The sequence below is a fragment of the Cobetia sp. PDI-23MA genome, from assembly GCF_059507735.1.
In genome coordinates, this window is sequence record NZ_CM183352.1 from 3,732,852 (window position 1) to 3,790,049 (window position 57,198).

At 62.3% G+C, this 57,198-nt stretch carries 54 protein-coding genes and 1 tRNA gene (2 of these 55 running past the window's edge); 20 read left to right on the forward strand and 35 right to left on the reverse strand.

All coding sequences use genetic code 11. From position 1 onward, the window contains the following. The 4 genes from AC5WNJ_RS15835 to rluD form a co-directional block, all read right to left on the reverse strand. A protein-coding gene (locus tag AC5WNJ_RS15835; RefSeq protein WP_176678129.1) for an acetolactate synthase 3 large subunit crosses the window boundary here: on the reverse strand, nt 1-427 show its 5' portion. Its footprint begins 1,298 nt before the window's first position; the window shows 427 of its 1,725 coding nt (coding positions 1-427); it begins with the start codon at nt 425-427; the stop codon falls past the left edge of the window. A gap of 576 nt (nt 428-1,003) precedes the next feature. Further along, nucleotides 1,004-3,652 carry an ATP-dependent chaperone ClpB gene (gene clpB, locus AC5WNJ_RS15840; RefSeq protein WP_495930167.1) on the reverse strand — a complete coding sequence of 883 codons (2,649 nt, stop codon included), beginning with the start codon at nt 3,650-3,652 and terminating at the stop codon, nt 1,004-1,006. Between the two features lie 305 nt (nt 3,653-3,957). Beyond that, a complete protein-coding gene (gene pgeF, locus AC5WNJ_RS15845) occupies nt 3,958-4,734 on the reverse strand; it encodes a peptidoglycan editing factor PgeF (protein WP_495930168.1) in 777 nt (258 codons plus the stop codon). Between the two features lie 39 nt (nt 4,735-4,773). Continuing rightward, on the reverse strand, nt 4,774-5,727 hold the full coding sequence (gene rluD, locus AC5WNJ_RS15850; RefSeq protein ID WP_054556942.1) for a 23S rRNA pseudouridine(1911/1915/1917) synthase RluD: 954 nt from the start codon (nt 5,725-5,727) through the stop codon (nt 4,774-4,776). 94 nt (nt 5,728-5,821) lie between these two features. Here rluD and AC5WNJ_RS15855 point away from each other — a divergent pair, with 94 nt between their 5' ends. Next, nucleotides 5,822-6,625 (forward strand): outer membrane protein assembly factor BamD, encoded by an 804-nt coding sequence (locus AC5WNJ_RS15855; RefSeq protein ID WP_054556941.1) that lies wholly within the window; start codon nt 5,822-5,824, stop codon nt 6,623-6,625. A gap of 147 nt (nt 6,626-6,772) precedes the next feature. On the opposite strand, the gene AC5WNJ_RS15860 is transcribed toward AC5WNJ_RS15855, so the two are convergent. Then, nucleotides 6,773-8,407 carry an NAD+ synthase gene (locus tag AC5WNJ_RS15860; protein ID WP_495930169.1) on the reverse strand — a complete coding sequence of 545 codons (1,635 nt, stop codon included), beginning with the start codon at nt 8,405-8,407 and terminating at the stop codon, nt 6,773-6,775. A gap of 180 nt (nt 8,408-8,587) precedes the next feature. Between AC5WNJ_RS15860 and AC5WNJ_RS15865 the strand changes: the two genes are divergently transcribed. Then, nucleotides 8,588-8,851 (forward strand): PP0621 family protein, encoded by a 264-nt coding sequence (locus AC5WNJ_RS15865; RefSeq protein ID WP_166020093.1) that lies wholly within the window; start codon nt 8,588-8,590, stop codon nt 8,849-8,851. A gap of 49 nt (nt 8,852-8,900) precedes the next feature. On the opposite strand, the gene thiO is transcribed toward AC5WNJ_RS15865, so the two are convergent. From thiO to rplU, 26 genes are all read right to left on the reverse strand, one after another. Next, a complete protein-coding gene (thiO, locus tag AC5WNJ_RS15870; RefSeq protein ID WP_495930170.1) occupies nt 8,901-10,046 on the reverse strand; it encodes a glycine oxidase ThiO in 1,146 nt (381 codons plus the stop codon). A 132-nt stretch (nt 10,047-10,178) separates the two neighbouring features. Next, a complete protein-coding gene (locus AC5WNJ_RS15875; protein WP_495930171.1) occupies nt 10,179-10,637 on the reverse strand; it encodes a type IV pilin protein in 459 nt (152 codons plus the stop codon). A gap of 83 nt (nt 10,638-10,720) precedes the next feature. After that, on the reverse strand, nt 10,721-14,158 hold the full coding sequence (locus tag AC5WNJ_RS15880; protein WP_495930172.1) for a pilus assembly protein: 3,438 nt from the start codon (nt 14,156-14,158) through the stop codon (nt 10,721-10,723). Nucleotides 14,159-14,169: 11 nt separating this feature from the next. Next, nucleotides 14,170-14,652, reverse strand: a complete 483-nt coding sequence (locus AC5WNJ_RS15885) for a pilus assembly PilX family protein (RefSeq protein WP_495930173.1) — start codon at nt 14,650-14,652, stop codon at nt 14,170-14,172. Nucleotides 14,653-14,687: 35 nt separating this feature from the next. Continuing rightward, complete coding sequence (locus tag AC5WNJ_RS15890; protein WP_495930174.1) at nt 14,688-15,644, reverse strand: PilW family protein; 957 nt, start codon at nt 15,642-15,644, stop codon at nt 14,688-14,690. After that, nucleotides 15,641-16,114: a type IV pilus modification PilV family protein gene (locus AC5WNJ_RS15895; protein ID WP_495930175.1), complete on the reverse strand. Its 474-nt coding sequence runs from the start codon at nt 16,112-16,114 to the stop codon at nt 15,641-15,643. Before AC5WNJ_RS15895 ends, AC5WNJ_RS15890 begins: the two co-directional genes overlap by 4 nt. Further along, a complete protein-coding gene (locus AC5WNJ_RS15900; RefSeq protein ID WP_495930176.1) occupies nt 16,107-16,685 on the reverse strand; it encodes a GspH/FimT family pseudopilin in 579 nt (192 codons plus the stop codon). The genes AC5WNJ_RS15895 and AC5WNJ_RS15900 overlap by 8 nt, the downstream gene beginning before the upstream one ends. Nucleotides 16,686-16,888: 203 nt before the next feature. Further along, the gene (locus tag AC5WNJ_RS15905; protein WP_495930177.1) at nt 16,889-17,317 is read right to left on the reverse strand and encodes a type IV pilin protein; all 429 of its coding nucleotides are present in this window, start codon (nt 17,315-17,317) and stop codon (nt 16,889-16,891) included. Between the two features lie 56 nt (nt 17,318-17,373). Then, nucleotides 17,374-17,712 carry a hypothetical protein gene (locus AC5WNJ_RS15910; RefSeq protein WP_495930178.1) on the reverse strand — a complete coding sequence of 113 codons (339 nt, stop codon included), beginning with the start codon at nt 17,710-17,712 and terminating at the stop codon, nt 17,374-17,376. Nucleotides 17,713-17,722: 10 nt separating this feature from the next. Next, nucleotides 17,723-21,337 carry a pilus assembly protein gene (locus tag AC5WNJ_RS15915; protein ID WP_495930179.1) on the reverse strand — a complete coding sequence of 1,205 codons (3,615 nt, stop codon included), beginning with the start codon at nt 21,335-21,337 and terminating at the stop codon, nt 17,723-17,725. Nucleotides 21,338-21,350: 13 nt separating this feature from the next. After that, a complete protein-coding gene (locus tag AC5WNJ_RS15920) occupies nt 21,351-21,929 on the reverse strand; it encodes a pilus assembly PilX family protein (protein WP_495930180.1) in 579 nt (192 codons plus the stop codon). Next, complete coding sequence (locus tag AC5WNJ_RS15925; protein WP_495930181.1) at nt 21,929-22,918, reverse strand: prepilin-type N-terminal cleavage/methylation domain-containing protein; 990 nt, start codon at nt 22,916-22,918, stop codon at nt 21,929-21,931. The genes AC5WNJ_RS15920 and AC5WNJ_RS15925 overlap by 1 nt, the downstream gene beginning before the upstream one ends. After that, nucleotides 22,915-23,481 (reverse strand): type IV pilus modification protein PilV, encoded by a 567-nt coding sequence (pilV, locus tag AC5WNJ_RS15930; RefSeq protein WP_495930182.1) that lies wholly within the window; start codon nt 23,479-23,481, stop codon nt 22,915-22,917. Before pilV ends, AC5WNJ_RS15925 begins: the two co-directional genes overlap by 4 nt. After that, entirely contained in the window at nt 23,478-23,978 is a 501-nt protein-coding gene (locus AC5WNJ_RS15935) for a GspH/FimT family pseudopilin (RefSeq protein ID WP_176678500.1), read from the reverse strand. The genes pilV and AC5WNJ_RS15935 overlap by 4 nt, the downstream gene beginning before the upstream one ends. Before the next feature lie 74 nt (nt 23,979-24,052). Then, entirely contained in the window at nt 24,053-24,541 is a 489-nt protein-coding gene (locus AC5WNJ_RS15940; protein ID WP_495930183.1) for a type IV pilin protein, read from the reverse strand. A 221-nt stretch (nt 24,542-24,762) separates the two neighbouring features. Then, complete coding sequence (gene ispH / locus AC5WNJ_RS15945) at nt 24,763-25,731, reverse strand: 4-hydroxy-3-methylbut-2-enyl diphosphate reductase (RefSeq protein ID WP_495930184.1); 969 nt, start codon at nt 25,729-25,731, stop codon at nt 24,763-24,765. Between the two features lie 60 nt (nt 25,732-25,791). Then, on the reverse strand, nt 25,792-26,235 hold the full coding sequence (gene fkpB, locus AC5WNJ_RS15950) for an FKBP-type peptidyl-prolyl cis-trans isomerase (RefSeq protein WP_176678148.1): 444 nt from the start codon (nt 26,233-26,235) through the stop codon (nt 25,792-25,794). A gap of 20 nt (nt 26,236-26,255) precedes the next feature. Further along, a complete protein-coding gene (gene lspA / locus AC5WNJ_RS15955) occupies nt 26,256-26,783 on the reverse strand; it encodes a signal peptidase II (RefSeq protein WP_054556926.1) in 528 nt (175 codons plus the stop codon). A 118-nt stretch (nt 26,784-26,901) separates the two neighbouring features. Then, the gene (gene ileS, locus AC5WNJ_RS15960; protein ID WP_495930185.1) at nt 26,902-29,733 is read right to left on the reverse strand and encodes an isoleucine--tRNA ligase; all 2,832 of its coding nucleotides are present in this window, start codon (nt 29,731-29,733) and stop codon (nt 26,902-26,904) included. An 11-nt stretch (nt 29,734-29,744) separates the two neighbouring features. Beyond that, nucleotides 29,745-30,878 (reverse strand): bifunctional riboflavin kinase/FAD synthetase, encoded by a 1,134-nt coding sequence (gene ribF, locus AC5WNJ_RS15965; RefSeq protein WP_495930186.1) that lies wholly within the window; start codon nt 30,876-30,878, stop codon nt 29,745-29,747. A gap of 134 nt (nt 30,879-31,012) precedes the next feature. Then, a complete protein-coding gene (gene murJ / locus AC5WNJ_RS15970) occupies nt 31,013-32,728 on the reverse strand; it encodes a murein biosynthesis integral membrane protein MurJ (protein WP_495930187.1) in 1,716 nt (571 codons plus the stop codon). Between the two features lie 60 nt (nt 32,729-32,788). Next, entirely contained in the window at nt 32,789-33,055 is a 267-nt protein-coding gene (rpsT, locus tag AC5WNJ_RS15975; RefSeq protein ID WP_077373420.1) for a 30S ribosomal protein S20, read from the reverse strand. 267 nt (nt 33,056-33,322) lie between these two features. After that, nucleotides 33,323-34,504 (reverse strand): glutamate 5-kinase, encoded by a 1,182-nt coding sequence (gene proB / locus AC5WNJ_RS15980; RefSeq protein WP_176678152.1) that lies wholly within the window; start codon nt 34,502-34,504, stop codon nt 33,323-33,325. A 202-nt stretch (nt 34,505-34,706) separates the two neighbouring features. Then, nucleotides 34,707-35,903 (reverse strand): Obg family GTPase CgtA, encoded by a 1,197-nt coding sequence (gene cgtA / locus AC5WNJ_RS15985; RefSeq protein ID WP_285461703.1) that lies wholly within the window; start codon nt 35,901-35,903, stop codon nt 34,707-34,709. 125 nt (nt 35,904-36,028) lie between these two features. Next, nucleotides 36,029-36,286 carry a 50S ribosomal protein L27 gene (gene rpmA / locus AC5WNJ_RS15990; protein ID WP_043335969.1) on the reverse strand — a complete coding sequence of 86 codons (258 nt, stop codon included), beginning with the start codon at nt 36,284-36,286 and terminating at the stop codon, nt 36,029-36,031. A 33-nt stretch (nt 36,287-36,319) separates the two neighbouring features. Further along, entirely contained in the window at nt 36,320-36,631 is a 312-nt protein-coding gene (gene rplU / locus AC5WNJ_RS15995) for a 50S ribosomal protein L21 (RefSeq protein ID WP_043335971.1), read from the reverse strand. A 283-nt stretch (nt 36,632-36,914) separates the two neighbouring features. Between rplU and ispB the strand changes: the two genes are divergently transcribed. The 3 genes from ispB (at nt 36,915) to AC5WNJ_RS16010 (ending at nt 38,566) form a co-directional block, all read left to right on the forward strand. Continuing rightward, on the forward strand, nt 36,915-37,904 hold the full coding sequence (gene ispB, locus AC5WNJ_RS16000; protein WP_107335841.1) for an octaprenyl diphosphate synthase: 990 nt from the start codon (nt 36,915-36,917) through the stop codon (nt 37,902-37,904). Between the two features lie 242 nt (nt 37,905-38,146). Further along, nucleotides 38,147-38,223: transfer RNA gene (locus AC5WNJ_RS16005), tRNA-Pro, on the forward strand. Between the two features lie 112 nt (nt 38,224-38,335). After that, nucleotides 38,336-38,566: a hypothetical protein gene (locus AC5WNJ_RS16010; protein ID WP_495930188.1), complete on the forward strand. Its 231-nt coding sequence runs from the start codon at nt 38,336-38,338 to the stop codon at nt 38,564-38,566. A 14-nt stretch (nt 38,567-38,580) separates the two neighbouring features. On the opposite strand, the gene AC5WNJ_RS16015 is transcribed toward AC5WNJ_RS16010, so the two are convergent. Next, nucleotides 38,581-38,841, reverse strand: coding sequence for a hypothetical protein (locus AC5WNJ_RS16015; RefSeq protein ID WP_176678154.1), 261 nt, complete (start codon nt 38,839-38,841; stop codon nt 38,581-38,583). A 187-nt stretch (nt 38,842-39,028) separates the two neighbouring features. On the opposite strand from AC5WNJ_RS16015, the gene AC5WNJ_RS16020 reads away from it, so the two are divergent. The 3 genes from AC5WNJ_RS16020 to AC5WNJ_RS16030 all read left to right on the forward strand — a co-directional run bounded on the left by AC5WNJ_RS16020 (nt 39,029) and on the right by AC5WNJ_RS16030 (nt 43,934). After that, complete coding sequence (locus tag AC5WNJ_RS16020; protein WP_495930189.1) at nt 39,029-39,886, forward strand: prolipoprotein diacylglyceryl transferase family protein; 858 nt, start codon at nt 39,029-39,031, stop codon at nt 39,884-39,886. Between the two features lie 138 nt (nt 39,887-40,024). Beyond that, the gene (gene rapA / locus AC5WNJ_RS16025) at nt 40,025-42,967 is read left to right on the forward strand and encodes an RNA polymerase-associated protein RapA (RefSeq protein ID WP_495930190.1); all 2,943 of its coding nucleotides are present in this window, start codon (nt 40,025-40,027) and stop codon (nt 42,965-42,967) included. Nucleotides 42,968-43,172: 205 nt separating this feature from the next. After that, complete coding sequence (locus AC5WNJ_RS16030; RefSeq protein WP_495930191.1) at nt 43,173-43,934, forward strand: RluA family pseudouridine synthase; 762 nt, start codon at nt 43,173-43,175, stop codon at nt 43,932-43,934. Nucleotides 43,935-43,954: 20 nt separating this feature from the next. Here AC5WNJ_RS16030 and AC5WNJ_RS16035 read toward each other — a convergent pair whose 3' ends face one another. Next, entirely contained in the window at nt 43,955-44,890 is a 936-nt protein-coding gene (locus AC5WNJ_RS16035; RefSeq protein ID WP_176678158.1) for a TIGR01777 family oxidoreductase, read from the reverse strand. 163 nt (nt 44,891-45,053) lie between these two features. On the opposite strand from AC5WNJ_RS16035, the gene AC5WNJ_RS16040 reads away from it, so the two are divergent. From AC5WNJ_RS16040 to AC5WNJ_RS16085, 10 genes are all read left to right on the forward strand, one after another. Next, the gene (locus tag AC5WNJ_RS16040) at nt 45,054-46,268 is read left to right on the forward strand and encodes an NAD(P)/FAD-dependent oxidoreductase (RefSeq protein WP_495930192.1); all 1,215 of its coding nucleotides are present in this window, start codon (nt 45,054-45,056) and stop codon (nt 46,266-46,268) included. A 39-nt stretch (nt 46,269-46,307) separates the two neighbouring features. After that, complete coding sequence (locus AC5WNJ_RS16045) at nt 46,308-46,694, forward strand: sirohydrochlorin chelatase (protein ID WP_175090323.1); 387 nt, start codon at nt 46,308-46,310, stop codon at nt 46,692-46,694. 266 nt (nt 46,695-46,960) lie between these two features. After that, nucleotides 46,961-47,872 (forward strand): MerR family transcriptional regulator, encoded by a 912-nt coding sequence (locus AC5WNJ_RS16050; protein ID WP_043335996.1) that lies wholly within the window; start codon nt 46,961-46,963, stop codon nt 47,870-47,872. A gap of 49 nt (nt 47,873-47,921) precedes the next feature. Beyond that, nucleotides 47,922-49,418 (forward strand): deoxyribodipyrimidine photo-lyase, encoded by a 1,497-nt coding sequence (gene phrB / locus AC5WNJ_RS16055; RefSeq protein WP_495930193.1) that lies wholly within the window; start codon nt 47,922-47,924, stop codon nt 49,416-49,418. 70 nt (nt 49,419-49,488) lie between these two features. Continuing rightward, the gene (locus AC5WNJ_RS16060; protein ID WP_495930194.1) at nt 49,489-49,974 is read left to right on the forward strand and encodes a nuclear transport factor 2 family protein; all 486 of its coding nucleotides are present in this window, start codon (nt 49,489-49,491) and stop codon (nt 49,972-49,974) included. A 128-nt stretch (nt 49,975-50,102) separates the two neighbouring features. Beyond that, nucleotides 50,103-50,927, forward strand: a complete 825-nt coding sequence (locus AC5WNJ_RS16065) for an SDR family NAD(P)-dependent oxidoreductase (RefSeq protein ID WP_495930195.1) — start codon at nt 50,103-50,105, stop codon at nt 50,925-50,927. A gap of 96 nt (nt 50,928-51,023) precedes the next feature. Beyond that, on the forward strand, nt 51,024-52,370 hold the full coding sequence (locus AC5WNJ_RS16070) for an NAD(P)/FAD-dependent oxidoreductase (RefSeq protein ID WP_495930196.1): 1,347 nt from the start codon (nt 51,024-51,026) through the stop codon (nt 52,368-52,370). After that, complete coding sequence (locus AC5WNJ_RS16075; RefSeq protein ID WP_495930197.1) at nt 52,367-53,185, forward strand: DUF1365 domain-containing protein; 819 nt, start codon at nt 52,367-52,369, stop codon at nt 53,183-53,185. Before AC5WNJ_RS16070 ends, AC5WNJ_RS16075 begins: the two co-directional genes overlap by 4 nt. Nucleotides 53,186-53,195: 10 nt before the next feature. Further along, nucleotides 53,196-54,479, forward strand: a complete 1,284-nt coding sequence (locus tag AC5WNJ_RS16080) for a class I SAM-dependent methyltransferase (protein WP_495930198.1) — start codon at nt 53,196-53,198, stop codon at nt 54,477-54,479. Between the two features lie 2 nt (nt 54,480-54,481). Continuing rightward, complete coding sequence (locus AC5WNJ_RS16085) at nt 54,482-55,006, forward strand: DUF2878 domain-containing protein (protein ID WP_495930199.1); 525 nt, start codon at nt 54,482-54,484, stop codon at nt 55,004-55,006. A gap of 5 nt (nt 55,007-55,011) precedes the next feature. On the opposite strand, the gene AC5WNJ_RS16090 is transcribed toward AC5WNJ_RS16085, so the two are convergent. Continuing rightward, nucleotides 55,012-55,485, reverse strand: coding sequence for a diguanylate cyclase domain-containing protein (locus AC5WNJ_RS16090; protein ID WP_495930200.1), 474 nt, complete (start codon nt 55,483-55,485; stop codon nt 55,012-55,014). Next, entirely contained in the window at nt 55,475-55,804 is a 330-nt protein-coding gene (locus AC5WNJ_RS16095) for a PAS domain S-box protein (RefSeq protein ID WP_495930201.1), read from the reverse strand. Before AC5WNJ_RS16095 ends, AC5WNJ_RS16090 begins: the two co-directional genes overlap by 11 nt. Nucleotides 55,805-56,156: 352 nt before the next feature. Between AC5WNJ_RS16095 and fabA the strand changes: the two genes are divergently transcribed. Together fabA and fabB are read left to right on the forward strand one after the other, a co-directional pair. Then, entirely contained in the window at nt 56,157-56,672 is a 516-nt protein-coding gene (gene fabA, locus AC5WNJ_RS16100; protein ID WP_043334808.1) for a 3-hydroxyacyl-[acyl-carrier-protein] dehydratase FabA, read from the forward strand. Between the two features lie 13 nt (nt 56,673-56,685). Then, nucleotides 56,686-57,198, forward strand: the 5' end (the start) of a protein-coding gene (fabB, locus tag AC5WNJ_RS16105; protein WP_495930202.1) for a beta-ketoacyl-ACP synthase I. 705 nt of this gene lie beyond the right edge of the window; only the first 513 of its 1,218 coding nucleotides appear in the window; the start codon lies at nt 56,686-56,688; the stop codon falls past the right edge of the window.

Here is a 57,198-nt window from a genome sequence, read left to right on the forward strand (position 1 = left end):
TGATCACCTCGGGAATCTCGCTCGGGTGCTTGATCGAGAAGCTGTGCTTCACGATCGGGCGAGTCACGCCGACGATGTCGGTTTCCTGGAAGGCGTCTTCACCGATCAGGTGACTGGCGACCTGACCACACAGCACGACCATGGGAATCGAGTCCATGTAGGCCGTAGCGATACCGGTGACGGCATTGGTCGCGCCCGGGCCTGAGGTGACCAGCACCACACCCGGCTTGCCGGAGGCGCGCGCGTAACCATCGGCGGCGTGGGTCGCGGCCTGCTCGTGACGGACCAGAACGTGCTGGACCTTGTCCTGGCGGAACAGGGCGTCATAGATATGCAGCGCCGCTCCACCGGGATAGCCGTAAATATATTCCACGCCCTCGTCGTGCAGGGCGCGGGCGATCATGTCAGCGCCGGAAAGCAATTCCACTTGGTTATTCTCCCCTGGAGGTCTCGAGTGCGTCCGGCGGCAATGCGCAAGCCGGATCGAGTGCGACCTGAATGTCGCTACCGCAGAAATTGCGGCACCTGATGCCAAACCCTGGCGTCTGCGGCCCGGTTAGGGCCTGCACTCTTGTCGCATCGGTTGGATGCGGTCGGGGCTGATGGCCGGTCGGTACGGTTGGCGTACCCGGACCGGCGTATCCTTTGACAGGCGGACAGCGACTCAGCGTCTGTCCTTCACGCGGCGCTTCGAGGGTCGCCCGAATGGCCGCGCCCGCAATCAGGAATGGTCAAGAGTCCAACAGCCGCAAGTGGCTGTCAACTCAACCTTACGCCAGTGTGCGCCGCCTGCGCCAAATGCCACACCGGTAACAACGAATCCGGCCATAAGCGTGCGCAAAACCTCACCAAAAGCCATAAATTCGCAATTTTCTGCTTCGTGAATTTCAGCCTACCTCACGCCGGGTTGTCTATTTGCGTTCGGACGGCAGACACGAAAACGCCCCTCCGCAAGCGGAAGGGCGTTTTCGTCACGGTGGGGCGGCGCGCACGGGCACGCGTTTCAGCGCGTGAAGGTCAGTTCCCCGCCCTCTTCGTCGACACGGATCACATCACCGGGCACGAAGTCACCACCCAGCAGCGCCTGGGCCAGCGGATTCTCGATACGACTCTGGATGGCGCGCTTGAGCGGACGAGCGCCATAGACCGGATCGAAGCCTGCCTTGGCCAGCAGCGCCATCGCGGCATCGGTGATGTCGAAGCCGAGATCGCGATCGGCCAGGCGCGCCTTGAGACGTTCAAGCTGGATGCCCGCGATGGAAGCAATCTGCGCCTGCCCCAGCGCGTGGAACACGACCACTTCATCGATGCGGTTGATCAGCTCCGGTCGGAAGTGATTGCCGACGACTTCCATCACCGCCGTCTTCATGTCGTCGTACTGGAAGGCCGCCTTGCGCTCGGCACGCTCGTCGGCACTTTCCGTACTGCCATCGTCTTCCGCCAGCTCGCCATTGAGGCCGCTCATGCGCTGGATCATTTCCGAGCCCAGGTTGGAGGTCATCACGATCACGGTGTTGCGGAAATCGACGGTACGCCCCTGGCCATCGGTCAGACGGCCATCTTCCAGCACCTGCAGCAGGATGTTGAAGACATCCGGGTGTGCCTTCTCGACCTCGTCGAGCAGCAGCACGGAGTATGGCTTGCGGCGCACGGCCTCGGTCAGATAGCCGCCCTCTTCATAGCCGACATAGCCGGGAGGCGCGCCGATCAAGCGGGCCACGGAGTGCTTCTCCATGAACTCGGACATGTCGATGCGCACCATCGCCTCTTCGGTGTCGAACAGGAAGCTGGCCAGTGACTTGCAGAGCTCCGTCTTGCCGACGCCGGTCGGACCAAGGAACAGGAAGGAGCCGTTGGGACGATTCGGATCCGACAGCCCCGCGCGTGAGCGACGTACCGCATTGGACACCGCGATCACCGCCTCGTCCTGACCGATCACTTTCTCGTGCAGCGCCTCTTCCATGCGCAGCAGCTTGTCACGCTCGCCTTCGAGCATCTTGGCGACCGGAATGCCGGTCCAGCGCGAGACGACCTCGGCAATCTCCTCCTCGGTGACATTGGAGCGCAGCAGCACGTGGGCAGAGGTATCCGCCTCACCTTCGCCGGCTTCGCTGATCTGCTTCTCGAGCCCCGGAATCACGCCGTACTGCAGCTCCGACATACAGCTGAGGTCACCGGCGCGGCGTGCCTGCTCCAGATCGATACGCGCCTGTTCCAGCTCCGCCTTGAACTGGGCCGCGCCCTGGATGCTGGACTTCTCGGCCTTCCAGACTTCATCGAGGTCGGCGTATTCGCGCTCCAGCTCCGATATCTGGTCCTCAAGCGCGCCGAGGCGCTTGAGCGCCGCCTCATCAGTCTCCTTCTTGAGCGCTTCCCGCTCCATCTTGAGCTGGATCAGGCGGCGATCGAGGCGGTCCATCTCCTCAGGCTTGGAATCCAGCTCCATGCGGATGCGTGACGCGGCCTCGTCGATCAGGTCGATCGCCTTGTCCGGCAGCTGGCGGTCCGTGATGTAACGCGAGGACAGCCGTGCAGCGGCGATGATGGCACTGTCGGTGATGTCGACCCCGTGGTGTACCTCGTAGCGCTCCTTCAGGCCACGCAGGATGGCGATGGTGTCTTCCTCGCTGGGCTGGTCGACCTGCACCTTCTGGAAGCGGCGCTCGAGTGCGGCGTCCTTCTCGATGTACTGGCGATACTCGTCAAGCGTGGTGGCACCGACACAGTGCAGCTCGCCACGCGCCAGCGCCGGCTTGAGCATGTTGCCGGCGTCCATCGCGCCTTCGGCCTTGCCCGCGCCGACCATGGTGTGCAGCTCGTCGATGAACAGGATGACCTGGCCTTCTTCCTGCGCCAGCTCCTTCAGCACCGACTTGAGGCGCTCCTCGAATTCACCGCGGAACTTGGCCCCCGCCAGCAACGAGCCCATGTCGAGAGACAGCACGCGCTTGTTCTTGAGACCTTCCGGCACCTCACCATTGACGATACGGCTGGCCAGCCCCTCGACGATGGCGGTCTTGCCGACACCAGGTTCACCGATCAACACCGGGTTGTTCTTGGTGCGACGCTGCAGCACCTGGATCGTGCGCCGAATTTCCTCGTCACGCCCGATCACCGGGTCGAGCTTGCCATCCCGCGCGCGCTCGGTGAGATCCAGGGTGTACTTGTTGAGCGCCTCGCGATTGTTCTCGGCATCGGCATCGCCCACGGCTTCGCCACCGCGCAGTGCATCGATGGCGGAGGTCAGGGCGGGCTTCTTGATGCCCGAGGAGGTGAACAGCTTGCCGAGATCACCGCCCAGCTCCAGCGCGGCCAGCAGCGCGAGCTCGGAGGCGATGAATTGATCGCCGCGCTTCTGCGCTTCACGATCGGCCAGATTCAGAAGCTTGCCGAGGGCCTGCGAGGGCGCGACATTGCCGTCGAACTGGGACACGGTCGGCAGGTCATCCAGCTGGCGCTTGAGACCACTCATCAGACTGGTGGCATCGCCGCCCGCCTTGTTGACCAGTGCCTTGAGACCGCCATCACGGTCCTCCAGCAGCGCCAGCAGCAGATGCTGTGGGTGAATTTCATTGTGGCCTCGCCCGACGGCGAGCGACTGGGCATCCGCCAGAGCGTTCTGCAGCTTGCTGGTGAGTTTGTCGATGCGCATGGTGCTGTCTCCTGAGAGTCATGGCGGTACTCCTTTTCTCAGGAGCTTCGCCTGTAACTTTTCGTATCTGACTCTCAAGATGGGGACTGGTGCACGGCTTTCAAGGCAGGATTCGCCGCACTGCAGCATGTTGTGCCATTTGCCTGATCCAGGTCAGTTTCCCGCCCCGCCGGCCATCACCTTTGCCACACAGAAACGCCCCGCCGACCTGGAACATCAGGTCAACGGGGCATTTGTGGGTACTGAATGTCGAGCTTGTGGAATGCGCAGACCAAAGCCCTGGACAGTGATTTCTGCTCAGCGCCTCAGCGCAGCCAGATCACCGTGGCGAGGCGCCCGGTCACGCCATCATCACGACGATGGGAGTAGAAACGCGACTCCGAGGCGGTGCAGAAGTGGCCGCCACTGACATGACCGACTCCGGCACGCTCGAGACGCAGACGTGCCAGCTTGTAGAGGTCGCACATGTAATGACCAAGCCGGTAGGGACTGGCCTCGAAGGCATCATCGGCCTCAGGCAGGTCCGCGATGAATGCGTCACGCACCTCGGGGCCGACCTCGAACTGCGCATTGGAGATCGCCGGGCCCAGCCAGGCCATCAGCTCGCCGGGGTCATCGCCGAGACGCTCGATGGTAGCTTCCAGCACGCCTTCGACCAGCCCGCGCCAGCCCGCATGCGCCACGCCGACACGCGTACCCTGCCGATCACAGAACAGCACCGGCAGGCAGTCCGCCGTCATCACCACACAGGCCTGCCCGGTGCCGGTACTGATGCAGGCATCCGCCCGTGGCGGGGCATCCGGCCGGCCCTCGGCGTGGCAGACATCGAAGGCATCCACCACCTGAGTGCCGTGCACCTGATCCAGCCACGCCAGCGGACGGCCGTCATCGACCTCCGCCGCAAGCAGCTCACGCACCTGCGCTACCATCGCCGGGTCATCGCCGACGTGCAGCGCCGGATTGAAGCCGGCATACGGCCCCTGGCTGGGGCCGCTCTCACGCGTGGTCACGAAGGCCTGCACCGGGCTCGGCGCGGGCCAGTCCGGCAGTATCAGGGTCGGGCGTAGACTCTCGTCGTGCATAACCTCTCCTTGTGCGGCGTGTCGCGCGAGCCTGCCGCCTCAGCGAGCGATGTCTTCCTTGAGATAGTCGATCAACACGAGCATGTCGCCCGGCATCTCGGCGCGGAATTCGACTTCCTTGCCCGTGATCGGGTGGATGAAGGCGAGACGGCGGGCATGCAGTGCCTGACGCGGGAACTGGCGCAGCAGCTCCTTGAGCGGGTCACTGGCCCCCGGCGGCAGCTTCAGACGCCCGCCGTAGACCGGGTCTCCAACCAGCGGATAGCGCTGGTGCGCCATGTGCACGCGAATCTGGTGGGTACGCCCGGTTTCCAGCTTGCAGCGGATATGGGTGTGGCCTCGGAAACGCTCCACCACGCGGAAGTGGGTGACCGCCGGCTTGCCACTGTGAGTGACGGCCTGACGCTTGCGGTCCTTGGGGTGACGCCCGATGGGCGCATCCACGGTGGCACCGGAGGTCAGCACGCCCGTGACGACGGCATCATACTCCCGCGATACGGTACGGGCCTGCAGCTGCTCGACCAGGTCCGCCTGGGCGGTCAATGACTTGGCCACCACCATCAGTCCGCTGGTGTCCTTGTCGAGACGGTGCACGATACCGGCACGCGGCATCATGGAATTGCCCGGGCAATGATGCAGGATGGCGTTGAGCAGCGTGCCATCGTGGTTACCCGCGCCCGGGTGCACGACCATGCCGTGTTCCTTGTTGATGACCAGCACGTCGTCGTCTTCATAGACGATCTCGAGCTCGATATCTTCCGGCTCGTGGCTGACTTCCTCTTCAAGCTCGGCGGTCAGGGCCAGACGTTCACCGCCATAGACCTTCTCGCGGGGTTTGACGGCGGCACCGTCGAGGGTCAGCGCACCGGTCTTGATCCAGTGCTTGAGACGCTCGCGGGAATAGTCGGAGAAGATCTCGGCGCAGGCCTGATCAAGGCGCATGCCGATCATCGCCTCCGGGATCCGCTCTTCGCGGTTGATGGTGTCTGCCATATTGCTCTCTGAGGCCGTTTCGCACGAAAGGGCCTTTGCTTTATAGTGAGTGCGGATCGGCGGATTCTAGCATGCCCGCCATGGATTGCCCGAGATGAGGAAACCGATGCGCGCCCTTCCCTTGACTGCCCTCGCCCTGGCCAGCACCTTGCTGGCTGGCTGTGCGTCCAACGAGCCGGCACCGGATCTTCAGGAGCAGGACCTGTATCGTCAGGCCCAGGTTTCTCTGGATACCAGCCGCTTCAACTCCGCTGTGCAACAACTTGAAGCCCTGGATACTCGCTTCCCGTTCGGCAGCTACGCCGAACAGTCGCAGCTGGAGCTGATCTACGCCTATTACCAGGTCGACAACTGGGAGGCGGCACGCGCCGCGGCCAGCCGTTTCATTCGCCTGCACCCCGATCACCCGCAGGTCGATTATGCCTACTACATGCGTGGACTGGCAGCGTACAGCGCGGGCCGCTTCAGCCTTGAATCCCTAGATCTGATCGATATTTCCAAGCGTGACCTGGGCGCGACACGCGATGCCTACGTCGACTTCGGTGAGCTGGTACGTCGCTTCCCCAACAGCACCTACGCGGCAGATTCCCGTCAGCGCATCATCTATCTGCGCAATGTACTGGCACGCGGCGAGCTGCAGACAGCCGATTTCTACCTGCGCAAGCAGGCCTATCTGGCTGCCGTGAAGCGTGGCGAGTGGGTCATTGAGCACTACCCTAACACTCCTGCCACCCGCGATGCGCTGGCCGTGATGGTCGAGGGCTATCTGGGCCTCGGTCTGCGTGACCGTGCCAGCGAGACGCTCAAGGTGCTAATCCAGAATGATCCGGACAATGAACGTCTGGATGGCCGTACCTTCGAGCCGCGTTACGTGAAGGCTGACGACCTGACGGTCTGACGACTAGCTGGCGCCACCATCGAAAAGCCCGTGATCGATGATCACGGGCTTTTTCGTGCTGCCAGCATGGCCAGAATCGTCGAATTCAGGCGATTTCAGCGTCTTGCGCAAAGAATCCGCAATCCCTGATACCGGACATGAGTTGCCTCAATCGCCGGCCACCCAGCCATTGACGATCGGGTAGCGGCGGTCCCGCCCGAAGCCGCGCGGCGTGACACGCACACCCACCGGCGCCTGACGACGCTTGTACTCGGTACGGTCGACCAGACGCACCACGCGATAGACATCCTCTTCCTCGAAGCCAGAGCGGATGATCGCCTCGGCGCTCATGTCACCCTCGATGTAGTGGGTGAGAATCGCATCCAGGGTGTCGTAGTCCGGCAGCGAATCGCTGTCGAGCTGGTCTTCGGCGAGCTCGGCGGACGGCGGGCGCGTGATGACGCGCTCCGGAATCGCCGGGCCCATGGTGTTGCGCCAGTTGGCGAGACGGAACACCCAGCTCTTGTAGACATCCTTGAGCGCGTTGTAGCCGCCGACCATATCGCCGTAGAGCGTGGCGTAACCCACCGCCATCTCGCTCTTGTTGCCGGTGGTCAGCACCATCAGGCCCTTCTTGTTGGAGATGGCCATCAACAGCACGCCACGGCACCGCGATTGCAGATTCTCCTCGGTGGTGTCGCGCTCGCTGCCAGCGAAGCTCTCCGCCAGGGTCTCGGTGAAGGCCTCGACCATCGGTGCGATGGGCATCACCTCATAATTCACGCCCAGCAGCCTGGCCTGCTCGGCGGCGTCTTCCTTGGAGATGTCCGCGGTGTAGTGATACGGCATCATCACGGCGTGCACGCGGTCCGCGCCCAGCGCATCGACGGCGATGGCCAGCGACAGGCCGGAATCGATGCCCCCGGAAAGCCCCAGCACCACCCCCTTGAAGCCACTCTTGTTGACGTAGTCACGCAGCCCGGTGACCAGTGCACAGTAGAGTGACTCCTCCGGCGACAGCAGCTCGGCGATCTCGCCGCTCTGCGGCGCCCAGCTGCCACCTTCCTCCTTGAGGAACTGCACCGGCATCAGGCCGACATCCCACCACGGCGCCTGCACGCAGGTCTTGCCGTCGGCATCGATGGCAGCAGAGCCCCCATCGAAGACCAGCTCATCCTGACCGCCGATCTGATTGACATAGACCAGCGGGCAATTGACCTCGGCGGCCCGCTCGGCGAACAGCTGATTGCGCTCGGCCGGCTTCTCCAGGTGATAGGGCGAGGCGTTGAGGCTGACGAGAATCTCGGCACCGGCATCGCGCGCCTGACGGACCGGCGTACCGTCCCACAGGTCTTCGCAGATGACGATGCCCAGACGGGCGCCGCGACACTCGACCACACACGGCTCGGTGCCCGGCGTGAAGTAGCGCTGCTCATCGAAGACCTGATAGTTGGGCAAGGCCTGCTTGGCATACTCGGCGATCCACTCACCATCCTTGAGCACGCCGGCCAGGTTGTAGCGCTTGCCGTCACGCATGCCGGGGTAACCGACGATGACCATCACGCCCGGTGTGACCTTCTTCGCCATCTGGGCGCGCGCCTCCTCGAGGCGGGATTCCATGGACTCGCGCAGCAGCAGGTCTTCCGGCGGGTAGCCGGTCAGACACAACTCGGGCAGCACTACGACATCAGCCTTGTGCTCAAGACTCGCTTCACGCACCGATTCGATGGCACGCGCAGTGTTGCCGGGAATATCACCGACCAGCGGGTCGAGCTGGGCCATCACCAGAGTCAGATCTTGCATGCGGTAAGGATCTCTCGATTGGCGGTTCGATAAGGGGCCAGTACACTGTGGCCAGACATCTGGCTCAGATCACTGAGCCGTGCACCGGCCCACCTGTCATCATGTTGGCCGCCATTGTCCCGCAAGGTCGCGCCGCTGGCAAAAGCCACGCGCGCCGCCTCATCTGGGAGTCATATAGGAATGAGCCTGTTGATCATCCGTCTGCTGGTTTTCGTCGCCCTGTTCTGGGCCGGCCTGCGCCTTTACCGCATGTATCGCCAATGGAAGCTGAGCCAGGACAGCCACAATGACGGCCAACCTGCCGAGCGCGAGGCGCAGAACATGGTGCGCTGCGCCTACTGCGATCTGCATCTGCCGGAAAATGACGCCATCCGCCATGAGGCGCTGCATTTCTGCTGCCAGGAACACCAGCAACATTTCCTCGACGAAGGACCGCGCAAATGATTCGCCACCGAGACGAGATGCTCGCTGGCGAACGACAACACACAATCCCTCAGGCCCAGCGGGTCTCGACGGCATCTGATGATGTATCCAGAGCAGCGATCTCGGTCAGCAGGGCCTCGGGCTGATAGGGGGCTGGGTCGATGATCGGTGTACGCCCGAGCAGTTGATCCGCCATCAGCCGGGTCGAGGCCGGCGCCAGTACCAGCCCGTTGCGGTAATGGCCGGCATTGACGTGCAGGTGGCGGCGTTCAGGCACGGCACCGATGAAGGGCGTGCCGGTCGGCGAACCGGGGCGCAGTCCCGCCCAGTGGTGCTCGACCTCACACTGCGCCAACTCGGGGATGATCTCGCAGGCGCTCTTGATCAGTGACTCGCGCGCCTCAAGGGTGGTCGCCTTGTCGAAACCGACCTCCTCCAACGTCGAGCCGGCCACGATACGGCCATCGCCCCGCGGTATCACATAGCGCCCATTCTTGAGCACTACGCGCTCCACCAGCCCCTTGGGCGCCTTGAACAGTACCATCTGGCCTCGTACCGGCCGCACCGGCAGCGCAAGCCCCGCCTCACTCAGAATCTCTCGACTCCAGGCACCACCGCAGACCACGACCTGGCCAGCAGACAGCACCGAATTGGCGGTCTGTACGCCGATGGCAGTGTCGTCCTGCAGCAGAATGCCCTGCACCGCGACATTCTCCAGCAGGCGCACGCGCGGGTGAGCGTCGAGCGCGGCGCGCAGTGACTTGCCCAGACGCGGATTGCGGATGCTGCCCAGCGTCGGCATCCACAGCGCCGATTCGCAACCGGACGCGACCGCCGGAGCCTTGTCATAGACGAAGTCGGCGTCCACGCGCGTCAGCGGCTTGGCATATTCCCGGGACCAGGCCAGTGCCTGCTCGGCATCCTCGACATTCAGATACAGCAGACCCTGCTGGCGATATTCGGGGTCGATGCCGGTGGTCTCGATCAGGCGCTCGGCCAACGTGGGATAGAAGCCTTCCGACCAGGCAGACAGGCGTGAGATGGGCGCGCGATAACGCCACGGATACAACGGCGAGACGATACCGCCGCCCGCCCATGACGCCTCACGCCCACACTGGCCTCGCTCGACCAGCGTAACCTCGGCACCGCCATCCGCCAGCTCCAGCGCAGTCAGCATGCCGATCACGCCACCGCCTACCACCACAAAGTCATTCACGCCTGTTCGCTCCTGCCATCAGCCCGGGAAAGGGGTCAAGAATACGCCGCCCGCAAGGCGGTGCAAGCGAGCCGCAGGCAATCCAGCATTGCGCCGAGTCTCCAGCATTGGCCACAGCCGAGCGATTCACGGCTACCAGCAGTCGCCGTCGCCTTCAGCCGTACGGCGCCCGGTACTACTCAAGCTCAAGGACTTGCACTCAGTATCGCGAGCTTGGACACCTGTCGCCGTCGCCTTGACAGTAAAAGCAGTTGCATTGCCATCAAGACTCAATGTGTAAAAGCCATCAGGCGACGTGGTCGCACGCCCCAAACCGTCATCATCACAGCTCGCGTCACCCCCGATACTGGATGAGTATTCACCACAGCGCGCCATGTAGCGCTCCTGCGCCTGTGCCAGCGACACCAGCGCGACATGAGCGTCCTCGCGGTGGGTACGTAGAACATGATTCTGGTAACTGGGATACGCGATGGCAGCCAGAATGCCGACGATGGCAACCACTATCATCAACTCGATCAGGCTGAAGCCTCGCCCTCTTCTATACGAACTTGACTGACTGTCTATACGTGCCGCAATGGCATGTTCAATCATGAGCATGTCCTGTCGTGAAACAGCCACCGCGGCAAGTTGCGGTGGCTGACATAAGCAATAAAAGCACACGCTTTACCGAGGCCTCAGCGCAGCTGGTACCAGGAGACACGGCCAGAGGTCGCAGATGTCTGTACATTGAGTTCAAACGGAGTAACCGTACCGGAGGCGTTGCCACTGGCCCCTGTAGCGACAAAGACATGATTGCCGATGCTGGCCAGGCCGCCAGGTTCACCTGACAGCTTGATGCTGATGAAAACCTCATCTGCAGCGGTGCCGTCCTGCGAAGTGGCAAGCGGAATATCGCCTGAATCGAAGACACCATCCTCATTGAGATCAAAGACCGGCACATAACTTGAGTTGCCACTGTCATAGGAGGGCAAGCCTGTCTGAGAATCTACCGCGATCAACCAACCACTGCTATTGGCTTCACAGAAGTTACTGCCGCCCCCGTCAGTGCGTGTTGCGACGACCAGCAGATTTCCCAGCAGACTGGCAGGCTGGACGACCTCCTCGCCATCATCGATGAGATCCAGATACCAGCCATAGCGGGAATCCTCGTCAACCAGTTGCTGCCCATAGTCGAAGCGCTTCCCATTCAACGTGCGCCCGATAATCTCACCCTCATGATATTCCAGCCCAGTGAACGCTCGCCGCTCAAGCTGTTCACGTCCCAGACCGAGATGCTTGCCATCATCCAGTACGGTATACAGACTCTGCTGGCTGGCCACGTCATCATCAATCGGGGTGTAGAGCTGCTCGCCCGTCCCGAATGAAATCAACAGATTGGGTTTGTCCATGGTATACGTTGCGCCTGAAAGTCGACTCAATGTCGGCTTGACCGTGATCGGCTGGACACTTCCGTCAGCACAACTCCCACCAGCACTTGCATCACACTTCGCTGTGAAAAGCAGGCTAGCCTTCCATTTGGAAGGGTCTTTCTCACTGAGATTGAACTTCCATAACCGCCCATTCATATCGCCGCCGTAAGCGAAATCAATCGTCCCGTTACTGTCGATATCCGCCACCTGAATACTGGTCAACTCTCCAGCAGCAGTGCCTCCAGCAAGCTTGGCGATACCCATGCCACTCTTCAGGTCACGCAGGAAAAGTGTGGCTGGAGCCAGATCGTTGTCAGGCTTCAAGCCATTGGGCACCAATAACGCCTGCTGACCATTGTTGAGCTTTCCGATATGCACATCACCATACACATGGCCGATATCCTTGTCCTTCAAGCCGCTGCCGGCAACGTCAGGCCCCAGCTCCCAACCAGCCAGACCAGCGGCAGAGACCTCACGCCCCTTGACGACATCGGTGACATTGAGCACGAAGACCCCACGGCCACCACCACCCAACCCGGAGGCTAGCCAGGTATTACCCTCGGACAGGGTCGTCACACGCGGTACGGCATCAACATAATAACGATGCTGGTAACCGGTACTTGCCAGATAACCGAGTCCTTCTCCATCTTCCTGGCTGAACAACAGCTCAGGAATATACGCGAACTGCTCATCACCAGATTCGAGATCAAAGGCATGCAACATGCCGTCATTGGCTCCCACAAAGACACTGCCCTGATCATTTCTGCCATCGCGAGTCACAACGACGGGCGAAGATCCAATGATATCTCCCAGCACACTACTCTGACGGGCACGCAGGCCCTTGCCCTCGAGTGCGCGACTCCCTTTGAGCCAGGCGACCACCGCCTCGCGTCCCTCACTTTTGCTCAGATCATCGGGCGCATAACGCTCCAGATCCTTCTGCTGAGCACTGGTGAGGTTGTCCGCTGAAAACACGACTGTGGAACCGTTACCCGCGGTATAGACCTTGCGGCTGGCGATTCCTGACTTATTGAGATTGGCCGTCAGCCTGTCCGATGCATTCCATCCAGGGGCCTCCTGATTTGCCTCGAATGTTCCGCTATCCACTACCTCGGCATCGGAACCTCCCTGAGACACGGCCGATACCGCCGTGACTTCACCCGACCAGCTGGCCGGCGAATAACTGGCCTGAAGCACCATGCCACCAGCTTCCACCTGCGCGGTACTCAGATTGGTCGCCACACCGCTGACACTCTCACCACGCGCCACGATATCTCGTGATATGGCTGCCAGCGCATCAACCAGCGCCGCAGGATCTGCAGCATTGAAGTAGAGGCCACCTCCATCTTCCGCAGCTTGCTTGAGGTCATCGATGGTGCTGGAAGTCGATTCCTGCACATATCCAGGTATGTCGCTATTCAGTCGAGTATTCCACCTGTCATCATCAGCTTCGACACCAAATGCGACGGTATAGGTCGTCATCACCTGGTTTTCATAACTACCACTACCCAATGATTCCTTGAGGTCCTTATTCGCGTAGTAATAGGCAACATCCGCTAATGTCGTTTTGCCTCCATATCCACCATTGGAGTAATACCAACGTCGCCCATCATTATTTGCATCTCCGATCGACTCAACACGAGTACGATCGCCACTGGTACTCTCGCGATTCCAGAAGCCATCCGTAACCAGGATAGTGAAATTTTGCTGACACATACCGCCCAAATCAGCACTCAAGATAGGTGAAGCATTACCGCTATAATATTCACCAGCACGGTAAAGTGCTTCACGTAATGGTGTGCCGCGGTAACTATTGACACTGCTAATTACACTGGTAGCAATGGCATCACGTATCTTGTCAAAGTGCGAATTGGTATTGACTGAAACTCCGCCCAGAAGCGAATTCAGCAGACCACCGACCGTATTCAGAAGCCTGGTAACGATGTCATCAACAGCCACCTGCTGAGCTGTACTAGCATCAGGGTTTATCGTCACGAAACCAGTACGATATTGTGTTCCTGTCAACAGTTCCAAGCTGGCAGCTTTACCCACACTCAAACGATCACGATAATAAGTAAACCAATTGGCATAATTATTCTGCTGCGAAGGTGTCAGATTCGCCACGCGGTTTGCCACACTGCAGTCGCTACCCGAATAATAAGTGAAGCCTCGCTTGACATCTGTCAAGTCAACGCGATTGCTAGAGATGTTACCCTTTGCATAATCAATCAATGCCCTTTTCGGGTTAATCTGAGGTGCTCTTTCACCCTCCGATGTCAACTTCCAAGGCTCATACACCATATTTGGATTATAAGCCTGTGAGTTTTTCGAAGAGCAAAAATATTTTCCCGAAAGCTTCTCGACATTCAGGTACCCATACCGACTGTAACTATAGTAATACTCATACTGTCCATATGAGACATATCTTTTACAACGTGTACGCCCACATAATCCTTCTGGCCTTGTACCATATAATTTGGTATAGCCTACTCCTGACTCCCCTCCCTCGAAGGTATCTTCAAAAGACATCGAGCCAGAATCGTCCAATAACAATAAGACATTGGGAGTCACGCCCACATTCTGGGTAATCGGAAGCTGAGAGAGAATGCGCGCATCATCCGCGGAAGCCGTGTCATTGGCTGTGGTGAAAAGCACCAGTCCATATACAGGCAACAGACAATAACGAAGGGAACGAGAGTCCATATAAAGCATCCTTACTGTGCCAGTACGATTTCGCTCTGCACGACTGCCAGAGCCTGGCGATCACTACCGCTCCAACCTGCTGCAGTAATGCGATATCCATTTTCAGGCAAGGCATTGTTCATATTATCGGCATTGAGAATGCCCTGAACCGTGCTGCCCAGGTACTCGATGATGTAATTCCCGTTCTCGTCATCCGTCAAATGACCGATACCGGCCCAGTCATCTGGAGCCAGCAGATCACTCGGCGCATCAACACCCGATACCGTCAGGTCGTAGAGTCCGTTGCTCTCTCCTGTCGAAAATTCGCCCAGTGAAATGCCACCACTTTCCAGCTGTTCCTCAGCCTCTTTCAACAATCCTTCAGCCCGTGCATAAGCGGTGTCATATTGCTGCACATTGACCGTCATACGGGTTTGCAACTGAGTATTTTCACTGCCCGACACAGCCATCATGCCCACGACTACCAGCATGACCAGGACCATCAGCAGCACCATACCACCTTGCTGGTGGGCCGAAGCATAACGAGGACTCATAAGCCAAGGTTCCGTGGGCTGAACGTCATGGAGAAGGTACGTCGCATGGTGCCACCAGCTTCGCCTTCAATCTGAAGTGAAGGCGGAGTGCTGAGCACCAGATCAAGGTGGATACGCCGAACTTGATCCCAACGGCCGGCGACTTCGCTGGCCGTCTGGTCAACGGCATAGCCGCTGCCTACGGCAAGGTCAAAACGAAGTTGTATCCCATTCACGTAACTGGCCAGCTCCTCTGCACATCCAGCTGCGGGACCATCACCTGATGCATTGTCCGAACTCAGGCAGAGCCGTTGCGGGTCGCTGCCGGTCGAGGCAAGCATTACCAGATACCAACGCTCGAAAGGGTAGACAAAAGGACGGGTTTGTTGATTGCCCCCATAGCCGTGTTGCAAGCCACTCGATAACGACAATTTGCCATCCTCACGACTACTGATAGTGTCAATGTCACCACTTTCGCAATCACTGATCATGACATAACTGCCCGGCGCCAGCTGATCGCCACTGAAGTTCTTCACGTCAAGGGAGCGATCTCCCTGGGCTGCCGAAGAAGACAACTGCCAACCACGTTGACCGTCACTGGCCAGAGCCAAGGCGGGAATCTGCATGGCAAGGCGATCATAGCTCATCCCGTCCTCAGTCACCGACTCAACGGCCAGTGGCTGAGCGTGAGTTCCCGTGTTGTCACTGACACTCGACCAGGGCGTACACCCCGAGAAGCCAATGTTACGCATGACTGGCTGCAGGCGATGTGAAACATGACGAGCACTTTCCTGAAGATAGGACAGTGCTTCTTGGGTCGTCGCGGTAGCGCGTGTGGTCAAGAAGTACTGAAGCGCCATACCAGTGATGAATAGTCCCAGCACCAACCCTAGCATCAACTCGACCAGGCCAATGCCTTGCTGGCGTCGGGGACTTCGCTGTCGGAACTGATGGTGACCGAATGATGGCTTCATGGGGTAACCCGGATCTGAAGTGTCTCAGTGAGTGTTTGGCTATCCCCACCTCCGGCACTCCCCTTGTCGGCTGCCGCTTGCCAGGAAAGGGAGAGATCAAGTTGGCCGCCACGTTCAGTGATAGTGCCTATGGACTCAGGTAAACGGCTAGTGGAAAGCCTTTGTTGCCAAGCCCAGACATCGTGGGCTGCCAGAGCATCATCATCGGTCAAGGCCTTCTGCTCAGTCGCCGTTTCCGTACTGCTCCCCGAATACCGACCTTCGGGATTTGCTTGAATACGCTCAGCCATGCCAACAAGCAGGATGCGCGCTTCAGTACGCGAAAAGCTTTCATTATTCGCCTGCAACGTTTCCATCTGCATCAATGCAAACCCGAGCAATGCAAGCCCCATCAACAGCACGGCAATCAATGCCTCGATCAGGCTGGTTCCTTGCTCGTTGGGCCGTACTGGACAGCATGCCTTATCCACAGCTCATTCCTCCGGCGCCATACGCCTCTGGCACCAGGCGGCCGATGATAGACAACCCCAGCTGACGATGAGCTTGTGATGCTGCATGGCCGCATATCAGAAGACGTGTTGTGCTGTTCACCGCGCCCTGGCTATCAAAGGAAATGTTTTTGCTAGCGATCTGCACTGAAGCACTGCCGGCATGTTCGCGCAGAACCTCAACCTTGTCGGAGTTGAAGTTGCTCATTGCATCTGCGGGGCTCCCCAGTACCACTGCCCAGCCATTGTTCCACGCAGTCGTATCTTCACAGCGACTACCATCACCACTGAGCGGACACACGGAAACCTGGCGCCCTCGAGTCACGGCGGTGCTCCGCGCATAGTTGAGAGCAGTGGTGAGTGTCTCGGTCGTGCTTGCAACCTCCTGACGGGTAATGAATCCCTGCCAGGCAGGCACAGCGACGGTCGAGATGATGGCCAATACCGCAATGGTGACCATCAGCTCGACAAGGGTAAAGCCATGCATCGCACGGCCCCACTTGCCAGAAAGTCCGGCAGCAGCCGAGAGGTGTTGCTTCGTTGACTCTTCCATTGGAATGATCCGAAAGATGACTAAAATGCAAACATTCGCAGTTAAGCAGTTGCGCATTCTCACTCAGCCGATACTTAACAACAAGATCAGGGGGCATGCACTCAAGAGTGCGTGCCCTGAAATACCATCACATGGTCAAAAAAAGCCCCGATCATCGAAGATCGGGGCTTTGGGGCTTGGCATGCAATATCGATTATCAGTGCTTACCAGCAATCACTACTGTCAGTGCCTTCCGAGTCGGCGAGAACTGCCGCGCCCTTCACTCCCAACTCCGTGAGCGTAAAGGTGGCGCAGTCCTCATCATTGGCCTGACTGCCGGTAGCAGTGGCAGTCAGGGTATAGCTGTCTGCATCCCCTGCGACGGCGAGATTGTAGAAACCTTCCTCACTGACCGCATCTGCCTGACCCAATCCGATACCGCCACCACCGCCGCCGAGCGCATCTCCACAGCTGGTCGCCGCTGTCACGCTGGCCGTCGCGTATTCACCGCAGGTTGCCATGATGCGCTCCTGGGTCTGGGCAAGCGCCAGCAAGGCGGTGGTGGCATCGGTACGACGTGAACGCTCCACCTGGTCCTGATAGCTGGGATAGGCGATCGCCGCCAGAATGCCGATGATGGTCACCGCAATCATGAGCTCCAGCAGACCGAAGCCGCCTTGTGCTCGAGAACCTCCAGCTCGCCTGATCATCAGCGCCCCCTACGTAGTAGCGTGATCTCGATGACCTGCTTCGGCTCACCACGTGGGTCGAAGCGCACCTCGACCTCCTGCCCCGGCGTGAGGTGGAAGGCCTTCAGCTCGCGCCCATCGCGATTGAGTATCCGGCTCTCCGGCTGAAGCACGAACCCCATGTCGTCGACGAGTAGCTGATCCCCCTCTCGCTCGTCGATGACGCCGGTGACGCTCTGCTCCATGACCAGCGGAATCGGGGCATCTTCCGCCAGGGCCTGGGAGCTCCAGCTCGTGAAGAGCAAGCCCGCCGCCAGCATCAGTCCACTACCAGTCAGCTTGAGTCGTGATGTCTTCATGGTCTCTCTCCTAGCGCAGCTGATACCAGGCACTACGGCCTTCCAGCCCATCGATCCCGAAGTCCATGGCCATTTCGACCACCTGATTGGTGCCACCCTGACCGACATACTGGGTATCACCCAGGAATTTCGGTGAGGTGGGCTCGCCTTCTGTCTTGATCGAGAGTACGACCTGATTGTTGACGTTGTCGCTCGCGTTGACCTCGCCATCACCGTTGTAATCAAAGACCTGCTGCACATTGTTGTAACTGCGTACCGGCTGCAGACCGTTGCGCAAGCTGAGCGCATTCAGCCAACCACTGGCACCGCCAGTACAGGGGCCATTGGAGCCCGGGATGGTGGTATTGAAGACAATCAGATCACCACGGACAGCCGGGATGGTCACCAGACGCTCACCGGAGTCCGGTAGCTCCAGATACCAGCCGTACTGCATACCATTGTTGTTCTGATTGGAATAATCGACGCCTACCCCCGTGACCGTCCGCGCGTCACTCACGCCGCTGATATTGGAGAAGCTCTGCTTTTCCAGCTGGCCATGATGACGGCGAGTCGAAGACCCGGTATGCAGCACGCTGTAGAAGGATTGCGTCGAGGTATCGACCGCATCCTGCAGCGTCAGCAATTGCCCGGTGCCCCAGTACACATTCAGGTACGGCGTATCGACGGTGCTGTTGAAGACACCGCTGCGTGCCACGGCTACCCGCGATGTGATGGGCTGACGGGAAGCTGCCGGGCAGGTCGATGACGTGCTGTTAAGGGCAACGGCACATGACTGGAAAAGACGCGATATTTCGCTGCTGCCGATGTTGCTCAGCGAGAACTCGCGCATGTCGAACACCCAGACATTGCCATGCAGATCGCCGGCATAGACCCAGTCGGTGATGCCATCGGCGTCGATGTCGGCCAGCTCAGGACTCGACATGCCATTGCAGTCACTGCTGGCAGAGGTGCAGGAACCACCAGCATTGCTGCCCTGTTGAGAATCAAGCAGCGCATAGTTGTCGGGGTCTTCCAGGTCCACGATGAACAACTTGGCACGTCCATCGCTGTCGGCGTTGTAGCCATTGCCGAAGATGGCATACCACTTGCCGTCATCCAGACGCGCTACCTGAATATCACTGAAGGTATAGCCGAGGTCCTCGTGCGTGAATTCCCACTGCACGATCTCGGCCGGCGAGGTGCCGTCGGATTCACCCAATGATTCGAAGCCTTCAGGATCGGTGATATCCAGCATGTAGACCGCCTTGCCACCAGCGCCCAGCCCACCCAGCAGGACCGAGTGCCAACCGGGCGCATCCTCATCGCCCAACTGGACATGTACGTCACGCGCAACTGGCGTGGCATCGACATAGTACTGGTGTACGTAATTCTGATCCGCGAGCTGGCGAATACCACGCCCGTTCTCAATGCTGAAGGCGGCGTACGGCATGTAGGCGAACTTCTCTTCACCGGTCTCCATGTCGATGGCGTGCAGCATGCCGTCATTGGCACCGATGTAGATCATGTTCTGGCGGTCCTCATACAGCGTCTTGAAAGAGCGGTACGAAGACACTTCCATGTCATTGCGATAGCTGGCCGAAGGCGGACCGACGATCGCCGGCGAGGCATGCACGATATCCCCGAGATAGTTGTCGTCACGCTCGCGGAACAAGGTACCCTCGTAGGCATCGTCACCCTTGAGGTAGCCGATCAGATTCTCGAGATCCGACGTTCTGACGCCAAGATTGGCGCCATCCAGCTTCAGGAAGGTACCGGTAGTGTCCAGGACGCGCCCCGTCAGCTGAGTCACGCCACTGGTGACACCTCCTACCACTGAGCCGACACTGCCAAGAATGCCATCATCATCGTCGTCGTCATCATCGTCGTCGTCGTCGTCGTCATCATCCCGGACGGTTCTCCGCAGCGTTGCCAACAACGTGTCTGACAGAAGTGTTTCATCGAGGAAACCCACGAGGTCCAGTACCTGTTCGGCCTCCAGTGATCCGGCCTCCTCGATATTGAAGAAGAACGCCTTCTCATCCACCTCGGTGATACCCGGGTTGTAGGTGATCACCTTGCGGCTTGTGCTACGACTGGCATCCTCACGTAACCACTCCGCGACGGACCATTCCGAGGTCTGACTCAAGGTGCCATTGCTGCCGATCTTGCGTGCCACGACATCGCCCGACCAATCAGCGGGGTCATAGATGGTCTGAATCACGTATGCGCCGCTGGTCTGCCCCCCACTACTGATGTCCAGGCTACCGGTACTGGCCGCGCGCCCTGCGATGGACTGCGCGATATTGTTCAGCGCATCAATCAATGCCTGCGGATTGGCGGCGCTGAGATATTCACCACGTCCGTTCCAGGCCGCATGGCGCAGATCATCAATGGTGGTATTGGCATTGGCGGAAGGCTGCGGCCAGGTAAAGGCAGATTCAAGATCAGCAGGGTTCTCGGACAGCGAGCCATCCACACCAAAAGCGACGGTGTAGGTCACCATGTGCTGAGCGAAGTTTTCATCCACTCCCGGTATGGTAGGCACGCTGTTGATCAAGTCACTCCGCAGGTCCTCGCGATAATATTTCATCGCGACATCGCCAAGCGTATTGGAATAGCTGTCACGATGACTGGCACTGATGAAGTCGCCACTGCCACCATCGACGTTTCCGACACTGGGGCTTGAACCATTCCAGTAGCCGTCAGTCATCAGGATGGAATAGTTCTGCTGGCACATGCCGCCTTCATCGGCACTCAGAATGGGGGCTGAACGACCAGTGCTGGAGTAATACTCACCGGCATTCTTGAGCGCGGTACGCAGAGGGGTGCCACCGGAGGGATAGGCGGTGAACAGCTCCTCCATCAGATCATCACGCTCATCTGAGTCCGTCATGTCCGCGACGTTGCGGTTGTTGCGACCCTGGATGGTGCGTAGCCCGACCCGGGACTCATTGGCATTGATCACACCGGCCATGGCGGATTTGGCAACCAGCATGCGGTCGCGATAGTAGGTGAACCAGTTGGCGAAGTTGACTTGCTGAGCCGCGGACAGGTCATCCACCTCTACGACATGATCGTCGTCCAGATACAGGCGCCCCGCACCATCCCGGTAGAGCCCGCATTCACCATAGTCATAGTCCCCATCGCCATTGTCGTCCCAGCGCACATAGTAGACATCGCTGTTCAGCCTGGCCCAGCTGGTAGGCTCGTAGGGGTCATCCCGGACGTACGACAGGCGCATGTTCTGATAGGCGATACCCGCCTTGTCCACTCCTGCCCAGGGGGTGTAGGTCAGCGCAGGATTGTAGGCCATGACATTGAAACCCATGCAGGCACCGACGGCCCCGCCAAGATCCGTATAGCTGAAGATACGATCATCGGCATCATGATTGTTTCTTACCGTGGCTAGGCTCTTGGAATACACCCCGGTGTATCCCATCAGTGAGGAAGCCGGCTGGAGGCTCCAGTGTTCCACCCCCTTGTTGAGCGTATCCTCCCAGGCCATGCTGCCCGAATCATCCAGAATGAACAGGATATTGGGCTGAACCCCGGTCGCTTCCGTGACCGGGGCGCGGGCGATTTCCCCGGGGGCCGCCAGACAGGGCAAGGCGACAAGGCATAGGGCACCACTTAGCAGATAACGCATGTTCATGCTCCTCTCAGAAGTAAGGGCCCAGTTCCATCTCGCTTTGCACTACTGTCCAAGAGGCACCATTGCCGCCTCCTGTGCCCATCGCGTTGATACGGAAGGCATCCAGGCGCGTACCTACCGCATTCACTTCGTTGCTGGCATTCAGCGGCGGCTCGCCGACCTTGCCCAGATACTCGATCACATAGGCTCCGATGACCGCACCGGTATCATTGTCCAGCGTCTGGATGCCGTTGGCTTGCCAATCCGCTTCCGAGAGCGGGTTGATCGGCGGTGCATCCTCGGGCAGCGCCAGCATCAGCCCGGCGGAATCATCGAAACTGTTCAGGTTCCAGGTACCATCCTCCAGGCCTTCCTGCAGTGCGCGCTCGCCGATGCTCAGACTGGTTTCCGCGTTGTAATAGGACTGCTCGAAGTTGCGGCTGTTGACGGCCATACGTGTCTGCAGCTGACTGTCCTCGACTCCCGTGACGGCCAGCAGTCCGATCACGACCAGCATGATCAACACGATCAGCAAGGCGATACCTTGCTGACGTGCTGCCCCCCGAGTGACCGTGCAGACTCTGGACGTTGAAGACGATGTATTCATCAGCTGCCCCTCAGTTGCAGATTGCGCGGTGTGAACGTGAGATTGAAGGTTCGCGTCAAACGGCCATCGTTATCCCCGCCCGGCACCACTCCCGGCAGGCTCTCGAGCGTCAGAGCGATCTCGATACGGCGTACCTCATCCCAACGGCCTTCGCTGCGCACCGTGGCGGCCGGCACCTTGACGCGATCGACACTGCCATTGCCAGTGGTATCCAGGCTGAAACTGACATCGAATCCCTCGACGCCGGAGGCCAGTTCTTCCCGTGCGAAAGCAGCATCGATACGATCGAGATACAGTGCACGCACCGAAGAATCGTTGGCCTGGTCATCCAGCCGCAGCTCCCAGGCCTGCACCGGGTAGAGATAGGCATTCGAGGACTGAGAGCTGCCATAGGAGCGTGACAGGGTGTCGTTGGTTTCCACATTACCTTGGGTGGTGCCTGACACCCTGAAGACATCGGTGCTGCTGCAATCACTGACCAGCGCATACTCGTTGGTCACGAAGGCAGCTTCGCTACCGTTGCGCACGGACAGTGGACCACCCAGCGACGTCATGCTGCTGGTCAGCGTGGTTTCATCGCCGTCCTTGCTGGCAGCGACGAACGTCAGATTGAAATAGCTGAGGCCCCGCTGGGTACGCTGCTGCCCCCCGAAGGGCGCCGTGAGATCGTGAGAGGCATCCACCGAGCTGGCATTGGTGATATCGCGGCTATTGGCACAGCCTGCGTAGCCCACATTGCGCATCAGCGGCTGAAGCCGGAAGGACACGTAGCGGGCTGACTCCTGCAGATAGGAAAGCGCTTCCTGAGTACTCACCGTGCTGCGTGAGGTCGAGAACATCTGCACCGCCATCGCCGTGATCAGCAGCCCCAGCACCAGGCTGATCATCAGCTCGACAAGCCCCACGCCCGCCTGGCGCTTCAAGCCATGCGGACGGGCAGTGTCGGGGACCAAGCGTCGGCGGGCCGATGCAGGGGAACAGCGGTTCATGGCTCTACCTCGAAACGATAGGTCTGCTGGTCAACTCCCCCGCTGATGGGGTCACTCCACTGTACCTGGACACTGACGTCGTGAACGCCGATGCCGGCCCCGCCGACGACACGCTCGTCGACTTCCACGCTGCCGACGCCGCTGGTCAGCGTGGAGCCGATGATAGCGTCACGCCAATCAATGATGTCCTGGTCTGCCAGCTCTGCGGGCGCGCAGTCCGAGCTGCATCCATCCGCCGGCGCATCGGTGGTGTCGGCATCATCATATTGATCGATGGCCTCAAGGTTGGCGCGGATACGCTCGGCCATGTCCAGCGACAGCAGCTGTGCCACGGTATTGCTGTAGCTGACGCGCTGATGCTGCAGCGTCTGAACTTGCAACAACCCCAGCCCCAGCAGGGAAACCCCCAGCAGCATGACCGCGACCAGCGCCTCGATCAGGCCGACGCCGCGCTGAGAATGCCGAGCGGAACGGCGTCGTTGCAGGCGAGACAGCACTGTTTTCCTCAGCACTCTCGGCTGCAGGGCTTTCTTGAGGGATGTGGTCATCAACAATGCTGTCATGAGCAGTCCCCTCCTGATTCAAGGCGTACGCGACCCGAAGGTGCCACGACGACAGAGGTCGCATCGGAGGCCGCACAGAACACCAGCGTACTGTTGCCACTAGTCAACGTGCCGCGATCGTTGTAGGTGATCCTGGAGGCGCCCCCCGACTGGGCAACCGCATTGCTGTCCTGATGAATCCACAGGCGGTCGTCGAGGGTGAAATTGGAAGTACTTCCAACATAGACGACCCAGCCATTCGCCCAATCATCGTCGCAGGTCGTGGGATTGGGGGTGGCAACGCTCGGCGCATAGGGACAGACACTCACATCCACACCGCGCGTGGTGGCGGTGCTGCGCGCCATGCCGAGCGCATGGGTCAGTGCACGCACATCGGACTCCACCTGAGAGCGCTGCACCAGGCCTTGCCAGGCCGGCACCGCCCAGGTCGCGATGATGGCAATGATCGCCACCGTCACGACCAGCTCGATCAGGGTGAAACCACGGGATTGGCGCATGAGAGATAAGTCTCCTTGCCGCTAAGGGTCGACCGGCCATGCCGGACTCGCGTCTGCCTTCTAGGGGCCCACCATCACCAGCACCGACCTCCTCCTTCGGCACCAGTATTCATGTCCTGGTCCATCCACAGTATGCCGCAGTCGTCATTGAGTTGTGCCCCTTGAGGCGTCGCCTGCAGGACGAAGGCCGAGGCAGACAGACTGCGATACGTGATCAGGTAGCGAAGATTGCCACCGCTGTCCTCTATACGGCTGACGCCATCCGTCGGCTGGTCATCATCCCCCACGGGGGCCTCGGAGAAATTCTGGGAGTAGAAGCCATGCAGCTGTCTGGCCTGCTGCCCCAGCGCTTGCTGGGCATGCGAGCGCCAGCTGCGCTCCACATAACCCAGATAGGAGGGAATGGCGACCGCCGCCAGAATGCCGATGATCGCGACCACCATCATCATCTCGATCAGGGTGAAGCCCTGAGCCCGACGCCTGCCAGCTGCCCCGCGCCCCGGTTTCGGCTTGCGGCGTGCACCTGCACTGCTGACACCGATGACCGAGAACAGTCGTGGCATGGGAAAGTCTCCAGAATACGAACTATACCTCCATTATGTATCATTTTGGTAACTGGGCATTACATTTTTTTTCAATACACACCAGGTTGATCAACGATCGTGCTCAAGAATGCCATTGCTTATACAAGAAAATACTGAATTTAATGGCAAACCACGAAGGACGCGCACAAAAAAGCCGCGACGAGGTCGCGGCTTCTTCACTGGCAGAAACTTACAAGGCGTTACAGCTCGCGAATCTGATCCGAGGCGATCAAGCGCTCCTTGAGCTCCTTGGGCATGGAGAAGACAATGTTTTCCTCCTGACCCTCGAGCTCCTCGGGTGCCGAGGCTCCCAGCGCCATCAGACGATCGATCACACCCTGCACCAGCACTTCGGGCGCACTGGCCCCTGCGGTGATACCGATACTGCCGATACCCTCGAGCCAAGCGGCCTCGATCTGCTCGGCATCATCGATCAACCAGGCCGGAGTCTGCATGCGCTCGGCCAGTTCGCGCAGGCGATTGGAGTTGGAGCTATTGGGGCTGCCGACCACCAGCACCACATCGCAGGCTTCCGCCAGCATGCGCACGGCATCCTGACGATTCTGGGTCGCATAGCAGATGTCATCCTTGCGCGGCCCCTGAATCGCCGGGAAGCGTTCGCGTAGCGCATCGATCACGCGCGCCGTGTCATCCATGGACAATGTGGTCTGGGTGACGAAGGCCAGTTGCTCCGGGTCCTTGACCTCCAGACGCGCCACATCGGACTCGTCTTCCACCAGGTGGATGGTGCCACCCTGGGAAGCGTCATAGCGGCCCATGGTGCCCTCGACTTCCGGGTGACCCTCATGGCCGATCAACACGCAATCCTGCCCCTTGCGCGCATAGCGCAGGACTTCCATGTGCACCTTGGTCACCAGCGGACAGGTAGCATCGAAGACCTTGAGGTTGCGACGCTCGGCCTCTTCCTGCACGGCACGTGAGACACCGTGCGCCGAGAAGATGACGATGACGTCATCCGGCACTTCGTGCAGTTCCTCGACGAAGATGGCGCCGCGCTCCTTGAGGGAGTCGACCACGAAACGGTTGTGCACCACCTCGTGACGCACGTAGATCGGCGGCCCGAACACGTCGAGCGCCCCGTTGACGATATCGATGGCGCGATCCACTCCGGCGCAGAAACCGCGCGGGTTGGCCAGCTTGATCTGCATGACAGGCTCCGCTTGATGGCGAGGTGCACTCACGGGGGAGCGCACCTCTGGAAAGAAGACTCAGTGCGTGGTCGCGGGGGCGACTGACAGCACCTCGACCTCGAAGGTCAGGGTACGCCCGGCCAGCGGGTGATTGAAGTCGACCTGGACGTCACGCTCATCGATCTCGCGGATGATGCCCGGCAGCTCCGAGCCCGACGGCTCGGCGAAGGACATCACCATGCCGACCTCGATCTCTTCATCGAAGCTCTTGCGCGCCACGGTCTGGACGTTCTGCGGATTGTGCTGACCGAAGGCATGCTCCGGCGTGATCGTGAAGCTGCCGGTCTCGCCCGCCGCCATGCCCATGATCGAACGCTCGAAGCCCGGCGGCAGATTGCCGTCACCCACCTGGAAGGTGGCCGGTGTCTTGTCGAAGGTGGAGTCCACCTCGGTGCCGTCTTCCAGACGCAGACGGAAATGGAGGCTGACCTCCATGTTATCGGCGATACGATGCTCGCTCATGCTGACCTCGCTTGTGGCGCTCATTCGGAGCGGCCACGGAAAGATTCAAGAATCAGTGCCACGGCTCCCAGGCTGATGGCGACGTCCGCCACGTTGAAGGCCGGGAAGAAGGCATTGCCCCAGTGGAAGGACAGGAAGTCCACCACGTAGCCATGCACGACACGATCATAGAGATTGCCAAGCGCGCCCCCCAGCACCAGCGCGATGCCCAGCGCGGTGAAGGTCTCGTGACGCTTGAGGCGCGCAAGCCAGATACTCAGGCCGATGGCTGCCACCACCGCAATACCCGCAAACAACCAGCGCTGCCAGCCATCATGGCCGGCCAGAAAACTGAACGCCGCGCCGGTGTTGTGGAGCAGCGTCAGATTGAAGATCGGCAGCACTTCGTTGGCCTGACCATAGACCAGCGAACTGCTGGCCAGCCACTTGGTGGCCAGGTCCAGCACCACGATCACCAGCGACAGCCACAGCCAGCGCAGCGGCGAGCGCATCGGCTCACTGCCGGCCGAGGGGGTATCCGTCGCGGGGCCTTGTGAAGAAGACGTCATGTTACCTTCCTGTCGTAAAATGAGTCTGCGACCGGCAAGACACGAACGCCGGGCCAGAGCCCGGCGTTCGATATCAGCGCTCAGCGGAGGCTGAACGATGCTGCGGTCGCATCAGCGATCAAGCGAAGTGACGCGTCTCGCCTTCGCCATCCGGCAGGTTGGTCACGCAGCGGCTGCACAGTGTCGGATGTTCCGGCAGGGTGCCGACTTCCGGACGGTGGTGCCAGCAACGCTCGCACTTGGCATTCTCGCTGACCTTGACCGCCACCTTGAGGCCGGACACTTCGGTCTCTTCTGCCTCACCGGCAGCCTCGAGAGGCGCCAGGGTCACGCCGCTGGTCAGCATCACGAAGCGCAGCTCGTCGCCGAGTCTTGCCAGCAGCGTGTTGAGCTCGTCGTTGACGTAGAGTGTGACTTCCGCCGCCAGGCCGTTCTTGACCAGACCGGCGTTGCGCGCGCCTTCCAGCGTCTTGTTGACCGCCTGCTTGACGTGCAGCACCTGCTCCCAGAACTCGCGCCCCATGGCCGCATCTTCTGCCAGAATGGTCAGGCCGGTATAGGCCGTCTCCAGGAAGATGGTGTCCTTGCGCGGGCCCGGGATGTTGGCGTAGATCTCTTCTCCGGTGAAGGAGAGGATCGGCGCCATCCAGCGTGCCAGCGCCTCGATCACGTGATATAGCGCGGTCTGACAGCTACGGCGCGCACGCGAGTCAGGCTGCGTGGTGTACTGGCGGTCCTTGATGACATCCAGGTAGAAACCGCCCAGCTCACGCGAGCAGAAGGTCAGCACCTGCTGATAGATGTCGAGGAAGCGGTATTCCTCATAGGCCAGCTCGACACGCGCCTGCAGCTGGGCGGCGCGATCGACGACCCACTGGTCCAGCGCCAGCATGTCATCGAAGGCCAGCGCGTCACGCTCCGGCTCGAAACCGTTCAGGTTGGACAGCAGGAAGCGCGAGGTGTTGCGGATACGACGATAGGCATCGGCGGTGCGCTTGAGGATCTCGTCCGAGACGGCCATCTCGCCGGAATAATCATTGGAGGACACCCACAGACGCAGGATGTCGGCACCCAGCTTGTCCATCACCTGCTGCGGCGCAACCACGTTGCCGACGGACTTGGACATCTTGCGACCCTGCGCATCCACGGTAAAACCGTGAGTCAGTAGCGCCTTGTAGGGCGCGTGGCCGTCGATGGCACAGCCGGTCAGCAGTGACGAGTGGAACCAGCCACGGTGCTGGTCGGAGCCTTCCAGGTACAGGTCGGCACGCGGGCCTTGCTCGTGACCATGCGGGTGCGAGCCACGCAGCACGTGCCAATGAGTCGTCCCGGAGTCGAACCACACGTCCAGCGTGTCGGTGACCTTCTCGTAGTTCTCGGCCTCGTCGCCCAGCAGCTCCTGGCTGTCGAGTGACCACCAGGCATCGATGCCGTGCTCGGCAACGCGATCGGCGACCGCTTCCATCAGCGCCACGCTGTCAGGATGCAGCTCCCCCGTCGCGCGATGCAGGAACAGCGGAATCGGCACGCCCCAGTTGCGCTGACGCGAGATGCACCAGTCCGGACGGTTGGCGATCATGCTCTTCAGACGCGCCTGACCCCAGGCCGGGATGAAGGCGGTGTCCTCGATGGCGGACAGCGCCTTGTCACGCAGGGTCACGCCATCGGTGCCGGGGAGGTCCATGCCGACGAACCACTGGGCCGTCGCGCGATAGATGACCGGCGTCTTGTGGCGCCAGCAGTGCATGTAGCTGTGGGTGATCTTCTCGTGCGCCATCAGCGCGCCGAGCTCTTCCAGACGCGCGACGATGTTCGGGTTGGCCTTCCAGATGAACTGGCCACCGAATTCCGGCAGGTCCGGCACGTACACGCCATTGCCCTGCACCGGGCTCTCGATCTCGTCGAAGCTCATGCCGTAACGACGGCAGGTATGGAAGTCATCCTCGCCGTAGGCCGGCGCGGAGTGGACGATACCGGTACCGGCACCGGTCTCGACGTAGTCGGCCAGGTAGACCGGCGACAGACGATCGTAGATCGGGTGACGGAAGTTGATCAGCTCCAGCGCCGCGCCGTTGACGGTCGCCAGCGTCTCGCCGCTCAGACCGAAGCGCGCCAAACTGTCCTCGACCAGCTCCTCGGCAAGCACCAGCAGGCGCTCGCCGGTGTCGACCAGCGAGTAGACGAAGTCCGGGTGAACGTTGAGCGCCTGGTTGGCCGGGATGGTCCACGGGGTGGTGGTCCAGATCACGATCGCCGCCGGCTTGCTCAATGACTCGAGGCCGAAGGCCTTGGCCAGTGCCGCACTGTCGTCTGCCGCGAAGGCGACGTCGATGGCATCAGAGGTCTTGTCGGCGTACTCGACTTCCGCTTCCGCCAGCGCAGAGCCGCAGTCGAAGCACCAGTTGACCGGCTTCAAACCCTTGAAGACATAACCGCCCTTGACCATCTCGGCCAGGGCACGGATCTCACCGGCTTCATTGGCAAAGTCCATGGAGCGATACGGGTTGCCCCAGTCACCGACGATGCCGAGACGGATGAACTCGTGTTTCTGACCTTCCACCTGCACGCCAGCGTATTCACGGCAGAGATGACGCGCCTTCTCGGACTCGAGGTGCTTGCCGTGGGTCGTCTCGACCTTGTGCTCGATGGGCAGACCATGACAGTCCCAACCCGGCACGTAAGGCGCGTCGAAGCCCGCCATCGTCTTGGACTTGACGATGATGTCCTTGAGAATCTTGTTGACGGCATGACCGATGTGAATATTGCCGTTGGCATAGGGAGGGCCGTCGTGGAGCACGAAGCTCGGACGGCCCTTGCCTGCTTCACGCAGACGCGCATAGAGGTCAATCTCGTTCCAGCGCGCCAGTTGCTCCGGCTCACGCTTGGGGAGATTGCCGCGCATCGGGAAGTCGGTATCGGGCAGATTCAAAGTGTGCTTGTAGTCGCTCATAGCCTTTCGGGTCAGCCGTCGTGGGGGCGGGAAGCCTGAGCTTCCCGAGCTGTGGAATCAGACACCTCAGCAGTGCCGTGTAAGGGTGCCGTCGGCGCATCCGTCATCAGTGCGCTCAGCGGACGGCTGGCCAGCGGCAGGTCAGCCATCGAGGTCATGCAATCAAGCAACGCCTGCTCATCACCGGCAGGCGTCTCGCCCGCGGCCAGCGCGAAGAAGCGCTTCGCCAGGGCGATGTCGGCGTAGATGGCGGCCTTGAGCGCCTCTAGACCATCGAAGCGCTTTTCACCGCGCAGGAAGGCGCAGAAGCTGACGCGCATCGGCTGGCCGTAGAGGTCCTCCGCGAAGTCCAGCAGATGGACCTCGAGCACCGGCCGCGGCGTGCCGACCGTCGGGCGCCAGCCGATATTGGCCACGGCAGGGCAGTCACGTCCATCGGCCAGATGGGCCATCACCGCATAGACACCGGAAACTGCCAGTGGCGCATTCGGCAGCGGCAGGTTGGCAGTCGGCACGCCCAGCGTGCGACCCAGCTGGCGGTCTGCGACCACGCGTCCCTGCCAGTGGTGGGCACGCCCCAGCAGCCGAGCGGCCAGCGCCATGTCGCCTGCAGCCAGCACCTCACGCACACGGGTGCTGGAAACACGCTCACCGGTGATCTCGAAGGTGCGGGTATGCTCCACCGCGAAGCCTTCGGCGGCGCCGATGCGCTCCAGCAACGCAAAGTCTCCGGCGCGATCGCAGCCGAAGCGGAAGTCGTCACCGACCACCAGATGACGCACGCCGAGCCCATCGATCAGCACCTGCTCGATGAACTCACGTGCCGACAGCGAGCGCAGCGTCTCATTGAAGGGCAGACACAGTACGCGCTCGGCGCCATGGCTGCCCAGCAGACGCACCTTGTCCGCCAGACGCGTCAGCCGCGGCGGCGCCTTGTCACCCGCGAAGAACTCACGCGGCTGCGGCTCGAACACCACCACCGTGGCGGGCAGGCCATAGGCCGCCGCGCGCTCGCGAAGTTGCTCCAGAATCGCCTGGTGGCCGAGATGCACGCCATCGAAATTGCCGATGGTGGCCACACAGCCGCGACTGCCATCCTGCTTGCGCAGGCGGGCGAGATTGTGGAGTCCTCTGATCAAGTCCATGCGTGCATCACACAAGCCGCCGAAAGTGGTCGATTATAGCGAAGGGGCACGGCGCTGACAGCCACCGTTGCCCCGCCAGGGAGAAAACAGCTGGAACCGGGGGCACCAACCTGCGTGGCACCCGGGCAGCAGACTCAGCTCTGCATGCGGAAATGGCGCGGGCGGACACCGCACAGCCCCAACCACACCGCATAGGCCAGCACACCGCCGACGACCAGCGCTCCCATCATCGCACAGCGCTCCCACAGGCCCCAACCAAGCCAGGTGGTCCAGTCCGGCGACAGCCACATCAAGCCGCCGCCCATCAGGGCGCAACCCCCGATCAGGATCAGCGAATAGCGTCCCCAACCGGGCTGGAAGCGCAGCACGCCGTCACGATACAGGCCGCGTGCCAGCAGGCCCGCATTGAGGAAGGCCGACAGCGCCGTGGCCAGCGCGAGCCCGGCGTGCGCCAGCGGCACGATCAGCGCCAGGTTGAAGGCCATGTTGGCGACCATCGCGATGATACCGATCTTGACCGGCGTTTTCGTGTCCTGACGCGCATAGAAGCCCGGTGCCAGCACCTTGATCAACATGAAGGCCAGCAGACCGAAGCTGTAGGCACGCAGGCTCTGGGCCGACATCACCACATCGTTGTCGGTCATCGCGCCGTAGTGAAACAGCGTGATCAGCAGGGGTTCGGCCAGTACGCCGAGCGCCAGCGCCGCCGGCACCCCGATCAACAGTACCGAGCGCAGCGCCCAGTCGAGCATCTTCTGGAAGTGCTCCAGCGATTGCTCGGCGTGGCGCTTGGAGAGCGCCGGCAGAATCACCGTCCCGATGGCGATGCCGATGATGCCCAGCGGCAGCTCGACCAGACGGTCGGAGTAATAGAGCCACGACACGCTGCCGGCGACCAGAAACGAGGCCAGCACGGTATCCAGCAGCAGATTGATCTGCGACACCGAGACACCGAACAACGCCGGGGTCATCAACTTGAGAATGCGGCGCACGCCCTCATGGGCGAAATTCGGCCATGGCTTGGGCATCAGGCCAAGCCGCAGCAGGAACGGCACCTGGAACAGCAGCTGCACGCCACCGGCGATCAACACGCCCCAAGCCAGCGCCATGGCGGGTGTCTCGAAGCGAGGGGCCAGCAACAGCGCCGCGCCGATCAGGCTCAGGTTGAGCAGCACCGGCGTGATGGCCGGCACCGCAAAGCGATTCCAGGTATTGAGCACGCTACCCGCAAAAGCGGTCAGCGAGATCAGCAGCAGATAGGGGAAAGTCAGGCGCAGCATATCGCCTGTCAGGGCCAGCTTGCCGGCATCGTCACCGAAGCCGGGGGCGAAGACCCACACCAGCCAGGGCGCACACAGCATCGCGAGCGCGGTGATCAACGCAAGTACGACACCAAGACTGCCGCTGACGGCGTCCAGCAACTCGCGGACCTCCTCCCGAGTCCGGCGAGTCGCATACTCCGACAACACCGGAATGAAGGCCTGGTTGAAGGCACCCTCGGCAAACAGGCGGCGCATGAAGTTGGGGATCTTGAAGGCAACGAAGAAGGCATCCGCCCCGCTGCCGGCGCCCAGCAGTGATGCGATGGTCACATCGCGCGCCAGCCCCAGCACGCGCGACAGCATCGTCATCACGCTGACGATCAACCCGGAGCGCAACAGACCACCCCGCACCGGCAGGCTATCGCCCGAGCGGGTCTCGCCCTGGGCACTTGCTTGTGAAGCGGACTGCGCGGCGGCCTCGGCCCTGCCATCTTCTCCTCTGACTTCCTGCTCGCCTGCGGGCGACTCATCCTGCGGCTTGCTCACCCTGACACCCCTCTCGCTTCCCTGACCTGACACCGATGTCATCCACTCGACAGACAGACACAAAAAAACCGGCCGAAGCCGGTTTTTTCACACACATGCGTCTTAGACAGCCAGTGCCTTGACGCGTGCGTTCAGACGGCTCTTGACGCGAGCAGCCTTCTTCTTGGACAGGATGTCCTTGTCGGCGTAACGGTCGAGGACCTTCTGCGCGACATTGAAAGCGGCCATGGACGCAGCGTGGTCGCCAGTCTTGACGGCCTTCAGCACGTTCTTGACGCTGGTGCGCACGGCGGAACGCTGTGCGGAGTTGTGCTGACGACGGACTTCAGCCTGACGAGCGCGCTTGCGAGCTTGCTTGGAGTTTGCCACTTTGATGCTCCTTATGAGTCCACCCGTAGGCGCGTACTCATGAACTGGAATTTGGAAGACATTGTCGCTAGGCGACAGCGGGTCCCGTCATTTCTCGTGCTCGATACTTGACGCATGGAACCTCGAGAAATCAGCGACTTGGCGTGGAAGCCCCGCCAAACCTTCGCCATCGGAGCGGACCAGCATCCGACAGGACGGCAGAGTCTAGCACGACCCGCCCACATATCACCAGTCCGACACCTGCCCCGAAGGCAGCCCTCATGCGCCTTACAGCACGATGAGGTTATCGCGGTGGATCAGTTCCGGCGCCTCTATATAGCCCAGCGTCGCCTCGATCTGATGACTGGGCAGGCCGAGAATCCGTCCGGCATCTTCGGCGCTGTAATTCACCAGGCCCTTGGCGATGCGCTGGCCGGATTCATCGACACACTGCACCAGATCACCGCGCTTGAAGGCGCCATCGATCTTCCTGACGCCCACCGGCAACAGGCTGGAGCCACGCGTGGTCAACACATTGACGGCCCCGGCATCCAGCGTCAGGGTGCCGCGCACCTGCAACTGCCCCGCGATCCAGCGCTTGCGCGCCGCGATCGGCGCATGCTCCGGCAAGAGGAGCGTGCCGAAGCGCTCACCGGAAGCCAGCCGGGTGATGACCTCGGGCTGACGGCCAGAAGCGATCACGGTCAATGCGCCACTGCGCGCCGCGAGACGCGCCGCGCGCACCTTGGTCGCCATGCCGCCACGCCCGAGCAAACCGCCGCCGCCGGCCACCTTGACCAGTATCGGGTCATCGGCCTGGGCTTCCTCGATCAGGCTGGCCGCCGGGTCATGACGCGGATCGGCATCATAGAGGCCTTCCTGATCGGTGAGCAGCAACAGCGCATCGGCTTCGAGAAGATTGGCGACCAGCGCGCCGAGGGTGTCGTTGTCGCCGAAGCGGATCTCGTCGGTGACCACGGTGTCGTTCTCGTTGATCACCGGCACCACCCGCAGGTCGACCAGGGTGCGCAGCGCCGAGCGTGCATTCAGGTAGCGCTTGCGGTTGGAGAGGTCGTCATGGGTCAGCAGAATCTGCGCCGTGGTCAGGCCATGACGATGGAAATGCTCTTCATAGCACTGGGTCAGGCCGTTCTGACCGACCGCCGCTGCCGCCTGCAGCTCATGCACGCCGCTGGGGCGAGCTGACCAGCCCAGCCGCGACATGCCGACCGCGATCGCCCCGGAGGACACCACGATCACCTCGACACCCCGCGCGTGCAGCGCCGCGATCTGATCGACCCAACGACCGATGCCGGCATCATCCAGCCCGCGGCCGTCGTCGGTCAGCAGCGCACTGCCGATCTTGACCACCACGCGTCGTGCACTGGCCAAGGCCTCGCGCCCCGTCTGACTGCCCAGCTCCGCCACTTCCGCCACCTTCTGCTCCGACACCGCGCTCTCTCCTGTCATGTAATCCCTCGCCGGCAGGCCCTGCCTCCCTGCTTGCCATTGTCTGCTCCCGCCAGCCCGCTGTCATCACTCCTCGCCGGCCCCGACAACGAAAACGCCCCGCCGCGAGACCATGAGGTTCGGGGCGGGGCGTGAATCGCGAAGCGGGTCGCTCGTCACTCGGTGGCTGCCGCGCAGGACAGCCACCGGACGAACTAAGACCTCAGGGCGCGTATTCGACTTCGACGTCGTAATCGTCGTCATTGAAGTCGTCATCGTCCTCTTCTTCGTCATCCTTCTTGCGCTTGCGACGTGTCAGGCGCTCTTCAGCGCGCTCCAGCGACTCGTTCTCCATGCGCGCCAGCAGGGCGGCATGTGCCTCGGCAGCTTCCGGATCTTCCGCCAGCTGCAGGCGTTGCTCGCCCAACCAGCGGTGCGCGGCCTGCACCAGCTCCTGGGTGCCGATACCGCTGGCCGCAGAGACGACGAACAGCTCGCCTTCCCAGCCCAGACGCTCAACGAGGTCCTTGACCATCGCGTCACGATCCTCTTCCGCCAGCAGGTCGACCTTGTTGATCACCAGCCAGCGCGGCAGCTCCGTCAGTGCCGAGGAGAAGTTCTCCAGCTCCTTGAGGATCGCCTCGACCGCATGCACCGGATCGCTCTCGTCGAAGGGAGCGATATCCACGACGTGCAGCAGCAGGCGCGTACGTGTCAGGTGCTTGAGGAAACGCAGGCCCAGGCCGGCACCATCCGCCGCGCCTTCGATCAGACCTGGAATATCGGCCATCACGAAGTGCTGGTGGCTACCGATCTTCACGACACCGAGGTTCGGCACCAGGGTGGTGAACGGGTAGTTGGCGACCTTGGGCTTGGCGGCGGAGACGGCGCGGATCAGCGTCGACTTGCCGGCATTCGGCATGCCGAGCAGACCGACGTCCGCCATCACCTTCATCTCGAGACGCAGGTTGCGGCGCTCGCCCCAGGTCCCCTTGGAAGTCTGACGCGGCGCGCGGTTGGTGGAAGACTTGAAGTGGATGTTGCCCAGTCCACGACGTCCACCCTGCGCGACCAGTACCAGCTGGCCGATCTCCGTCACGTCGCCGATGATCTCGAGGGTTTCCTCGTCGATCACGGTGGTGCCAACCGGCACCTTGACGATCAGGTCCTCACCCGCCTTGCCTGCCATCTGGCGGCCTTGACCGGCATCGCCGCTCTCCGCCTGATAGTAGCGCTGGAACTTGAAGTCGATCAGGGTATTGAGCGAGTCATCCCCGATCAGATACACACTGCCGCCGTGCCCGCCGTCGCCCCCATCGGGACCACCGCGCGGCACGTATTTTTCACGGCGAAAACTCAGGCAACCATTGCCGCCACGTCCGGCCTCTACAATGATCGACGCTTCATCAAGGAACTGCATGCTGCTCTCTCCTGACGACGACCCGGGCCGTCATGCGACAAAAAAGCCCCGCCTGAGCGGGGCTTCCTTGCAGACCGTCCCACGATACCGGGGCATCGTCCAGTCTGCGTAAGCTGTCAGACGTTTCAGGCAGAAACGATGCTGACGAACTTGCGGTTCTTCGGACCCTTGGTCTCGAACTTCACGTGGCCGTCGGCCAGAGCGAAGAGAGTGTGGTCCTTGCCGATGCCGACGCCAGTACCAGCGTGGAAACGGGTGCCGCGCTGACGCACGATGATGTTGCCGGCGATAGCCGCTTGGCCACCGAACAGCTTCACACCAAGGCGCTTGGATTCAGAATCGCGACCGTTGCGGGTAGAGCCCGCCGCCTTCTTATGTGCCATTGGATAATTCTCCTATGGTGGGTAGCGCTGCAATTAAGCAGAGATACCAGTGATCTTGACTTCGGTGAACCACTGACGGTGGCCCGCACGACGCATGGAGTGCTTCCGGCGACGGAACTTGATGATGGTGACCTTGTCGCCACGGCCGTGAGACACGACCTCGGCAGAAACCTTGGCACCTTCCACCAGCGGAGCGCCGACCTTGATGTCGTCGCCTTCAGCGACCATCAGGACTTCGTCAAACTGGATAGCTTCGCCAGTCGCGACTTCAAGCTTCTCGAGCTTCAGGGTCTGGCCTTCCTGAACGCGGTACTGCTTGCCACCGCTCTTGATAACTGCGTACATGATTCTCTCCATCGGACTCATCAAGGGTGTGCTCTTGGGTGGCCTGCTGCGAGTGGCGCCCCTTCTGGAGCCATCTGACAGGGAGCGGGATGAGTCACGGCCGCGTATTATAGCGCCACGTGCCGCGACCGACAAGCAATGTCAAGGTTTACGCGACCAATCGGCCGCCAGCCAGCGTCCTTGCGCGGGTGCACGCCTTGACGGCCATAGGGGTGCCCCATAGCATTACCGCCAAACGGCACGCCACGGCGGCCTCACCTCTCGCTACGGGCACGACGATCTCATGCAAGCCGACGCATCGACCCTTCACGCGGCAGTGGCAGATGACTTCGCCGCCGTCGACCGCACTATCCTCGCGCAGCTCGAGTCGCGCGTGCCGCTGGTCCAGACCATCGGTCAATACATCATCCAGAGTGGTGGCAAACGCCTGCGCCCGGTGCTGGTGCTGCTGGCAGCCCGCGCACTGGGCTATCAAGGCGAGAAACACGTTCATCTGGCCGCGCTGATCGAGTTCATGCACACCTCGACCCTGCTGCACGATGATGTCGTGGATGAATCCAGCCTGCGCCGCGGCCGTTCCACCGCCAATGACACCTGGGGCAATGCGCCGTCGGTGCTGGTCGGTGACTTCCTCTATTCGCGCTCCTTCCAGATGATGGTCGAAGTCGGCTCGATGGACGTGATGGCGATTCTCTCCGCCGCCACCTGCACCATCGCCGAAGGGGAAGTCCTGCAGCTGACCAATATCGGCAATGCCGACATTGATGAGGCCGCCTACTTCGAGACCATCCACGGCAAGACCGCCATGCTGTTCGAGGCGGCCGCCCATGCCGGCGCGATTCTGGCCAGGGAAACCGACGACACTGTCACGCCGGCACAGGTCAGCGCGCTGCAGAACTATGGCCGCTACCTGGGCCTCGCCTTCCAGCTGATCGATGATCTGCTCGACTATCAGGGCGATGCCGAGACCATGGGCAAGAACGTCGGTGATGACCTGGCCGAAGGCAAGCCGACCCTGCCGTTGATTCGCGCCATGCAGGTCGGAAGTCCGGCTCAGGCCAGCCTGGTGCGCGGTGCCATCGAGAAAGGTGGGTTGGAGCAGCTCGACGAGGTACTGGAAGTGGTGCGCCTCACGGGCGGCCTCGACTATACCCGCAGCCGCGCCCAGGAAATGGCCGACAACGCCCTGAATGAGCTCAAGGCGCTGCCGGAGAGCGAATTCCGCGACAGCCTCGAGCGCATCGCGCTGTTGAGTGTCGGCCGCCAGGCCTGATATGCGCATGACGATGGCCTGCCTGGCAGGTCGTCGATCAGCTGGTACGTCAGTCCATCATGGCAGCAGCCCCCCCCCACCAACGTTGCGAGAAGCGCCAGCAGGATGAGGTGAATGGAAGCGCGCTTCTCGACAGCGGAATTGCCCCTTGAGACTCAGATAAAACTTTTTGACCTCAAGGGCTTGCAAAGCAAAGCTGCCTGCGTATAATTCACCTCCGTCGAGACAAGATCACGACGCATCGGAGTATAGCTCAGCTTGGTAGAGCGCTGCCTTCGGGAGGCAGAGGTCGTAGGTTCGAATCCTGCTACTCCGACCAGATATCTGAAAAAGCCGCTGATCATCGATCAGCGGCTTTTTTGATGCTGGAAGGTTTTTCGGCTGCTCAGTGATTCTCCCCCTCCAACGCTTTACATCCCTCAGGATGCCATATGCACACACTGCGCCTTGTCACGCTGTCTCTGCTGCTCACCTCTCTGCTCTCCGCCTGCGCCGCTCCCCGCACCCAATGGGAGAAGCCCGGCGCCAACAGCACCGAGGCTCACAACACCTGGGCCGGCTGTCAGTACGAGCTGGGCCTGACGGACAAGTCAGACAACGAGAAACAGACACTGCTGAAGTACTGCATGGAGCGTGAAGGCTACCGACTGCAGAGCTACTGAGTCGCTCACCTGCGTCAATCCGACATCCAGGTGTCACTCGCCTTGCGGGCCCGCTCGCGACCAGCACGTTCACGGTCGCGGCGGGCCTTTTGCTTTAAGTAGTAACTGCGCAGGGCAAGGCCGAGACCGAAGGCCAGCATCAGGGCGAATACCAGCCCCTGCCAGGGGCGGGCGGCATCGCCAAGCCAGGTTTCCAGCACGACGATGGCGATCAGGCCAGTGGCCTGACTGGCAACGGCGATCGCACGGCTACGGTCATAATGGTGTGACAGCATGGGGATATCCTTGCAGCGTCCTCGGCGGCAGAGCAATGCTCAGTGCGCGAGGCGTGGATGTCGAAGTCCGTCGATTATCGCATACTCGAGCCTCGCGACTGCAGCGCCTGCCGAGCACTTGCCACATGCAGCCTGACAGGTATTGCTGCTCTGAACGCTCCCCCGGACACCGCCAGAGGATAACCGCATGGATGCCATCGCCCTGGGCCCTGCCCTGATTTCCGTCGAACGCCTCTATGCCTTCGTGGCAGCCCTGGTGATGCTGATCGAGTTCTCGCTGCTGATTCGTCTGCTGGCACGCATGCACGCCAGAGGCACGACCGCGCCCGCTCACGATTCACCGCCGCTGAGCCCCTCGCGCTGGTTCAATCGCATGCTGGTCAGCTGGGTGATCGGTGCGCGCCTCACTCATGTCGCGCTGCACTGGGCAAGTTATCAGCAGGCACCGCTGGATATCCTCAAGCTGTGGCAACCGGGCTATCACCTGTTCGGCGGCATGCTGGCCGCGACCCTGGCCAGCCTGTGGCTGCTGCGCCGGCATGGCACGATTCGCCAGGTCATCGCGCTGGGCAGTCTGACGCTGGGGCTGACCGCCTTCCTCGGCCTCAAGCAACTCGACCCGCTGGGCAGCGCCGCCGCCATCGAGGCGATGCCTGCCATCACCCTCAACCATCTGGATCGCCGCCCCGTGGCACTGAATGACATCCAGGACGAGCGCGTGATCGTCAATCTGTGGGCCACCTGGTGCCCGCCCTGCCGGCGCGAGATGCCACTGCTGGCAGAGGCCGATCAGAGACCCGGCGTCACCGTGGTGCTGGCCAATCAGGGCGAGCAGGCACTGGCGGTGACCCGCTTTCTGAACAGCGAACAGCTGACGCTCGAGTACGCGCTGCTCGACCCCGCCATGCAACTGATGGCGCTGGCCGAGGCGCAGGGCCTGCCTGCCACGCTGGTCTTCGATGGCGACGGACAGCTGATCGAGCGTCATATCGGCGAGCTGAGCCGCGCCCAGCTGGACGCCCTGCTACCGGCGTCACGGCCATAGAACGACACACCGGTGGCCTCGTTCGATGCGACAAAGACGCTCGCCGCAAGAAAAGGCGCTTAAGCCACGGCGTCTGATCCGGTAAGATACCGCGCCCCTGTATTCCCGATTCCCGTCTTTGTCCTACCCCGAGGCTTCATGAGCGACTTCATTCCCGGTCAGCGCTGGATCAGTGACGGCGAGGCTGATCTCGGCCTTGGCACCATCCTCAATGTCGACTTCCGCACCGTCACCGTGCTCTTTGCTGCCAGCGAAGAAACCCGCACCTACAGTCTGCGCGAAGCGCCCCTTACCCGGGTGGCCTTCGGCAATGGCGACCGCATCCAGTCCGATGATGGCGAATGGCTGATCGTCGATGATTTCAAGGAAGTGCGCGGCCAGATCGTCTACATCTGTGAGCGCAGCGGCGAGCATGCCGGCGAGCTCATCGAGCTTCCCGAAGCCCGCCTGAACGACAAGATGCAGTTCAATCAGGCGCGTGACCGTCTGCTGACCGGCCAGGTCGACCGCAATGACTGGTTCGACCTGCGCTACCGCACCCTGCGCCACTTCCATCGTGTCGAGCAGAGCCCGGCGCTGGGCCTGTCCGGCCCCAAGGTCGATCTGGTACCGCACCAGCTTTACATCGCCGATGAAGTCTCGCGCCGTCACGCACCGCGCGTACTGCTGGCCGATGAAGTCGGCCTCGGCAAGACCATCGAAGCCGGCCTGATCCTGCACCGCCTGCTGCTCAGCGGCCGCGCCAGCCGTGCGCTGATCCTGGTACCGGCGAGCCTGACCCACCAGTGGCTGGTCGAGATGCTGCGCCGCTTCGCGCTGGATGTCTCGCTGCTCGACGAAGAGCAGTGCAAGGCCTACGGCACGCGCAACCCCTTCGAAGGCAACCAGATCATTCTGGCCAGCCAGGACTGGCTGTTCGCCAACCCGTCGCGTCAGGTCCAGGCTGCCGCCTGCGACTGGGACATGCTGATCGTCGATGAGGCCCACCACCTCGACTGGAGCGAAGACAAGGTGGGCCCGGGTTACGCCTGTGTCGAATCCCTCGCTCGCCAGACCGCCGGCGTGCTGCTGCTGACCGCCACGCCGGAGCAGATGGGACTCGAGAGCCACTTCGCACGCCTGCGCCTGCTCGACCCGGAGCGTTACCACGACCTGGAGCGCTTCAAGGCCGAGGAACAGGGCTATGTGGCTGTCGCCAGCGCCATCGACGCCCTGGAAGCGCTGCCCGCGGACCAGAGCGGTCTCGACAGCCTCACCGAGGTGCTGGATGACGCTGACAGCCGCGCCCTGCTCGACACCCTGATGGACAGCGATGCCGATGATGCCCAGCGCGACAGCGTGCGTCGTCAGCTGCGTGACCAGCTGCTCGATCGCCACGGCACCGGCCGCGTGATGTTCCGCAACTCGCGCACCCATGTCGAAGGCTTCCCCGAGCGCCGTCTGCATGTCCATGAACTGGAGCTGCCCTCCTCCTACCGTCGCGTGGTGCGCAAGCTGGAGCGCGACGAGGACTATCTCGATGACCTGCTGATCGAGACCGGCATGAACCACCCCGAGGTGGTGCTGTTCCTCGACGAGATGTATCGCGCCCTGCCCGATGACCGCATGAACGCCGAGCCCTGGTGGCAGATCGACCCGCGCGTCATGTGGCTGCTGGAAACCCTGACCGACCTCGGCAACGAGAAGGCGCTGGTGATCTGCCATACCGCCGATACCGCGCGTGAGCTGTCCGAAGGCCTGCGCGTGCTGGGCGGCGTGCATGCGCCGGTCTTCCATGAGGGCATGAGCCTGGTCGAGCGTGATCGCGCCGCCGCGGCCTTCGCCTCCGAAGAGGAAGGCGTGCAGCTGCTGGTGTGCTCGGAAATCGGCTCGGAAGGTCGCAACTTCCAGTTCTGCCACCACCTGGTGATGTTCGACCTGCCGGTACATCCGGACCAGCTCGAACAGCGCATCGGGCGCCTGGACCGCATCGGCCAGCAGTTCCCGATCGAGATCCACGTGCCGGTCTTCGAAGGCTCGCCGGGCGCCCAGCTGCTGCGCTGGTACCGCGATGGGATGGACGCCTTCAGCGCGCCGCACGGCATCGGCAGCGAGCTCTACACCCAGTTCGGCGACGAACTGGAAGAAGCCCTGCTCGACAGCGAAGAGATCGACAGCATCATCGAGCAGACCCGTGAGCGCTTCGACGCCCTGCAGGAAGAGCGTCAGTCCGGCCGCAACCGCCTGCTGGAACTCAATGCCTGCCGCCACGAGCGCGCCGCGGAAGTCATCGCCGCCATCGAGACGCTGGACAACGACAAGGCGCTGCCCGGCTATCTGGAGCGCGCCTTCGACATCTTCGGCATCGAGAGCCGGGACCTCGGCGATGGCATCACCTATCTGGCACCAGGCCCGCACATGCTCGACGGCCTGCCAGGGCTGGTGAAGGGCGAGGAAGGCTTCAGCGTCACCAGTGACCGCGCCACCGCGCTGTCGCGCGAAGACGTGCAGCATCTGTCGTGGGAGCACCCGCTGGTACGCGAGATGCTGGTCCGCATCCTGGACGGCTCGATGGGCAACACCGCGCTGGCGCTGCTCAAGCACCCGGCGATTCCCGGTGGCCGCCTGATGACGGAAGTGGTGTTCCGCACCCAGTCCACCGCGCCGCGCGGCCTGCGTCTGGGCCGCTTCCTGCCGCCGACCGCCATCCGCGTCCTGCTGGATGAAACCGGCAGCAACCTGTCCGACAAGGTGTCCTTCGGCGGACTGGCCAAGAACCTCAAGCCGGTCAAGAAGGCGGTCGCGCGTGACCTCATCAAGCAGAGCCACGCCACGCTGCGCAAGCTGATGAGCGATGCCGAGCAGGAAGCCGAGCGCGAACTGCCGACCATCGTCGAGCAGGCCCAGCAGCAGATGCGCGAGCAGCTCAGTGCCGAACTGGCGCGCCTGGAAGCCCTGGCCAGCCACAACCCGGCCGTGCGCGAGGAAGAGCTCGAAGCGCTGCGTCAGGAGCGTGCCGCGCTGGATGGCGCCATCGAGACCACCCGTCTGCGTCTGGACAGCGTGCGCGTCATCGTCACCGTGGATGCCCACGAGCGTTGAGCTGACCGCCGGCGTCAGTGATGAACCTGAAACGCCCCACCTGCCATCGGCCGGTGGGGCGTTTTGCCATGTGCGCCAGCGACAATGCCCCGCGGGACTTGCCAGATCGACCCGCGGCCGCGACGATGCCATCGCTTGCACGTCGCGACTCGCGGCCCATCACTTCCACTTCACCCCTATCGCTTCATTACTACAGAGCACCCTCATGGCGAGATCATATCCAGAGAGCGACGAGGCAGCGTCAGGGCAGAGCTGGCAGGGAGAACGCCTGGCCGAAGAAGCCGAGCGTGTCGCGAAGGTGGGACTGTCACTGCTGGCCGCGGGCGATGACTGGTGGGCCATCGACAAGCCGGCCGAGCTGCCCTCGGTGCCGGGGCGTGATCCGTCACGCTTTGACAGTGTCCATTCGCGCCTGTGCCGACTGAGCGACGACACCCGCGCCGTGCACCGCCTGGATGTGGCGACCTCCGGGGTGCTGCTGGTGGCGCGCAATGTCGAGGGCCAGCGGCGACTGTCGCGGCTATTCCAGTCGCGTACCATCGAGAAACGCTATGTGGCCGTGGTGGCAGGTCATCTCACGCCCGCCGAGGGCAGCATCGCCCTGCCGCTGCGCTGCGACTGGCCACGCCGCCCGCGTCAGATCGTCGACTTCACGCATGGCAAGTCGGCACTGACGTACTATCGGGTCGAGCAGCATCTGACGCTCGCGGGCCAGCGCCCGGATGGTACGTCGCAGACCCTCGCCTCCAGCCGTGTGTCGCTGACGCCACATACCGGGCGTTCACACCAGCTGCGCCTGCACATGCTGGCACTCGGCCACCCGATCATCGGTGATGGCTTCTATGCCCGCGGCGCGGCGCTGAATGCCAGCCCGCGCCTGTTGCTGCATGCGGCACGCCTGGTGATTCCGCCAGCCAGCGACAGCGATGCCCTACCACTGGTGCTGGAAGCGCCACTGCCCTTCTAGCATCGCCTTGCTGCCAAGACTCACTTGCGTGACAGGATATCGGCGAAGGCCACGTCGAGGGTCGGGTAATCGAAGGTGAAGCCGGCAGCCAGCAGACGCGCCGGCACCATGCGGGCGCCCTCCAGCAACAGGGTGCTCATTTCCCCCAGCCCCAGCTCAAGCGCCTTGGCCGGCAGCGGCAGGATCGCCGGGCGCCCCAGACCGCGAGCCAGAGCGTGGGTAAAGCCCATGTTGGTGACCGGATGCGGCGCGCTGGCATTGAAGGCACCGCTGAGACTGTCATCCGCCAGCAGGCGCTCGATGATGCGAATCATGTCGTGGCGGTGGATCCACGGCATGTAATGGCGCCCATCGCCCAGCCGCCCCCCGAGCCCGAGCTTGAAGGGCGTCAGCAGCTTGGCCAGTGTGCCGCCATCGGCCTCCATCACCAGGCCAGTGCGGATGATGGCCAGTCGCACGCCATATTCGGTGACGGGCATGGCGGCCGCTTCCCAGTCGCGACACAGGCGATGATTGAAATCGTCGTGGGGCGTCGCCTGTTCATCTATCTCGACATCGCCTGGCTCGCCCGCCTTGGGCTGTGCGCCGTAATAGCCCATCGCCGAACCGGACACCATCACCTGCGGCGGATGGCCTTCGGTGGCCAACTGCTGACACAGCATCACCAGGTGCTCGGTAGTCTCCAGCCGCGAACGGCGCAGCTCACGCTTGTGATCCTCGCTCCAACGCCGCCCGGCTATCGACTCCCCCGCCAGATTGACGATGCCTTCGGGCTGCCAATCCTTGAAGGCCAGCGACGAATCCGCCGCGACCACCGTCAGCCCCAGGTCGGCAAACTGGCGCTCAGCACGCTCCGGGCGGCGCGATACGACCGCCAGCGAGTGGCCCGCAGCGGCCAGTGACTGACACAGCGCCTGGCCGACGAACCCCGTTGCACCTGTTATCAATATTCGCATGTTGCCCTCCTCGGCGATGAAGCATCGAGTGTGCCGACTTCCGCCATAAATCTATACTTATATTGTACAATTATGCGCAAGAAGTTAACTTTAGCGTATCTGCTGTCGGGTCACATGACGACCCGTACCCCCTGAACACCGCCCGCGCAGGAGTCGCCTCCAGATGCCAGTATCGTCCATCGCCATCATCGGTGCCGGTATCGCCGGATTGTCTGCCGCCACCCGACTGACCGCGCAGGGCCATGCGGTAACGCTATTCGAGAAGGCGCGCGGCCCCGGCGGACGCCTGGCCAGTCGCCGCACCAGCGAAGGCCCTATCGACATCGGCGCGCAATACTTCACGGCGCGTGATCCACGCTTCCTGTCCGCACTCGAGCAGTGGCGGGCCGCAGGCGTCGTCGCAACTTGGGGTGAGAGACTGTTGAGTCTCGGCAAGTCGGCGTCTGACGAGAGCCAATGGCAGCGGCTGCGCGATGATTCCACCCGCTACGTGGCCAGTCCGCGCATGAGCGCCCTGAGCCGCCACCTCAGTGAACAGCTGCCGGCCCATGCGAGCCTGCACAGCGAAACGCGCATCACGCGCCTGATCGCGGACGATGGCACGGCGTCAGACAAGCGCTGGCGGCTCGAGGACAGCGACGGTGATCAGCACGGCCCCTTCGATCACGTGGTGATCAGCGCGCCGGCGCCGCAGGCACGTGCCCTGTTGAGCACGGCCGGCACCGACGCCCAGGGGGCGGCGCTCTGCGAGGACTCGCTTGCCCCGGCACTGAGTCAGGCGCTGGCCCGAGTGGAGATGGCACCGACCTGGACACTGATGGCCACTCTGGAGACGCCGCTTCCCGCGCTGGGGGGCGACGATGATTGGCAAGGGTTGCTGGTCAGCCGCGGTGATGATGGCCCGCTGCGCTGCGTGATGCGCCAGCATTCGCGCCCCGGCCGCCAGACACCGTTACATGCCAAGGAGACCCTGAGCCTGCTGGCGACCGCTGGCTGGAGCCGGGCGAACCTGGAGAAGTCGCCACAGGAGGTCGCGACCTTGCTGTGGAAGGCCTTCGAGACACTGCCCGAGATCCGCGAGCTGGCGCCGGGCTGGAGCCGGGGCAAGGTCACCCTCACGGCGCATCGCTGGCGTTACGCCCATCCAACCCAGACACTGCCGCAGACCTCAGCGGCAGCCGGCCAGAATGGCGATGAACAGAAGGGCCATGTCCAGAAGGGACGTGACCAGAACGCCCAAGCCCACAATGTCTGCGGCCAGGGGGCATCCGGGCTATGGCTGGCCGGAGACGCCCTGCGTGGCCCACGCGTCGAGGACGCCTGGCTGTCAGGGCACGAGGTAGCCGAACAGCTGCTCAACACCCTCGTCGACAGCTGATACGCTGTCGCGACCCCTCATCGCCCACAGGATAGCTGCATGACTACATCCACAGATCACGACAACGCCTTGATTCTATTGGCCCATGGGTCACGTGACCCGCGCTGGCGCGAGCCCTTCGAGGCACTGGAAGCCACACTGGCTTCCCGCCTCAAGCGTCCGACGCGCCTGGCCTATATGGAACTGTGCGACCCGCTGCTGACCGACACCATCGATGCCCTGGCGGCAGACGGTGCCGCGCGTATCGACATCCTGCCGCTGTTCTTCGCGGCCGGCCGTCATCTGCGTGAAGACGTGCCCGCCATGCTGGAAGAATCGCAGCGCCAGCACCCCGACTGCCCCATCAGCCTGCTTGACCCGGTGGGAGCACATCCGGCCTTTGTCGAGGCCTTGATCCAGATTGTGGAGCAACAGGACAACGCCTAGACGGCCGATTTCATGACGGGACCTCCTGCGCCAAAGGCGCTGTGATGCACCTTCAAAACATGCGCACCGGGGATGCGACGCAGCTTGCCTCTTGTCAGGCTCTGGCGGCTGCGCCATCCTGATGCCCACATGTACAGCTAGTGCACAAGATGCATTGCCGGTATCCCACAGCGCCCCATGTGACGACACTTCAACTTTACCCTGTGTGTCGTCCTCACCTGTGCTTCACCCGGGATGCCTCGTCACCGCCAGAGGTAACACCATTCATGACTGACAAGGCCACGGAAACTGCCAGTTCGCCGCTGTTTCCGATCCGCGAAGTCTCTCGCCTGACCGGCGTCAATTCGGTCACGTTGAGAGCCTGGGAACGCCGCTACGGACTGATCGAGCCCCGCCGTACGCCCAAGGGGCATCGCCTGTATGCCCGCGAGGACATCGAGCGAATCGAACACATCCTGCAATGGCTCAACCGCGGAGTACCTGTCAGCCAGGTACGCGAGCTTCTCGACCAGCCGCAGCCGGAAAGCACGCCGATGCCGGACGAAGGCAGCTGGAGTGGCCAGCAGCAGCTGGCATTGGCCGCCATCGATGCCCAGGACGAGGCGCGTCTGGCCGAGCTGTACAACCAGAGTCTGGCGCTGTACCCGGTCAGCAGCGTGGTCGAGCGCCTGTGGCGTCCGCTGCTCGAACAGCTCGAGGAGCGCGGCACCGCCACCTTCGGCACCCGCCTGGCCCAGTGCTTCTTCGAGAGCTTCCTGCGCTCGCGCATCGGTGCCCGGCTGGTGTTTGCCAATCAGGAGCGTCACGCCCCGCACATCACGCTGACGCGCCTGCCGGAAGAACCGGGCCTCAGCTGGCTGCTGCTGTTCGCGCTGGTCGCCAGCGACGCCGGCTATCACGTCAGCCTGCTGGATGGCCCACTGCCGCTGGCGGAGCTGCCGCTGGCCGCAGAGCGCCTGCAGGCACAGGCCGTGGTACTGGTCGGCACCCAGGCAGAGCGCTCGGATGTCATGCGCCGTCAGTTGCCGCGGGTCGCAGAACAATTGAGCGTGCCGCTGGCCATCGCTGGCCCGGCCGCCCAGATTCGCCAGCAGGAGCTGGTAGACGGGCCCATCGAAGGCCTGGGAGCCGACCCGATTCAGGCGGTCGCTCGCCTGAGGTCCTTGATGGCACGTTGATCCTAGGCTCCTGCTCGGCATTGGTTTCACCGATCGCCAAGGAGCCCCGATGTCATCTGACTCACCATCCACCTCTTCCTCCGCCTCCGCGCCAGCGGGGGCTCCCCTGCAGCTGGTCTGGCTGCGCAGTGACCTGCGCGTACATGACAACACGGCTCTCTCGCAGGCCGCCGCACGCGGCCCGGTCGTGGCCGTCGTCGCCCCCTGCCTGGCGCAGTGGGTCGAGCACGGCCACGGAGCCAACAAGCTCGACTTCCTGCGTCGCGGCCTGCATGTCCTACAACAGGCACTCGCTGGCTATCACATCCCGCTCAAGGTGCTCAACTGCGACACCTTCGCCGAGGTGCCCCAGGCGCTGGCCGCACTGTGCGATCAGCTGGGCGTCCGGGCCCTGCATTTCAATGACGAATATGCCGTCAATGAGCGTGAGCGCGACCGACAGGTCCGTGAACTGCTTGCCGAGCGCGACATCCGCCTGCATCGCTATACCGACATGCTGGTCTTCACTCCCGGTGAGCTGCTGACGGGCAAGGGCGACTATTACGGAGTCTTCACGCCCTTTTCCAAGCGCTGGCACAAGGAAGTCGATTCCCGTCGCCTGGCGCTGAATGAGGCGCCCGAAGTGCAAGCCACGCCCCGCGATGCCAAGGGGCGCGAGATCCACGGCGACGCCATCCCGCCACTGCCCGAGACGCTCGATGGCCAGCCGGCAACACCTCTGGATGCCGAGCTATGGCCGGCCGGCGAGGACGCCGCGCAGGAGCGTCTGGAACGCTTTCTGACCTTCCGTGCCCGTCGCTACCACGAGCAGCGCGATATCCCCGCCACCCGGGGCACCAGCGAGCTGTCGCCCTACCTGGCGCTGGGCATGATCTCGGCCCGCCAATGCTACGCCGCCGTACTGGCAGAGAACGGCAGCCTCGCCGATGGCGATGTCGGCCTGACCAGCTGGGTCAACGAGCTGATCTGGCGTGAGTTCTATCAGCACATCCTGGTCGGCTTCCCGCGCGTCAATCGCCACCGTCCCTTCCAGCGCCATACCGAGGCCCTGCAGTGGCGCGACGATGACGAAGGCTTCGTTGCCTGGTGCGAGGGCCGCACCGGCTACCCCATCGTCGATGCCGCCATGCGTCAGCTGGTGCAGACCGGCTGGATGCACAATCGCCTACGCATGGTGACGGCGATGTTCCTCACCAAGCATCTGCTGATCGACTGGCGGCGTGGCGAGGCCTTCTTCATGACCCATCTCGTCGATGGTGAGCTGGGCGCCAACAATGGTGGCTGGCAATGGGCGGCCTCCACCGGCACCGATGCCGCGCCCTATTTCCGCATCTTCAATCCGACCACCCAGGGCCAGCGCTTCGACAAGGACGGCGAGTTCATCGCGAGCATGCTGCCGGAGCTGGCCGAGCTGCCGGCCAAGCGCCGCCACCAGCCCAGTGCGGAGGATTGTCGCGACACGGGCTACCCCCGACCGATCGTCGATCACAAGGCCGCCCGCCAGCGGGCGCTGGATACCTTCAAGGCGCTGTCCAGAAGCGAATGACCCCTCAAGCGGCCTGCTGATCTTCAGCAGGCCGCTCCCCCCCCCCCCCCTATCCTTCAGGAGCGTTGCCATGCAATCGCTACCCGACGAGATAAGCCCGGCCCTGACTCGGGTATGTCGTCTTTACGAAAAGCTGGACAAAACCTCTACAGAGCTGCTCAAATCAGTCTACAGTGACGATATCGTCTTTCGCGACCCCCTGCATGAAGTCCACGGCCTGACAGCACTCAACGCCTATTTCTCAGGGTTGTACATGAATGTCGCCGCCATCGACTTCGTCTTTCATCACCCGCTGGGGCCGATACCTGAGCAAGCCGCCGGCCCTGTGGATGAAGGCAATGAACAGGGACTTGCCTGGCTCAGCTGGACGATGACCTATCGCCATCCCCGTCTGAACGGGGGCAAGGACATCAGCGTGCAGGGTGCCTCACGCCTCGAGTTCCGAGACGGGAAGGTCATTCATCACCGTGACTTCTTCGATGCCGGCGAGCTGCTCTACGAGCAGGTGCCCGTCCTGCGCAACGTGATCGGTCTGCTGAAACGTCGCATGGACTGAGCAGCATGACGACATCCATACAGACACGCCCGGCGTTCTCTGAGTCAGTGCCAGCAAGGCTCTACCGGCAAGACACAGGCTGAAGACGCAGACAGGCACGCCAGACACACTTACGCCAAGGAGGGGAAATGGCCAGTCATGGTTCGAGCACCACATCGACAACCACATCGACGTCCGCAAAGGCTCGCAAACGTATCTGGCTGACCGGCGCCAGCTCCGGCATCGGCGAAGGTCTGGCGCGCCGGCTGCTGGCAGATGGCCACCGGGTCGCCCTCAGCGCCCGCTCCGCCGACAAGCTGGAGGCCATCGCAGCCGATGCCGAGCAAGGCCCCGGGGAAGCGCTGGTCGTGACGCTCGACCTCACCGACCGTGAGGCTATCCGCGCGGCGGCCAGCCAGATAGAGGCCCGCTTTGGTGGACTCGACCTTGCACTGCTCAACGCTGGCACCTGCGAATATCTGGATGCACGGGAATTCGAGGCAGACCTGGTCCACCGCGTATTCGCGACCAATTTCCAGGCCGCCGTGGATGTGATCGAAAGCGCCCTGCCGCTGCTGCGCATGGCAGCGGCAGACGACGGTGAGCGACCGCAGCTGGCAGCGGTTTCCAGTGCTTCGGCCTATCTGCCGTTGCCTCGAGCCGAGGCGTATGGCGCCTCCAAGGCCGCAGTGAGCTACTTCCTGGAGTCGCTACGACTGGACCTCGACAACCAGGGCATCGATGTCAGCGTGATTCACCCCGGCTTCGTCAAGACACCGCTGACCGAGCGCAATGACTTCCCGATGCCGATGCAGGTCACTGTCGATCAGGCGGTCGAGGCGATCGTGACGGGACTCGCGCGTCATCGGCTCGATATCCATTTCCCGAGACGCTTCACGCTGCTGGTCAAGTTGCTGGGCATCCTGCCCGCCCCCTTGCGACGCAGCATCGGACTACGCATGACCCGCGACTGAGTACGCGGCAGGCAAGCCCGACGAGACCTGCCCAGGCCGATAGGCCGGCAACAGTTCTGCTCATGACGACATGGTGCGTTCTACTTCTGGAGTGGCATGAACACGACAACGACCTACGCGACAGCGCCTCCACCCCGCCAGCGCATTGCCGTCATCGGCAGCGGCATCAGCGGCATGTCAGCGGCCTATTACCTGAATCGCAAGCATGAAGTGCATGTCTTCGAGTCAGCCGAGCGACTGGGCGGCCACACCGCCACCATGGATGTGCAGTGCGCCGATGGCAGCGACTGGGCCATCGACACCGGCTTCATCGTCTTCAACGACCGCACCTATCCGCATTTCCAGCGTCTGCTGGAGCGCCTCGACGTGGCTTGCCAGCCCACCGAGATGAGCTTCTCGGTGCACACCACCGCCGAGGACTTCGAGTACAACGGCCATACCCTGCTGTCGCTGTTCGCCCAGAAGCGCAACCTGTTGCGCCCGCGCTTCTATCGCCTGTTGCGCGACATCCTGCGCTTCAACAAGCAGGCTGCCGCCGATCTGGACAACGGCAAGCTCGCCGAGGGCGCGACCCTGGGCAGCTACCTGGATGCCAATGGCTACTCGCAGGTCTTCCGTGAACATTACCTGCTGCCGATGGGCGCGGCGATCTGGTCCGCCAGCATCGCGGATATCGCGCAGTTCCCGCTGCTGTTCTTCGTGCGCTTCTTCCGCCATCACGGCCTGCTGTCGGTCAATGATCGTCCACAATGGTTCACGCTGGTCGGTGGCTCGCGCACCTACATCGCGCCGCTGACCGAGGGTTACGCAGAGCGCATTCGCCTCAACAGCAAGATCAGTCGTGTCCTGCGCGACGCCAACGGGGTGACACTTGAGCATGCCGATGGCCGCCGTGAACGCTTCGACCAGGTGGTGATGGCGTGCCATGCGCCACAGGCACTGGCTCTGCTCGGTGATGCCAGCGAGCAGGAACAAGCGGTGCTGGGGGCGATCACGACTCAACGCAATGAGGTGGTGATGCATACCGATACCTCGCTGCTGCCAAGGCGCAAGTCGGCCTGGGCGAGCTGGAACTACCGCCTCGATGGGCGCGACGACGCCCAGCGGGCCAGCGTCACCTACGACATGAACATCCTGCAACGCCTTGATGAGCGCGAGCACCCGCCCCGCGAGACCTTCTGCATCACGCTCAATGACAGCGACGCGATCGATCCCGCTCGGGTGCTGGGCCGTTACGCCTATGACCACCCGCGCTTCACGCTGGCCGCTGAGGACGCCAAGGCGCGCTTCGCGCAGATTTCCGGCGCGCAAGCCAAGGCGGACGGCCCAGTGGGGCGCACCCATTTCTGTGGTGCCTGGTGGCGCAATGGATTCCACGAGGATGGCGTATGGAGCGCGCTGCGGGTCGCAGAGGCACTGGGTGCTCGCGAGGCAGACGATTGAAGGCGCCCGCCAGTCGCATCGGCTATGGCACGCTGCGCCACCGCCGCCTTACGCCGCGCCAGCATGCCTTTCGCTATCGCGTCGCCATGGCATGGCTGGCACTGGATGAGTTGCCGGCACTGATGGCCGGCAAGCGTCTGGTGAGCGCCAGTCACGCCGCGCCACTGGCCTTTCGCGACAGTGACCATCTGCCGGCCACGGTCCACGACATTGCCGATGGCCCACTCGAGGACCGGGTGCGCGCCGCCTGTCAGCGCGAGCTTGCCCGCAATGGCGATCACGCGCCATTGCCGCAGGGGCGCATCTTTCTGCTGACCCAGCTGCGCCACTTCGGGATCGGCTTCAACCCGATTCGCCTCTATTACCTCTATCACGTCTCAGGCCAGCTGGGCGCAGTGCTCGGTGAGGTCACCAATATTCCCTGGGGAGAGCGCGTGCTGTATGCCGCCCGCACTGATCCACAGCGACGCATGCAGGCAGCGCAGTTCGACAAACGCATGCATGTCTCGCCCTTCATGCCGATGGGCATGCGCTATCACTGGCGCTTCAACGACCCCAGCGCGGACGAACTGTTGCTGCACATGGAAAACCATCCCCTCACCGGGGATACGGCACGGATAGCGCAGAATTCGCTATTCGATGCCAGCCTGAGCCTGCATCTGGAACCGGCTACCCCACGCGCCTTTCATCGCCTGCTGCTGCGCTTCCCCTGGATGACGCTCAAGACGGTCGCGGGCATTCATTTCGAGGCGCTGCGTCTGGCGCTCAAGCGCGTGCCGATCTTCGACCATCCGCGCTCGCCGTCTTCATCATGAGGAACTCATCATGAGCCAATTCGAACCCGCTCCCCCCACTCTGGCCACGACTCAGGCACCGGCGGACCGCCTGACGCGGCTGCTGCGGCCACGCCTGCTGCGCATGCTCGACAAACTTGAAGGTGGCAGCCTGACGGTGCTGGAAGGCCGAGAGCGCCACGTGCTGGGCAAGGGCGGCGCGCGCAACGTCACGCTGCGTATCCATGACTCACGCGCATGGCGGCGCATGGCGCTGGGTGGCACCGTCGCGGCGGCGGAGGCCTACATGGATGGCCAGTGGGAGACGGATGATCTGGTCGGGCTGGTGCGCCTGTTCGCCTACAACCTCGAGCAGGTCAATGACTCGGTGGACAGCGGAACGTCGCGCCTGTCCAAGTGGGCGCTGAGCGTCGCCTACGCGCTGGCGCGCAATACGCTGGCGGGGTCGAAGCGCAACATCTCGGCGCATTACGATCTCGGCAATGACCTCTTCGAACTGTTCCTCGACCGCGAGCACCGCATGTATTCCGCGGCGGTGTTCCCCTATCCCGAGGCCAATCTGGAAGTGGCCTCTACCCACAAGCTGGAGAAGCTGTTCAACCTGCTGGAACTGGGGCCACAGCATCACCTGCTGGAGATCGGCACCGGCTGGGGCGGGCTGGCGATCCATGCCGCAAGAACACGCGGCTGCCGCGTGACCACCACGACCATCTCCGATGAGCAACACGCCTATACCAAGGCGCGTATCGCCGCGGAAGGGCTGGAGGATCGCATCACGCTGCTCAAGGAAGACTACCGGGCACTAGAAGGTCGCTTCGATCGTATCGTCTCTGTGGAGATGATCGAGGCGGTCGGCCACCAGTATCTGTCGACCTACCTGAAGACCCTCGAGCGCCTGCTCGAGCCGCAAGGCCTGATCGCGCTGCAGGCCATCACAATTCGCGATCAGCGCTTCGCGGCCGCCAGCCGCGAGATGGACTTCATCAAGCGTTACATCTTTCCCGGTGGCTTCCTGCCGTCCCATGCGGCGATCCTCACCGCCATGCAGCAGGACACCCAGCTGAACCTGCTGCAGCTCGAGGATATCGGCCTGCACTACGCCGCCACGCTCAAGGCCTGGGGGCAGCGCTTCGAGGCGCGTCTCGGGGAGGTCTATGCGCAGGGCTACGACGAGCGCTTCGTGCGCATGTGGCGTTACTACCTGGCGTACTGCGAGGGGGGCTTCCGCGAGCGCACCATCGGCACCTGCCAGCTGTTGCTGGGGGGGCCGGGGGCGCGCCCGGTACAGGCGGGGCTCCAGGATTGGGACGCCTGAACATGCTGTCCGAGCGCCCTGGAGCACTGCTCAATGCCGGTCTCTTTCAGCTCGGTTGGTTCTGCTGTGTGCTGGGTGGCGCGACGGTCGCCCTGCTGGCTACGCCGCTGATACTGGCCGTGCATCTATGGCTGATCGTGCCGACGAGTGAGCGCCTGCGCGAGCTGCGCTGGCTTGCCGCCTTCGTGGCGCTGGGGATGGTAGTGGATGGCAGCCTGTCACTGGCCGGCGGATACACCATCACCTCGGACACGCCTGGCTGGGCGCACTGGCTGCCACTGCCTGTCTGGATGTGGTGTCTGTGGCCGCTGTTCGCCTGCACGATCCATCATGCACTGCGCTGGTTGTGGCAGCGGCCCTGGCTGGCGGCGGCTGGCGGCGCCATCAGTGCGCCGCTGTCCTATTACGGTGGGGCGCAGCTCGCCAATGTGACCCTCGCCGACTGGCTGCTACCGGCCCAGGCGCTGATCTGGGGCGGCCTGTGTCTGGGTATCGCACGCCTGCAGGGACATGCCGAGCACGCCTGAGCGCCTCAGGCAGCCTTGATGGCCAGATTGCCGGCCTCATAGCCATTGAGCCGCTCGATGACCTCCCCCGGGGGTGCCGGCCGCGAGAAGTAGAAACCCTGGATCCAGCCGCAGCCATTCGATACCAGATATTCACGCTGTTCGGCGGTCTCGACGCCTTCCGCACCCAGGGCATCATTGATGCTCTTGAGCGCATCGATATCGATCAGTGCCAGGTCCATCGCCTCCCCGGCGCGCAGGCCATTGAGGCGACTGACCAGCAGGTCGCCCAGCCGTCGGCGATTGGGCTGGCCCGTCAGGGCATCTTCTAGCCCCAGACGCTGCAGGTCCTGCTCATGTGCCTTGTGGCGGGTGATATCGGTAAAGAGGGCGACATGGAAGACATCGCCGCCCTGCTCGATACGGCGTGCTCGCAGCCACTCGGGGTATTCATCCCCTCTGCTTGCGCCGGTTCCAGACCTCGCCTTCCTAGTGACCATTGACCTCGAGCGCCTGGCGATAACGGGCATGAAACTCCTCGTCGTGGCGCCCCGAAGACAGCAGGGAAGGGTTGCGACCAATGATCTCTTCCGGTGCGTAGCCGGTGATATGACTGAAGGCAGCGTTTACGGCCAGCACCTGATTGTGGCGATCACTGATCACCAGTCCATCACTGCTCAGGTGCACGGCGGCCTCCAGCAGCTGACGATGCAGCAGCTGGCGACGACGCTGACGCGCGATGTCCAGACCCGCCAGAACGGCAGGCAGCAACGCGGCAAGACGCAGCTCGAGCCCCGGCAACCAGGGCAACGCTGTCAAGGCAACGAGCGCCCCGATGATCAGGGGGCCGATTGAAGTGGGCTTGCGGCCACATAAGCAACTCTCGGTATAAGGGGGCATCGGGGATGATCCTGCATTTGCAGGCAGCGGGCCATTCTCGGCACGGCTCCAGCGGATTGCGACCGATGCCGGCAAAGAGGACCCCGCGCGAATCACACACTAGCTCCTATCGACCACTTTCCCCCCAGCTGTAGGACTTATTTGCACCCGCTCTTGCTGCCCTTTAGTCTGGCCCCCACGTGCATTCAGGGGTGCCAGCCATTAGACTAGCCCCATTCAGGCGCTCAGGTGCCTCGTACGGCATTACCATCCCGCTACTCGGAATGACTCAGTGACCAAGCAACACTCCTTTACTCGCGACGAGCTGCTGGCCTGTGGCCAGGGCGAACTCTTCGGCCCGGGCAATGCGCAGCTGCCTGCTCCCAACATGCTGATGCTGGATCGCATCACTCACATCAGTGAGGAAGGCGGTAGCCACGGCAAGGGTCAGCTGATTGCTGAGCTGGATATCTCTCCGGACCTGTGGTTCTTCGACTGCCACTTCCCGGGTGATCCGGTGATGCCGGGCTGCCTGGGCCTCGATGCCATGTGGCAGCTGGTGGGCTTCCACCTCGGCTGGCTGGGGAACCCGGGCCGTGGCCGCGCGCTGGGCTGCGGCGAGGTCAAGTTCTCTGGCCAGGTGCTGCCGACCGCCAAGAAAGTGACCTACACCATCAACATCAAGCGAGTCATCACTCGCAAGCTGATCCTCGGCATCGCCGATGGTACAGTGACAGTTGACGGTCGCGACATCTATCAGGCCAACGACCTGCGCGTCGGTCTGTTCACCTCCACTGCGAACTTCTGAACGGGAGGCTCCCATGCGTAGAGTGGTAGTCACCGGGCTGGGCATTGTTTCCTGCCTGGGCAATGATCGCCAGCAGGTCCTGGAATCGCTCCGCGAAGGACGTTCTGGTATCCGCCGCAAAGAGGAATACGCCGAGCTGGGCTTCCGTAGCCACGTGGCCGGCGTTGTCGACATCAATCTCGAAGACCACATCGATCGCAAGCAACTGCGCTTCATGGGGGATGCTGCGGCCTATGCCTACATCTCCATGGCGCAGGCGATTGCCGATTCCGGTCTCACCGAAGAGCAGGTTTCCCACGAGCGTACCGGCCTGATCGCCGGTTCCGGTGGCGCCTCCTCCGCGAACCAGGTCGAGGCCGCAGACGTGATGCGCGCCAAGGGCCTGCGTCGCGTCGGTCCCTACCGCGTCACTCGCACCATGGGCTCGACCGTCTCTGCCTGTCTGGCCACGCCGTTCAAGATCAAGGGTATCAACTACTCGATCTCCTCTGCCTGTGCCACGTCTGCCCACTGCATCGGTAGCGCC

What these genes read in the sequence shown, in the direction of transcription:
- rluD (WP_054556942.1), bottom strand. Translation starts at nt 5,727, where the DNA reads ATGGCAGACACCATCAACCGCGAAGAGCGGATCCCGGAGGCGATGATC.
- cgtA (WP_285461703.1), bottom strand. Translation starts at nt 35,903, where the DNA reads ATGCAGTTCCTTGATGAAGCGTCGATCATTGTAGAGGCCGGACGTGGC.
- murJ (WP_495930187.1), bottom strand. Translation starts at nt 32,728, where the DNA reads ATGACATCGGTGTCAGGTCAGGGAAGCGAGAGGGGTGTCAGGGTGAGC.
- AC5WNJ_RS16090 (WP_495930200.1), bottom strand. Translation starts at nt 55,485, where the DNA reads ATGGTCACTAGGAAGGCGAGGTCTGGAACCGGCGCAAGCAGAGGGGAT.
- AC5WNJ_RS15935 (WP_176678500.1), bottom strand. Translation starts at nt 23,978, where the DNA reads ATGCGCCAATCCCGTGGTTTCACCCTGATCGAGCTGGTCGTGACGGTG.
- pgeF (WP_495930168.1), bottom strand. Translation starts at nt 4,734, where the DNA reads ATGCACGACGAGAGTCTACGCCCGACCCTGATACTGCCGGACTGGCCC.
- AC5WNJ_RS16060 (WP_495930194.1), top strand. Translation starts at nt 49,489, where the DNA reads ATGCAATCGCTACCCGACGAGATAAGCCCGGCCCTGACTCGGGTATGT.
- AC5WNJ_RS16045 (WP_175090323.1), top strand. Translation starts at nt 46,308, where the DNA reads ATGACTACATCCACAGATCACGACAACGCCTTGATTCTATTGGCCCAT.
- clpB (WP_495930167.1), bottom strand. Translation starts at nt 3,652, where the DNA reads ATGCGCATCGACAAACTCACCAGCAAGCTGCAGAACGCTCTGGCGGAT.
- lspA (WP_054556926.1), bottom strand. Translation starts at nt 26,783, where the DNA reads ATGACGTCTTCTTCACAAGGCCCCGCGACGGATACCCCCTCGGCCGGC.
- AC5WNJ_RS16070 (WP_495930196.1), top strand. Translation starts at nt 51,024, where the DNA reads ATGAACACGACAACGACCTACGCGACAGCGCCTCCACCCCGCCAGCGC.
- AC5WNJ_RS16010 (WP_495930188.1), top strand. Translation starts at nt 38,336, where the DNA reads ATGCACACACTGCGCCTTGTCACGCTGTCTCTGCTGCTCACCTCTCTG.
- ispH (WP_495930184.1), bottom strand. Translation starts at nt 25,731, where the DNA reads ATGCAGATCAAGCTGGCCAACCCGCGCGGTTTCTGCGCCGGAGTGGAT.
- AC5WNJ_RS15920 (WP_495930180.1), bottom strand. Translation starts at nt 21,929, where the DNA reads ATGAATACATCGTCTTCAACGTCCAGAGTCTGCACGGTCACTCGGGGG.
- pilV (WP_495930182.1), bottom strand. Translation starts at nt 23,481, where the DNA reads ATGACAGCATTGTTGATGACCACATCCCTCAAGAAAGCCCTGCAGCCG.
- rplU (WP_043335971.1), bottom strand. Translation starts at nt 36,631, where the DNA reads ATGTACGCAGTTATCAAGAGCGGTGGCAAGCAGTACCGCGTTCAGGAA.
- AC5WNJ_RS16030 (WP_495930191.1), top strand. Translation starts at nt 43,173, where the DNA reads ATGGCGAGATCATATCCAGAGAGCGACGAGGCAGCGTCAGGGCAGAGC.
- AC5WNJ_RS15860 (WP_495930169.1), bottom strand. Translation starts at nt 8,407, where the DNA reads ATGCAAGATCTGACTCTGGTGATGGCCCAGCTCGACCCGCTGGTCGGT.
- AC5WNJ_RS16035 (WP_176678158.1), bottom strand. Translation starts at nt 44,890, where the DNA reads ATGCGAATATTGATAACAGGTGCAACGGGGTTCGTCGGCCAGGCGCTG.
- rapA (WP_495930190.1), top strand. Translation starts at nt 40,025, where the DNA reads ATGAGCGACTTCATTCCCGGTCAGCGCTGGATCAGTGACGGCGAGGCT.
- AC5WNJ_RS15910 (WP_495930178.1), bottom strand. Translation starts at nt 17,712, where the DNA reads ATGAAGACATCACGACTCAAGCTGACTGGTAGTGGACTGATGCTGGCG.
- proB (WP_176678152.1), bottom strand. Translation starts at nt 34,504, where the DNA reads ATGACAGGAGAGAGCGCGGTGTCGGAGCAGAAGGTGGCGGAAGTGGCG.
- AC5WNJ_RS15905 (WP_495930177.1), bottom strand. Translation starts at nt 17,317, where the DNA reads ATGATTGCGGTGACCATCATCGGCATTCTGGCGGCGATCGCCTATCCC.
- ribF (WP_495930186.1), bottom strand. Translation starts at nt 30,878, where the DNA reads ATGGACTTGATCAGAGGACTCCACAATCTCGCCCGCCTGCGCAAGCAG.
- AC5WNJ_RS15875 (WP_495930171.1), bottom strand. Translation starts at nt 10,637, where the DNA reads ATGATTGAACATGCCATTGCGGCACGTATAGACAGTCAGTCAAGTTCG.
- ileS (WP_495930185.1), bottom strand. Translation starts at nt 29,733, where the DNA reads ATGAGCGACTACAAGCACACTTTGAATCTGCCCGATACCGACTTCCCG.
- ispB (WP_107335841.1), top strand. Translation starts at nt 36,915, where the DNA reads ATGCAAGCCGACGCATCGACCCTTCACGCGGCAGTGGCAGATGACTTC.
- AC5WNJ_RS16040 (WP_495930192.1), top strand. Translation starts at nt 45,054, where the DNA reads ATGCCAGTATCGTCCATCGCCATCATCGGTGCCGGTATCGCCGGATTG.
- AC5WNJ_RS15855 (WP_054556941.1), top strand. Translation starts at nt 5,822, where the DNA reads ATGAGGAAACCGATGCGCGCCCTTCCCTTGACTGCCCTCGCCCTGGCC.
- AC5WNJ_RS15885 (WP_495930173.1), bottom strand. Translation starts at nt 14,652, where the DNA reads ATGGTGCTGCTGATGGTCCTGGTCATGCTGGTAGTCGTGGGCATGATG.
- AC5WNJ_RS16020 (WP_495930189.1), top strand. Translation starts at nt 39,029, where the DNA reads ATGGATGCCATCGCCCTGGGCCCTGCCCTGATTTCCGTCGAACGCCTC.
- AC5WNJ_RS15900 (WP_495930176.1), bottom strand. Translation starts at nt 16,685, where the DNA reads ATGGAAGAGTCAACGAAGCAACACCTCTCGGCTGCTGCCGGACTTTCT.
- AC5WNJ_RS16015 (WP_176678154.1), bottom strand. Translation starts at nt 38,841, where the DNA reads ATGCTGTCACACCATTATGACCGTAGCCGTGCGATCGCCGTTGCCAGT.
- AC5WNJ_RS16080 (WP_495930198.1), top strand. Translation starts at nt 53,196, where the DNA reads ATGAGCCAATTCGAACCCGCTCCCCCCACTCTGGCCACGACTCAGGCA.
- rpmA (WP_043335969.1), bottom strand. Translation starts at nt 36,286, where the DNA reads ATGGCACATAAGAAGGCGGCGGGCTCTACCCGCAACGGTCGCGATTCT.
- AC5WNJ_RS16085 (WP_495930199.1), top strand. Translation starts at nt 54,482, where the DNA reads ATGCTGTCCGAGCGCCCTGGAGCACTGCTCAATGCCGGTCTCTTTCAG.
- AC5WNJ_RS15865 (WP_166020093.1), top strand. Translation starts at nt 8,588, where the DNA reads ATGAGCCTGTTGATCATCCGTCTGCTGGTTTTCGTCGCCCTGTTCTGG.
- AC5WNJ_RS15880 (WP_495930172.1), bottom strand. Translation starts at nt 14,158, where the DNA reads ATGGACTCTCGTTCCCTTCGTTATTGTCTGTTGCCTGTATATGGACTG.
- AC5WNJ_RS15915 (WP_495930179.1), bottom strand. Translation starts at nt 21,337, where the DNA reads ATGCGTTATCTGCTAAGTGGTGCCCTATGCCTTGTCGCCTTGCCCTGT.
- AC5WNJ_RS15890 (WP_495930174.1), bottom strand. Translation starts at nt 15,644, where the DNA reads ATGAAGCCATCATTCGGTCACCATCAGTTCCGACAGCGAAGTCCCCGA.
- phrB (WP_495930193.1), top strand. Translation starts at nt 47,922, where the DNA reads ATGTCATCTGACTCACCATCCACCTCTTCCTCCGCCTCCGCGCCAGCG.
- AC5WNJ_RS16050 (WP_043335996.1), top strand. Translation starts at nt 46,961, where the DNA reads ATGACTGACAAGGCCACGGAAACTGCCAGTTCGCCGCTGTTTCCGATC.
- AC5WNJ_RS16065 (WP_495930195.1), top strand. Translation starts at nt 50,103, where the DNA reads ATGGCCAGTCATGGTTCGAGCACCACATCGACAACCACATCGACGTCC.
- AC5WNJ_RS15940 (WP_495930183.1), bottom strand. Translation starts at nt 24,541, where the DNA reads ATGCCACGACTGTTCTCGGTCATCGGTGTCAGCAGTGCAGGTGCACGC.
- AC5WNJ_RS15925 (WP_495930181.1), bottom strand. Translation starts at nt 22,918, where the DNA reads ATGAACCGCTGTTCCCCTGCATCGGCCCGCCGACGCTTGGTCCCCGAC.
- fkpB (WP_176678148.1), bottom strand. Translation starts at nt 26,235, where the DNA reads ATGAGCGAGCATCGTATCGCCGATAACATGGAGGTCAGCCTCCATTTC.